The sequence below is a fragment of the Kribbella swartbergensis genome (assembly GCF_054784135.1).
Genome location: NZ_BAAGPM010000034.1, coordinates 564847 through 622517 on the forward strand (window position 1 = coordinate 564847; position 57671 = coordinate 622517).

50 protein-coding genes, 3 tRNA genes and 1 riboswitch (2 of these 54 only partly in view) are annotated in these 57671 nt (G+C 69.2%); of the genes, 28 read left to right on the forward strand and 25 right to left on the reverse strand.

What is annotated here, in order from left to right:
- The 8 genes in view from ACYVOK_RS31805 to ACYVOK_RS31840 are tightly spaced (each overlapping or abutting the next) and all read right to left on the reverse strand, a layout consistent with a single transcriptional unit that may run on beyond the window.
- Positions 1-152, reverse strand: partial view of an SDR family oxidoreductase gene (locus ACYVOK_RS31805; protein WP_460666283.1) — the 5' end (the start) only. Its footprint begins 538 nt before the window's first position; 152 of the gene's 690 nt are visible here — the first part of the coding sequence; the start codon lies at positions 150-152; its stop codon lies beyond the left edge, outside the window.
- Complete coding sequence (locus ACYVOK_RS31810; RefSeq protein WP_460666284.1) at positions 149-1495, reverse strand: PfkB family carbohydrate kinase; 1347 nt, start codon at positions 1493-1495, stop codon at positions 149-151. Before ACYVOK_RS31810 ends, ACYVOK_RS31805 begins: the two co-directional genes overlap by 4 nt.
- Positions 1492-2085 (reverse strand): D-sedoheptulose-7-phosphate isomerase, encoded by a 594-nt coding sequence (locus tag ACYVOK_RS31815; RefSeq protein WP_460666285.1) that lies wholly within the window; start codon positions 2083-2085, stop codon positions 1492-1494. The genes ACYVOK_RS31810 and ACYVOK_RS31815 overlap by 4 nt, the downstream gene beginning before the upstream one ends.
- Positions 2085-3290, reverse strand: a complete 1206-nt coding sequence (locus tag ACYVOK_RS31820; protein ID WP_460666286.1) for a glycosyltransferase — start codon at positions 3288-3290, stop codon at positions 2085-2087. Before ACYVOK_RS31820 ends, ACYVOK_RS31815 begins: the two co-directional genes overlap by 1 nt.
- The gene (locus ACYVOK_RS31825; protein ID WP_460666287.1) at positions 3287-4246 is read right to left on the reverse strand and encodes a glycosyltransferase; all 960 of its coding nucleotides are present in this window, start codon (positions 4244-4246) and stop codon (positions 3287-3289) included. Before ACYVOK_RS31825 ends, ACYVOK_RS31820 begins: the two co-directional genes overlap by 4 nt.
- Entirely contained in the window at positions 4243-5244 is a 1002-nt protein-coding gene (locus tag ACYVOK_RS31830; RefSeq protein ID WP_460666288.1) for a glycosyltransferase family 9 protein, read from the reverse strand. Before ACYVOK_RS31830 ends, ACYVOK_RS31825 begins: the two co-directional genes overlap by 4 nt.
- Positions 5241-6677, reverse strand: coding sequence for an HAD-IIIA family hydrolase (locus ACYVOK_RS31835; protein ID WP_460666289.1), 1437 nt, complete (start codon positions 6675-6677; stop codon positions 5241-5243). Before ACYVOK_RS31835 ends, ACYVOK_RS31830 begins: the two co-directional genes overlap by 4 nt.
- Positions 6674-8308: a carbamoyltransferase family protein gene (locus ACYVOK_RS31840; RefSeq protein ID WP_460666290.1), complete on the reverse strand. Its 1635-nt coding sequence runs from the start codon at positions 8306-8308 to the stop codon at positions 6674-6676. The genes ACYVOK_RS31835 and ACYVOK_RS31840 overlap by 4 nt, the downstream gene beginning before the upstream one ends.
- Before the next feature lie 193 nt (positions 8309-8501).
- On the opposite strand from ACYVOK_RS31840, the gene ACYVOK_RS31845 reads away from it, so the two are divergent.
- The 11 genes from ACYVOK_RS31845 to ACYVOK_RS31895 all read left to right on the forward strand — a co-directional run bounded on the left by ACYVOK_RS31845 (position 8502) and on the right by ACYVOK_RS31895 (position 24995).
- Positions 8502-10262 (forward strand): MBL fold metallo-hydrolase, encoded by a 1761-nt coding sequence (locus ACYVOK_RS31845; RefSeq protein ID WP_460666291.1) that lies wholly within the window; start codon positions 8502-8504, stop codon positions 10260-10262.
- A 12-nt stretch (positions 10263-10274) separates the two neighbouring features.
- On the forward strand, positions 10275-11954 hold the full coding sequence (locus ACYVOK_RS31850) for an alpha-amylase family protein (RefSeq protein WP_460666292.1): 1680 nt from the start codon (positions 10275-10277) through the stop codon (positions 11952-11954).
- Between the two features lie 19 nt (positions 11955-11973).
- A complete protein-coding gene (locus tag ACYVOK_RS31855; protein WP_460666293.1) occupies positions 11974-13044 on the forward strand; it encodes a LacI family DNA-binding transcriptional regulator in 1071 nt (356 codons plus the stop codon).
- Positions 13045-13256: 212 nt separating this feature from the next.
- Positions 13257-14624: an extracellular solute-binding protein gene (locus tag ACYVOK_RS31860; protein WP_460666294.1), complete on the forward strand. Its 1368-nt coding sequence runs from the start codon at positions 13257-13259 to the stop codon at positions 14622-14624.
- A gap of 3 nt (positions 14625-14627) precedes the next feature.
- Positions 14628-15674 (forward strand): carbohydrate ABC transporter permease, encoded by a 1047-nt coding sequence (locus ACYVOK_RS31865; protein ID WP_460666295.1) that lies wholly within the window; start codon positions 14628-14630, stop codon positions 15672-15674.
- A gap of 3 nt (positions 15675-15677) precedes the next feature.
- Positions 15678-16610 carry a carbohydrate ABC transporter permease gene (locus ACYVOK_RS31870; RefSeq protein ID WP_460666296.1) on the forward strand — a complete coding sequence of 311 codons (933 nt, stop codon included), beginning with the start codon at positions 15678-15680 and terminating at the stop codon, positions 16608-16610.
- Between the two features lie 44 nt (positions 16611-16654).
- Complete coding sequence (locus tag ACYVOK_RS31875) at positions 16655-17590, forward strand: ROK family protein (RefSeq protein ID WP_460666297.1); 936 nt, start codon at positions 16655-16657, stop codon at positions 17588-17590.
- Positions 17587-18189 carry a D-sedoheptulose-7-phosphate isomerase gene (locus ACYVOK_RS31880; RefSeq protein ID WP_460666298.1) on the forward strand — a complete coding sequence of 201 codons (603 nt, stop codon included), beginning with the start codon at positions 17587-17589 and terminating at the stop codon, positions 18187-18189. Before ACYVOK_RS31875 ends, ACYVOK_RS31880 begins: the two co-directional genes overlap by 4 nt.
- Positions 18186-20657: an alpha-mannosidase gene (locus ACYVOK_RS31885; protein WP_460666299.1), complete on the forward strand. Its 2472-nt coding sequence runs from the start codon at positions 18186-18188 to the stop codon at positions 20655-20657. Before ACYVOK_RS31880 ends, ACYVOK_RS31885 begins: the two co-directional genes overlap by 4 nt.
- 1 nt (position 20658) lies before the next feature.
- Positions 20659-23124: a glycoside hydrolase family 2 protein gene (locus ACYVOK_RS31890; protein WP_460666300.1), complete on the forward strand. Its 2466-nt coding sequence runs from the start codon at positions 20659-20661 to the stop codon at positions 23122-23124.
- Positions 23115-24995, forward strand: a complete 1881-nt coding sequence (locus ACYVOK_RS31895; RefSeq protein WP_460666301.1) for a hypothetical protein — start codon at positions 23115-23117, stop codon at positions 24993-24995. Before ACYVOK_RS31890 ends, ACYVOK_RS31895 begins: the two co-directional genes overlap by 10 nt.
- Positions 24996-25005: 10 nt before the next feature.
- Here ACYVOK_RS31895 and ACYVOK_RS31900 read toward each other — a convergent pair whose 3' ends face one another.
- Both ACYVOK_RS31900 and ACYVOK_RS31905 read right to left on the reverse strand, forming a co-directional pair.
- A complete protein-coding gene (locus ACYVOK_RS31900; protein WP_460666302.1) occupies positions 25006-25857 on the reverse strand; it encodes an aldolase in 852 nt (283 codons plus the stop codon).
- Positions 25854-27218: an FGGY-family carbohydrate kinase gene (locus ACYVOK_RS31905; protein ID WP_460666303.1), complete on the reverse strand. Its 1365-nt coding sequence runs from the start codon at positions 27216-27218 to the stop codon at positions 25854-25856. Before ACYVOK_RS31905 ends, ACYVOK_RS31900 begins: the two co-directional genes overlap by 4 nt.
- Positions 27219-27326: 108 nt before the next feature.
- Here ACYVOK_RS31905 and ACYVOK_RS31910 point away from each other — a divergent pair, with 108 nt between their 5' ends.
- Positions 27327-28055 (forward strand): polyprenol monophosphomannose synthase, encoded by a 729-nt coding sequence (locus tag ACYVOK_RS31910; RefSeq protein WP_460666304.1) that lies wholly within the window; start codon positions 27327-27329, stop codon positions 28053-28055.
- A gap of 3 nt (positions 28056-28058) precedes the next feature.
- Here ACYVOK_RS31910 and ACYVOK_RS31915 read toward each other — a convergent pair whose 3' ends face one another.
- The 3 genes from ACYVOK_RS31915 to ACYVOK_RS31925 form a co-directional block, all read right to left on the reverse strand.
- Positions 28059-28733 carry a hypothetical protein gene (locus ACYVOK_RS31915; protein ID WP_460666305.1) on the reverse strand — a complete coding sequence of 225 codons (675 nt, stop codon included), beginning with the start codon at positions 28731-28733 and terminating at the stop codon, positions 28059-28061.
- Positions 28733-29674, reverse strand: coding sequence for a hypothetical protein (locus tag ACYVOK_RS31920; protein ID WP_460666306.1), 942 nt, complete (start codon positions 29672-29674; stop codon positions 28733-28735). Before ACYVOK_RS31920 ends, ACYVOK_RS31915 begins: the two co-directional genes overlap by 1 nt.
- 121 nt (positions 29675-29795) lie before the next feature.
- The gene (locus ACYVOK_RS31925; RefSeq protein ID WP_460666307.1) at positions 29796-30146 is read right to left on the reverse strand and encodes a metallopeptidase family protein; all 351 of its coding nucleotides are present in this window, start codon (positions 30144-30146) and stop codon (positions 29796-29798) included.
- Positions 30147-31063: 917 nt separating this feature from the next.
- Here ACYVOK_RS31925 and ACYVOK_RS31930 point away from each other — a divergent pair.
- From ACYVOK_RS31930 to ACYVOK_RS31940, 3 genes are all read left to right on the forward strand, one after another.
- Positions 31064-31136: transfer RNA gene (locus tag ACYVOK_RS31930), tRNA-Glu, on the forward strand.
- Positions 31137-31195: 59 nt separating this feature from the next.
- Positions 31196-31269 (forward strand) — tRNA-Asp (locus tag ACYVOK_RS31935).
- 47 nt (positions 31270-31316) lie between these two features.
- A tRNA-Phe gene (locus tag ACYVOK_RS31940) sits at positions 31317-31389 on the forward strand.
- 224 nt (positions 31390-31613) lie between these two features.
- Here ACYVOK_RS31940 and ACYVOK_RS31945 read toward each other — a convergent pair.
- Together ACYVOK_RS31945 and ACYVOK_RS31950 are read right to left on the reverse strand one after the other, a co-directional pair.
- Entirely contained in the window at positions 31614-31937 is a 324-nt protein-coding gene (locus ACYVOK_RS31945; RefSeq protein WP_460666308.1) for a hypothetical protein, read from the reverse strand.
- Between the two features lie 1342 nt (positions 31938-33279).
- Positions 33280-34371 (reverse strand): serine hydrolase domain-containing protein, encoded by a 1092-nt coding sequence (locus ACYVOK_RS31950; RefSeq protein WP_460666309.1) that lies wholly within the window; start codon positions 34369-34371, stop codon positions 33280-33282.
- Between the two features lie 168 nt (positions 34372-34539).
- Between ACYVOK_RS31950 and ACYVOK_RS31955 the strand changes: the two genes are divergently transcribed.
- Positions 34540-35133, forward strand: a complete 594-nt coding sequence (locus tag ACYVOK_RS31955) for a GNAT family N-acetyltransferase (RefSeq protein ID WP_460666310.1) — start codon at positions 34540-34542, stop codon at positions 35131-35133.
- A gap of 160 nt (positions 35134-35293) precedes the next feature.
- Entirely contained in the window at positions 35294-35479 is a 186-nt protein-coding gene (locus ACYVOK_RS31960) for a YegP family protein (RefSeq protein WP_460666311.1), read from the forward strand.
- A gap of 155 nt (positions 35480-35634) precedes the next feature.
- Here ACYVOK_RS31960 and ACYVOK_RS31965 read toward each other — a convergent pair whose 3' ends face one another.
- Complete coding sequence (locus ACYVOK_RS31965; protein ID WP_460666312.1) at positions 35635-35997, reverse strand: YciI family protein; 363 nt, start codon at positions 35995-35997, stop codon at positions 35635-35637.
- A gap of 105 nt (positions 35998-36102) precedes the next feature.
- Between ACYVOK_RS31965 and ACYVOK_RS31970 the strand changes: the two genes are divergently transcribed.
- On the forward strand, positions 36103-37065 hold the full coding sequence (locus ACYVOK_RS31970) for a pyridoxal-phosphate dependent enzyme (protein WP_460666313.1): 963 nt from the start codon (positions 36103-36105) through the stop codon (positions 37063-37065).
- Between the two features lie 294 nt (positions 37066-37359).
- Positions 37360-37525: riboswitch (cyclic di-AMP (ydaO/yuaA leader) on the forward strand.
- A gap of 2 nt (positions 37526-37527) precedes the next feature.
- The gene (locus ACYVOK_RS31975; RefSeq protein ID WP_460666314.1) at positions 37528-38385 is read left to right on the forward strand and encodes a C40 family peptidase; all 858 of its coding nucleotides are present in this window, start codon (positions 37528-37530) and stop codon (positions 38383-38385) included.
- 124 nt (positions 38386-38509) lie between these two features.
- On the opposite strand, the gene ACYVOK_RS31980 is transcribed toward ACYVOK_RS31975, so the two are convergent.
- Together ACYVOK_RS31980 and ACYVOK_RS31985 are read right to left on the reverse strand one after the other, a co-directional pair.
- Complete coding sequence (locus ACYVOK_RS31980) at positions 38510-39166, reverse strand: response regulator (RefSeq protein WP_460666315.1); 657 nt, start codon at positions 39164-39166, stop codon at positions 38510-38512.
- On the reverse strand, positions 39163-40335 hold the full coding sequence (locus ACYVOK_RS31985) for a sensor histidine kinase (RefSeq protein WP_460666316.1): 1173 nt from the start codon (positions 40333-40335) through the stop codon (positions 39163-39165). Before ACYVOK_RS31985 ends, ACYVOK_RS31980 begins: the two co-directional genes overlap by 4 nt.
- A 143-nt stretch (positions 40336-40478) precedes the next feature.
- On the opposite strand from ACYVOK_RS31985, the gene ACYVOK_RS31990 reads away from it, so the two are divergent.
- The 3 genes from ACYVOK_RS31990 (at position 40479) to ACYVOK_RS32000 (ending at position 42592) form a co-directional block, all read left to right on the forward strand.
- Entirely contained in the window at positions 40479-41366 is an 888-nt protein-coding gene (locus ACYVOK_RS31990; protein WP_460666317.1) for an ABC transporter ATP-binding protein, read from the forward strand.
- A 27-nt stretch (positions 41367-41393) separates the two neighbouring features.
- Positions 41394-42200, forward strand: a complete 807-nt coding sequence (locus tag ACYVOK_RS31995) for an ABC transporter permease (protein ID WP_460666318.1) — start codon at positions 41394-41396, stop codon at positions 42198-42200.
- 206 nt (positions 42201-42406) lie between these two features.
- Positions 42407-42592 (forward strand): DUF3073 domain-containing protein, encoded by a 186-nt coding sequence (locus ACYVOK_RS32000; RefSeq protein ID WP_460666319.1) that lies wholly within the window; start codon positions 42407-42409, stop codon positions 42590-42592.
- A 353-nt stretch (positions 42593-42945) separates the two neighbouring features.
- Here ACYVOK_RS32000 and purM read toward each other — a convergent pair whose 3' ends face one another.
- Both purM and purF read right to left on the reverse strand, forming a co-directional pair.
- Positions 42946-44028 carry a phosphoribosylformylglycinamidine cyclo-ligase gene (gene purM, locus ACYVOK_RS32005; RefSeq protein ID WP_460666320.1) on the reverse strand — a complete coding sequence of 361 codons (1083 nt, stop codon included), beginning with the start codon at positions 44026-44028 and terminating at the stop codon, positions 42946-42948.
- 51 nt (positions 44029-44079) lie between these two features.
- Complete coding sequence (gene purF / locus ACYVOK_RS32010) at positions 44080-45642, reverse strand: amidophosphoribosyltransferase (RefSeq protein ID WP_460666321.1); 1563 nt, start codon at positions 45640-45642, stop codon at positions 44080-44082.
- A gap of 277 nt (positions 45643-45919) precedes the next feature.
- Between purF and ACYVOK_RS32015 the strand changes: the two genes are divergently transcribed.
- On the forward strand, positions 45920-46903 hold the full coding sequence (locus ACYVOK_RS32015; RefSeq protein WP_460666322.1) for a helix-turn-helix transcriptional regulator: 984 nt from the start codon (positions 45920-45922) through the stop codon (positions 46901-46903).
- Between the two features lie 203 nt (positions 46904-47106).
- On the opposite strand, the gene ACYVOK_RS32020 is transcribed toward ACYVOK_RS32015, so the two are convergent.
- The 5 genes from ACYVOK_RS32020 to ACYVOK_RS32040 form a co-directional block, all read right to left on the reverse strand.
- Positions 47107-48477, reverse strand: coding sequence for an NAD(P)(+) transhydrogenase (Re/Si-specific) subunit beta (locus ACYVOK_RS32020; RefSeq protein WP_460666323.1), 1371 nt, complete (start codon positions 48475-48477; stop codon positions 47107-47109).
- Positions 48474-48779: an NAD(P) transhydrogenase subunit alpha part 2 gene (locus tag ACYVOK_RS32025; protein ID WP_460666324.1), complete on the reverse strand. Its 306-nt coding sequence runs from the start codon at positions 48777-48779 to the stop codon at positions 48474-48476. Before ACYVOK_RS32025 ends, ACYVOK_RS32020 begins: the two co-directional genes overlap by 4 nt.
- Entirely contained in the window at positions 48776-49900 is a 1125-nt protein-coding gene (locus ACYVOK_RS32030; protein WP_460666325.1) for an NAD(P) transhydrogenase subunit alpha, read from the reverse strand. The genes ACYVOK_RS32025 and ACYVOK_RS32030 overlap by 4 nt, the downstream gene beginning before the upstream one ends.
- 78 nt (positions 49901-49978) lie before the next feature.
- Complete coding sequence (locus tag ACYVOK_RS32035) at positions 49979-51313, reverse strand: M20/M25/M40 family metallo-hydrolase (protein WP_460666326.1); 1335 nt, start codon at positions 51311-51313, stop codon at positions 49979-49981.
- A gap of 91 nt (positions 51314-51404) precedes the next feature.
- Positions 51405-52835 carry a serine/threonine-protein kinase gene (locus ACYVOK_RS32040; RefSeq protein WP_460666327.1) on the reverse strand — a complete coding sequence of 477 codons (1431 nt, stop codon included), beginning with the start codon at positions 52833-52835 and terminating at the stop codon, positions 51405-51407.
- Positions 52836-52952: 117 nt separating this feature from the next.
- Here ACYVOK_RS32040 and ACYVOK_RS32045 point away from each other — a divergent pair, with 117 nt between their 5' ends.
- The 5 genes in view from ACYVOK_RS32045 to ACYVOK_RS32065 are tightly spaced (at most 55 nt apart) and all read left to right on the forward strand, a layout consistent with a single transcriptional unit that may run on beyond the window.
- The gene (locus ACYVOK_RS32045) at positions 52953-54137 is read left to right on the forward strand and encodes a hypothetical protein (RefSeq protein ID WP_460666328.1); all 1185 of its coding nucleotides are present in this window, start codon (positions 52953-52955) and stop codon (positions 54135-54137) included.
- Between the two features lie 15 nt (positions 54138-54152).
- Positions 54153-55367: a hypothetical protein gene (locus tag ACYVOK_RS32050; RefSeq protein WP_460666329.1), complete on the forward strand. Its 1215-nt coding sequence runs from the start codon at positions 54153-54155 to the stop codon at positions 55365-55367.
- Positions 55368-55422: 55 nt separating this feature from the next.
- Entirely contained in the window at positions 55423-56160 is a 738-nt protein-coding gene (locus ACYVOK_RS32055; RefSeq protein ID WP_460666330.1) for a metallophosphoesterase family protein, read from the forward strand.
- A 17-nt stretch (positions 56161-56177) separates the two neighbouring features.
- On the forward strand, positions 56178-57308 hold the full coding sequence (locus tag ACYVOK_RS32060; protein ID WP_460666331.1) for a histidine kinase: 1131 nt from the start codon (positions 56178-56180) through the stop codon (positions 57306-57308).
- Between the two features lie 9 nt (positions 57309-57317).
- A protein-coding gene (locus ACYVOK_RS32065; RefSeq protein ID WP_460666332.1) for a LytR/AlgR family response regulator transcription factor crosses the window boundary here: on the forward strand, positions 57318-57671 show its 5' portion. The gene runs 396 nt beyond the window's last position; 354 of the gene's 750 nt are visible here — the first part of the coding sequence; it begins with the start codon at positions 57318-57320; the stop codon falls past the right edge of the window.

A 57671-nucleotide genomic window follows, 5' to 3' on the forward strand; every position in this document is an offset into this window, starting at 1 on the left:
CTGAGATCGACCTGGATCCACGGCACGTCGTCGGCGGACGGCTGCTGCCGGTCCAGGGCGATCGCCGTACCGCCGTGCTTCCGGACCGCGGCGACGACCGCGGCTCCGAGGTCGCTGGCACCTCCGGTCACGGCTACCCGGTCAAAGGTCATCGACTGCTCCCTTCCTGAAGAATGGCGGTGGTGGAACGGCCCGGCAGGTACGGGACCAGGACGACCCGGCCACCCCAGCTGTTCACGATCGGTGCCTCGGGCAACATCTCGGCGGTGTAGTCGCCGCCCTTCGCCCAGATGTCCGGCCGCAACTGGTCGAGCAGCACGCACGGGTCGTTGCCGCCGAAGACGGCGACCGCGTCGACGCACCGCAACGACTCCAGCACCCGGCGGCGGTCCTCGACCGAGTTGACCGGGCGGTCGGCGCCCTTGAGCCGGCGCACACTGTCGTCGGAGTTGAGCAGCACGATCAGCGCGTCACCGAGCCGTCGGGCCGCCTCGAGGCTGGCGATGTGCCCGGCGTGGAGGATGTCGAAGCACCCCCCGGTCGCAACCACGGTGCCGCCGTTCGCGTGGACCCGGCGGATCACCGCCGCCGCGTCGTTCTCGGGCGGAGCGGCGCCGACCACCTCCGTCGCGGTGACTCCCCCGGCCGCGAGCCAGCCGGCCGTGTCGTCGACCGCGGCTTCGATCGCGGCGCGTGCCGTCGCGCCCGAGCCGAGCAGGGCGGCCGCCGTACCGGCGAAGCGGTCGCCCGCCCCGCAGGCGTCACCACTGTGGTTGAACGGCGTCGGGACGAACAGGGCCGGTGCACCGCCGAGGGCGGCGAAGACGCCGTTGCCGCCGTCCGTGACCGCGACAGCCCAGGCCTGCCAGCGATCCCGGAGGTCTCCGGCGAGTTGGTCGAGCGGTGCCGACCGGCCGGTGAACTGGACTGCCTCGGCCTTGTTCGGCGTCGCGAGCGTGACGCCGGGCACCGGTTCCGCACCGCGCGGATGGGGGTCCCAGACGACCGCTCGCTGCGACGCCCAGCGGTGCAGCACGTCCCAGACCTCCGGATGACCGACCACACCACCCGCGTAGTCGGCCACCAGAACCGCGTCCGCCGCCTCGAGCTGTTCCTCCAGCGCGGCCACGTCGCACACGTCGTCGATCTGGGCCGGTGCCTCGACGTCGAGCCGCAGTAACGACTGTCCCGCGCTGCGAACCCTCGTCTTGCACCGCGTCCCGGGTGACCGCAGGATCTCGGTCACCGGCACGCGTTCGGTCAGCAGCACGTCCAGTCGCTTGGCGGGTTCGTCCTCGGCCAGCGCGGTGGCCAGGTGCACCTCGATGCCCTCGCGGGCGAGCAGTGTCGCCGCGAGACCGGCTCCACCGGCGCGCTCGTTCGTTCCTTCGACCTGCACGACGGGAACGGGCGCGTCGGGGCTGATGCGGCGTACGTCGCCTTCGATGTCGCGGTCGAGCAGTACGTCGCCGACCACCAGGACCCGGACGGTCACCGGATCACCTCCTCCTTGTGCGCCAGGTATCGCTCGACGGTCGAGCAGAGTGCATGGATCGCCACCAGGTGAACCTCCTGGACGGCGGTGGGCGCCGCGGACTCGACGACGAGCGCCTGATCGGCCGCTTCGGCCAACGGGTTCGGCCACGGCCCGGTCATCGCCCAGGCTTTGAGACCGCTCGGCTGTGCTGCTCTCACGGCCGCCAGCAGGTTGCTGCTGCGGCCGCTGGTCGAGAGCAGCAGGAGTACGTCGCCGGGTCGGCCATGAGCACGCACCTGACGGGCGAACACGTCGTCGGCTCCGAAGTCGTTGCCGATCGCGGTCAGACTGGACGTGTCGGCATGCAGTGCGATCGCGGACAGCGGTGGCCGATCGGGGCTCTCGAACCGGCCCACGAGCTCGGCGGTCAGGTGCTGCGCCTCGGCCGCGCTGCCACCGTTGCCTGCGGCAAGTAACCGGCCGCCGTCGGCGAGGACGCCGGCCAGCTCACGGCCCCAGGCGTCGACGGTCGCAGCCTGTCCGTCGAGGCTGTCCAGGGCCGCCCGCAGGTGCTCCAGGTGCTCGGCGACCGTTCCGAAATGAGCCATCAGCGCGTCCTGCCCGTCGCCAGCGGGGCCATGATCCGTTGGTAGACCTGCTCGGTGTCGGCGGCAACCTTCGGCCAGGTGTACTTCGCGGTGACCCGCGCGATTCCGGCCCGGCCCATGCGGCGGCGCAACACCGGATCGTCGAGGAGCTCCTTCAGTACACCGGCCAGCCGCTCCGGATCCTTGGGCGGAACGTGTACGCCGGTGACGCCGTCCACGACGGTGTCGAGCAGTCCACCGACTGCCGCCGCGACGACCGGGCGCCCACACGACATCGCCTCCAGTGGGACGATGCCGAACGGTTCGTACCACGGCGTGCAGACGACGACGTCGGACGACCGGATCAGTGCCGGCACGTCCTGCCGGGACACCGCACCGACCAGGTGCACTCGATCCGCGACACCGACACGGTCCGCTTCGGCACGCAAGCGCCGTACCTCGGGATCGTCGTCGAAGGCAACGGTCGGGCCGCCGGCGATCACCAGCTCGGCTTCCGGCAACCGGGCCAGGGCCTGGATGACGGTGTCGACACCCTTGCGCTCGACCAGTCGGCCGAGGGACAGGATGCGGCCGCCGTTCGTGCCGGTCCACCAGTGGTCCTGAGGCATCGATGGACGGAAGACGTCGACACCGCACGGTACGACGTGCAGGGACTCCGCCGGCGCGGCCAGGGCGAGGAGTTCGTGGACCTCGTCCGTGGCAGTCGCGATCACCGCGTCCGCCGCGGAGGCCAGGTCGGTCTCGATCTTCAGTCGCTCCGGCGGGCTGGTGTCCGCGGTGCCTTGGTGGCGGCGCTTGACCACGCCGAGGGCGTGAAACGTCTGCGCGAACGGGAACGCGACCGCTCGCCGTGCCTCCAGGCAGGCGACACCTGACATCCAGAAGTGCGCGTGCACGACGTCCGGCGGCTCAGGCGACCACTGCCGGCCCATCCACTGACCGAAGGCCTTCATGTACGGCAGCAGCCTGTCCTTGGGAAGCTGCTCGGCCGGTCCGGCCGGCACGTGAATGACGTCGACGCCCGGGCCGAGCGGCACGCGTTCCGGACTGTCCGGGTCGTCACGCCGGGTGTAGACCTCGACCTGATGGCCGCGCTCGGCCAAGGCCAGCGACAGTGCCGCCACGTGGACGTTCTGGCCACCCGCGTCGGCGCCACCCAGCACGGCCAGCGGGCTGGCGTGCTCCGACACCATCGCGATTCTCATCGACTGACCTCCTTCAGCATCCGATCCCAGTCGTCCAGGAATCTCGGCAGCCCGAAGTGCCGCAGTGCGTGCGCTCTGGCCGCCATACCTCTCTCCCGGGCTTCGTCCGGGTCGGCGAGCCAGCGCAACGCCGTCGCCCCCAGCAGGTCGATGTCCGAACTCACCACTCCGGCGGTGGCGGGAACGGCTTCCGGTGCGGCCGTCGCGGACACGACGAGCACCGGCATGCCCAAGGTCATGGCCTCGATCAGTGACAGGCCGAGGCTGGTCCAGCGGTACGGGTGCAGATAGGCGAAGTGCTGCGGCATCCGGTCGTGCAACTGGTCCTGCGAGAGGTCGTCCACATCGGCGAGACCGCTGTGGATGTGGGCGGTCAACTGCTCCGTGCCCATGCCGAACACGCTCACCGGAACCTGCTCGGCGATCCGCCCGACCAAGTCGGTTCCGGCCACGCGCCAGCGCCGTACCGGCTCGTTGACGGAGACAACCAGGGAGTCGAGGTCTCCGGAGTACCGGTAGCCGTAGTCGGGCACGCCGTGGTCGATCACCTCGGCGGGTGCCCGGCCGTTGTCGAACATGGTCCGGTTGAACTGCGTGACGTGGACGATCGGGATGTCGGTGCGATCGGCCAGCGGGTGTTGCCAGTCGTTCACGTCACCTCTGGGCGTGTTGTGCTCGACGTACACGGCAGGTACGCCGTACTGACCGAGCGGACGGCCCGCCCAGGCCTGGAAGAGCTCCAACTCGCGGTGGCGTTGCAGAACCACCACGTCGAAGTCGGTGGACGCCATCTCCTCGGGAGTGATCTCACGGACGGACTTGGGCCAGGTGTACGTCTGGGCGCGGCCCATCCCGTCAGGACCCCGGTCGGGCAGGACCGGGACGTAGTACTCGTGTGATCCCTGGACGAACGACGTCATCCAGGCAGCGTGGACGTGCCAGGCCAGAATCCTCATCCCGCGACCTCCTCGATCAGCTTGTGAACCGCGACGACCACCTCGTCCGGTGAGACCTGGTCCAGGCACGGGTGGCCCGGCACCGGACAGACCCGGGCCCGCGAGTCGCGGCACGGAGCGTCCTGGTCGCCGAGTACGACGGACGGCACCCGCCACGGCGCCCACTTGGCGGCCGGGACGACGGGGGAGAACAGCGAGACCACCGGAGTGTGCACGGCGGCGGCCAGATGAGCGGGGCCGGTGTTGCCGACGACAACGACCTGGGCATGGGCCAGAACTGCGGCCAGCTGGCGGAACGTCGTCCGGCCGCCGAGATCCATACCGTTGCTACCGGCAACCTCCGCGGTCAGCTCACGTTCACCGGGTGACCCGGTGACCAGGACCCAGTACCCGTTCGCGGCGAGGGCCTTGACCGTTGTGGCCCAGTGGTCGGGTGAGGGCGTCCGGGCCGGGACCGACGCTCCGGGATGGACGACGACGTACGGCTCGTCGTGGACCGGCGGCGGCAGGGTGTCCTTGATCCGCAGGCGACCGTCGTCACCGTCGGGCAGGCGGTAGCCGGCCGCCTCGACCAGGTCCAGTGCGCGCTCGACCTCGTGACCCGGACCGGCGTGATGCCGCAGGTCCAGCAGGGAGCCCGGATAGTCCTCGGAATCGGCGGCGATGTACTCGATGCCCGCCATCCGCAACAACAGAGCCATCGGCAGCGGGCTCTGGTGGTACGACGTCAGCACGACGGCGGCACCGATGTGCTCCAGAGCCAGTGCGTCGATCAGCGTGTTGACACTGCGCCGATCCACGTCCGGCGGATCGAACCCGGTCCACGGGCACGGCCAGACGTAGACGTCGCGGACGCCCGGCAGCAGCCGCCCGGCCTGCTCACCGGACGGTGAGACGAGCAGGACGACCCGATCCGTCGCGGCAACGGCCCGAATCGCCGGTCCGGCCAGCAGGACGTCACCGTCGTTGTCCATCCGGGTGACCAGCACAGTTCTCATGGCCGGTCCCCCAACAGCTGGTCGACCGCGTTCAGGAGGTCCGGCTGGACTACTGGTGCTGCCCGGATCTCGTCGGCGCGGGTCTTCTCGTTGGGCACCAGCACTGCCTGTGCGCCGGCGGCCTGTGCCGCGGCGATGTCGGAGCCGATGTCTCCGATGACGACGACCTGGCTCGGTGCCACACCGAGCTCATGCGCCGCAGCCAGAACCAAACCGGCGGCCGGCTTGCGGCAAACGCAACCGTCCAGGTCGGTGTGCGGACAGACCTGCCAGGTGTCGAACGGCCCGAGCAACTCGTCCACGCGCCGGTTGACCGCGGCGACCTCCTCGGCGGTGATCAGGCCACGGCCAATGCCGGACTGGTTCGTGATGACCCCGACCGGGACTCCGGCCGCTCGGAGCCGGCGGATCGCCTGGCGTGCTTGGGGAACCGCTCGCACATGCTCCGGATCGCCGTTGTAGGGCACGTCGTGGATCAGCGTGCCGTCACGGTCGAAGAGCACGGCACCGACCTGCGGCTGCCACGCAGTGCTACCGCGATGTCGCCAGGTGCCGCGAGCCCGGTGCCAGACGGCAGCGAAGGGAATGACGGCAGACGTGGCCAGCATGCGCATGACCTCGTCCGGCGTACGTGGACCGGGTGTGACGCGACGCCCAACGAAGTCAGCGGTCAAGAGGGCCCACACAGCAGCGGCCTTCTTCGAGCCGAGCAACGCGACGGCCGCGGACAGCACAGTGGCCAGGTGCCACTTGAATCGGCCGGGCGGACATTGGGCGAGCGTGCGCCAGGCCCGGCCGTGGACAGTTCGCATCAGTGCGTCGTCGGCATTGCCGCGCTGCACTCGCACACTGACCCAGAAGTTTTCGTCGCGAACCGGATGGACGACGTGCCGGGTGCCTTTCACCAGCTCCCAGCCGTGCTGCCGGACCCGCAGCGCCAGCTCGGCGTCCTCGCGGTAGGCGCGCGGGAACCGCTCGTCGAACCCTCCTACCTGGTCGAGCGCCGTACGGCGGTAGGCCATGTCGGCCGTCGCCCACTCGGCGTTCTCCAGTCCCGCCGTACTGCGCTCCCAGTCGGTCGGGCGCGGCCCTGTCGGCACCTTGATTCCACCCTGGATCCCGGCGACCCGGTCACTGGCTTCCGCCAGGTCCTTCTGCAGGGCGGAGGACCAGTCGGCCGGCAGCCGTACGTCGTCATCGAGGAAGGCGATCCACTCCGTCTTGGCTGCACGCCAGCCGACGTTCCGGGCCGCGGCCGGTCCTCTGCCGCCGGAGCGCAGTACCTCGTAGTCACCTTGCGGCAGCGCGCCAACTGGGTCCGGGCGGTCGTCCACGACGTAGACCGGGCCGGTCCATTGCGTCGCGAGGTCACCGAGCAGGTCGGCCAGGCGGTCACGGCCGACCGTCGGGATGACCACACTGACCTCGGTCAACGGAAGCCTCCTGCCCTGCGCACGACGTGCGGCCCGATCACGAGCAGATCGGCGGGAGTCGAGCCGAACAGCTCCAGCACGTCCGACGGGCTGTCGACCATCGGGCGACCGGCGGTGTTCAGGCTGGTGTTGACCAGCACCGGAAGGCCGGTGCGTTGCTCGAACTCCTCCAGAAGCTGTGCCAGCAAGGGCTCGTCGGCACGGTCGACGGTCTGGATCCGGGCGGTCCCGTCCACATGGACGACCGCAGGGATGCGGTCCTGCCACGAAGCGGACACGTCGTGGACGAACAGCATGTACGGGCTGGGCAGTGGACCGTCGAAGATCTCCGCGGCACGCTCGATCAACACCAGCGGCGCAACCGGGCGGAACTGCTCACGACCCTTGATGTCGTTCAGTCGCTCGAGGTTCTCCCGGCGGCCTGGGTGTGCCAGCAGTGACCGGTGCCCGAGAGCTCGGGGCCCGTACTCGGACCGCCCCTGGTACCAGGCCACGATCTGGTCGTCCGCCAAGGCCTGCGCGACAACCGCGGCCAGATCGGGCGGGGTGTCGAACGGCAGGGCCGCCTGCTGGAGGCGCGCGGTCAGCTGGTCGTCGGTCCATCCCCGGCCGAGGGCGGGTGTCTGCATCGGCTCCGGACGGCCTTGGGACGCGCTCAGGTGCAGCGCCGCACCGAGCGAGGTGCCGGCGTCTCCGGCGGCCGGCTGGACCCACACGTGTTCGTACGGACCGCGGCGGGCGAGGACCGAGTTGGCGACGCAGTTGAGTGCGGTGCCGCCCGCCATCGTCAGCGCTCGGGCACCGGTCTGCTCGTGCAGCCAGACGGCCAGCTCGAGCATGACCTCCTCGAGTCGCCGCTGGACACTGCAGGCGAGGTCCGCGTGAGCGTCCGTGAGCTCGTCACCCGGCCGGATCCTCGGCGCGTACTCGGCCCAGTCGATCTTGTCGGTGCGGAAGCCGCCCGAATCCGTCGTACGGACCAGTTCGCGGAAGTCGGCGAGATGCCGCGGCTTGCCGTACGACGCGAACGCCATCACCTTGTACTCGTCGCTCGAGCGCAGGAACCCGAGGTGGTCGGTCAGGTCCTCGTAGAGCAGGCCCAGCGAGTGCGGCAGGTCCTGTGTGGCGAGCACCTGCAGCTCGGGGCCGTCGTACAGGCCGCCCAGGTGAGACGCGCGCTCACCACGGCCGTCCAGGACCAGGCAGGCGCTCCGCTCGTAGGGCGCCGCCAGCCCGGCCGACGCCGCATGGGCGACGTGGTGCGGCACGAACGTGACCTTGGCCGGATCCAGTCCGGGCAGCGCCGCGGCGAGGAAGTTGGGGGCGCGGCGGGCGTAGTCGGTCCGGACCCGGTCGCCGGGGTCGACGACCCCCAGCTCGGACAGCTCCACGCACAACGACGGATCGAACGAGTAGCCGACCTGGTCCAGATCCTCCGGCCGGAGGCCGGCCTCGTCGAGACACCAGCGCATCGCCTGCTCGGGCAGTTCCCACGCCGACCAGGGCACCGGCCGTTTGCCGTGCTTGCGGCGGCTGAACCGTTCCTCCTCCGTCGCGGCAACGATGCGCCCGTCGACGACCAGCGCGGCCGACGGGTCGTGGAAGATCGCGTTGACCCCGAGGATGCGCATCGGCCCCACCTCTCCTGACGAAGCTGGGCCGGTACCCCACCCCCGCGCTCCCACACGTGGAGTAGCGCTTCTTTCTCGGACCCGCTGGAACGGCTCCGGTCCCGGCTACGGAGAGCAGCGCTACTCAGTGAAATCTGGAATCGATGCCACCCTGACTTGCCACCTCCTGGGAAGCGTTGCTTAGGCTGCTGCGGTGACTCTCGGGAGCCGACAGCTCGGCGCGAACCTCTACGCGATCGACGACAGTTGCACGGTGTATCTGCTCGTCGATCCGCTGACCGGATCCGCGGTGGCGATCGATGCGGGCAGCGGACGCTGGCTGGACCAGCTCCCGTCGTACGGCGTCGACACCGTCACGGACGTCCTGGTGACGCATCACCACCGGGACCAGGTCGAGGGTCTGCCCCGACTCGCGGCGGCCGGCGCGCGGATCTGGGTCCCGGAGAACGAACTGGGACTGATCGCCGAGGTGGACCACCACTGGCAGGCCCGGACCATGGCGAACAACTACGACCTGCGCACGGACCGCTTCTCCCTGCTCGAGCCGGTCCAGGTCACCGGCGTGATGAAGGACTACAGCACCCGTCGCGTCGGCCACATCGACGTTCAGACCGTCCCGACTCCCGGCCACACCCCTGGCAGTGTCAGCTATCTCGTCGACGGCTACGCCTTCACCGGCGACCTGATCCACAGTCCGGGCAAGGTGTGGTCCGCCGCCGCCCTTCAGTGGTCGTACGTCGGCCTCGAGGGCGCCGCGCTCACCATGGCCTCACTGGTGCAACTCATGGATCACGAACCCCGGCTACTGCTCCCCAGCCACGGGGAACCGATGGACGACCCGGCCGCCGCGGTCCAGAAGACCTGCGAGACGCTCGGCGACCTGCTCCACGTACGTCGCGGCATGCGCTCCGACATGCTGCACAGACTGGACGACCCGTTCGTCGAGCTCAGTCCACACCTGTTGATGAACCACACCAGTGAGTCCCGCAGCTACGTCCTGCTGAGCGACTCGGGTACGGCGCTGCTCATCGACTACGGGTACGACCTGAGCACCGGCATACCGCTGGGTGGTGACCGGCACACCGTGCGGCCCTGGCTTCCGAGTCTGCGGGCACTGCAGCGCGACTACGGGATCGAGCGCGTCGAAGTCGCCATCCCCACGCACTACCACGACGACCACGTCGCGGCCTTCAACCTGCTGCGAGAGGTGCACGGCACCGAGGTGTGGGCATCGGCGCCGGTGGCACACGTGCTGGAGAACCCGACCCACTACGACCTGCCGTGTCTCTGGTACGAGCCGATCCCCTGCGAGCGGCACGTGACGGACGGGACGAGCGTGCGCTGGCGTGAGTACGAACTCGACCTCCACGCGCTGCCCGGCCACACGCTCTACGCGTCGGCCATCGGGTTCGAGGCCGACGGGCGGCGCGTGCTGGCAACCGGGGATCAGCAGACCGGTAGCTGGGTGCCCGGAGAGGCTTCGGAGATCCCCAACTTCCAGTACGCGAACCTCTTCCGTCCCGACGACTTCAAGGCCTCGGCCGCGCTCTACCAGCGGCTGCAGCCCGATCTGATGATCTCCGGGCACTGGCAGCCGCGGATCATCACGCAGGACTACCTGGACGAACTGACCCGGCTCGGCGAAGAGGTCGCCCGGGTCCACCGCGACGTGCTGATGCCGGACGACCCCGTGTTCACGGGCGGTGTGCACATCACGCCGTACCGAGTGGACGCCGTCGGCGGGCAGCCGTTCGAGCTGCGCGTCAGCTCCCCCGGGGCACGGCTCGTGCTGCCCACGGGGTGGGACTGCAAGCAGGTCGACGAGCACGTGTTCCTGGTCGTGCCGCATGTGACCCAGCCGGTACGACGTGCCCGCATCGCCGCCGGGATCACCCGTGACGGCCGGTACCTGGGCCAGCTGGCCGAGGCCCTGGTCGACGTACGCCTTCCCTGAGAGGACCCTCCATTGAAGATCGGCAACTATGCCGTAGAGCTCCATGCCGCCAAGGCCTACGCCGCTGTGCACATCGAGGGACGACCGTGGTTCGCCCTGCGGTTGCACGCCTCGGTGGACACCGTGAGCGGGCTCGACGAGACGTACGGCGACGTCGAGATCCACGAGGCGCGGCACCACGAGGAACTGGTGATCACCGCGACCGCCCGCAGTACGGTGTGGGACACGCGAGTGACCACCACGCGGTTCCTGCCGGACCGGATCGAGACCAGTACGACGGTGACCGGGCAGGGCCGGATCACCGAGCTGCACCTGCTCGGCGGACGTCGTACACCGCGGGGCTTCCTGCCCAGCGGGTCGCACCTGCAGCAGGCGTACTCACCGAACCCTGACCACCCGACGCGAGTCATCCGGGACTCCCTGGAGCCCGCCACCATCAGCGTGTGCGGTGAAGGCAGCGAGCCGGGGATCGAGCGCTGGCTCTTCAGCCCGGCGCCCTGGTGCTTCGCCGCCGCCCTGGACGACCGCTGGGTGGGCTTCAGCGTGGTGGCGCCGATCGCCGAGCAGACGTTCACCAACTACCACTACCTGCCTGTCACCGGCGGCTTCAGCCTGCGGCTGGACTACGAAGGCCAGACTGCGGTCGACGGGTCGTTCCGTACGCCGCTTCTCGTCGTACACCTGAACAGCAAGGAGCCGGAGGAGGTGCTGGTCCGCCACCGGGAGCTGCTCGACTCGTACGGCGTCGTACCGTCGCGCAAGGCGGAGAAGGCGGCGTGGTGGCAGGGAACGATCTTCTGCGGGTGGGGAGCGCAGTGCGCCATCGCAGCCCGGACGGACCAGGCGCCACAGCCGCTGGCGACCCAGGTGAACTACGACAGGTTCCTGGAGACGCTGGCCGGTAAGGGCATCTACCCGCAGACGGTGGTGGTCGACGACAAGTGGCAGGAGTCGTACGCGACCTGCCGGCCGGATCCGGCGAAGTGGCACGACCTCAAGGGATGGATCGCCGAGCGGCACGCGGCCGGTCAGCGGGTGCTGCTGTGGTGGAAGGCGTGGGACGAGGAAGGGGCCCCCGTCGAGGCGTGCATCACCGACGCGGCCGGCAACCCGGTCGGGCTCGATCCGGACTCCCCTGCCTGCGTCTCGCTGATCACCGAGGCGGTGGAGTACATGCTGTCCGCCGACGGTCTGGACGCGGACGGGTTCAAGATCGACTTCACCGCGCGGACGCCGTCCGGCTCGTCGTTGCGGCACAGTGGACCTCGCTGGGGCGCCGCCCTGCTGCACGAGCAGCTTCGACTCGTCTACGACACCGCGAAGCGGGTCAAGCCGGACGCACTGGTCGTCACACACACTCCGAACCCGGCCTTCATCGACGTGACCGACATGATCCGGCTGAACGACGTACTGCGGGCCGACCACGGTGAACCCGGCTATGTCGCACGTCACATGACCTACCGCGCCGGAGTGGTGAAGTCGACCTGTCCGGAGCTCGGCATCGACACCGACGGCTGGATGATGCCCAGTCACGCCGAGTGGCGGGAGTACCTGAAGATCCAGCATGGTCTGGGCGTGCCGGCGCTGTACTACGTCGACGGCACCGACACGGATCGTCACGACTTCGGCCCTGACGACTTCGCTGCCATCCTGACCAGCTGGAGAAACTTCGGCGCGACGCTGGAGGCGTAGCGCCCTTAGACTCCCTGCCATGAGTCCCCGGGGGCAGCAGGCGGCACGGGCCGTGCAGCAGACGGTGCAGCCGCCTGTACGCCGTCCCACGGTGCAGGACGTGGCCCGTGAAGCCGGTGTCTCACCGTCGACCGTGTCACGAGCGCTGCACACCCGTGGATACGCGTCTCCCGCCGTACGAGCTCGAGTTCGTGCGGCGGCCGAGCGGATCGGGTACGTGCTCGACCACAACGCCCGCAATCTACGGAGTCGTACGTCGACCTCGATCGGCGTCCTCATCTCCGACCTGCGGAACCCCTTCTACGCCGACCTGGCTGCCGGCATCGAGGAGGAGTTGCGGGCGGCGGAGTACCAGATGGTGCTCGTGAACGACAACGGCGACCCGGCCGAGGAGATGCGGGCCGCCGAGACGCTGCTGGCGATGCGGGTGCCCGGTGTGATCGTCACTCCCGTCACGGCCAAGTGCCCACGGGTCCTGCAGGAGAACGGCGTCCACGTGGTCTGTGCGGACCGCGAGCTCGGCAGGTCCAACGGCGACGTGGTCATGAGCGACAACAAGGCCGGTGCGCGGGAGCTGACCGACCACCTGATCGCCCTCGGCCACACCCGGATCGGACTGCTGATCGACGAGACCAAGTGGTCGACCGGCGCCGGGCGGCTGGCCGGGTTCCGGGCCGCACACCTGGACAACTTCGTCGACCTCGACGAGGACCTGATCGCCTACACCAGCTTCGACGCGGACGCGGCGCGGGAGACGACCCGCAAACTGCTGAACGAGCACGAGGTGACAGCGATCATCTCGGCGAACAACGTGCTGGCCCAGGGCGCGCTGGCCGAGCTGAAGGACCGGCGGCTCAAGATCCCGCGGCAGATCAGCCTCGCGGCGTACGACGACGTGCCCTGGATGTCGCTGGTGCAGCCGGCCCTGACCACCGTGGACCAGCACACGGTCGAGCTGGGCCGCAGCTGCGCCCGGCTGCTGCTGGCACGGATCCGCGGCGAGCTCCCGGCGAAGCGGCGGATCGTCCGCGTGCCACCGCGGCTGGTCGTCCGCGGTTCCACCGGGCCGGCCCCGCGCAGCGGAGCCTGACCGCCCCATCTCCGGTTTGGGCCGGGTTCGGCCGGTTGGGGCCGGGTTTTTGGCTGGGCACCGGACGATCGCTACCGGATCGTTGTCCACAACCTTCCGTGCGACATCTTGACGATGGCAGAAAGTCACACATACCGTGCACTGCATCCGAATGTGGCATCGATGCCACATCTCGGGCCGCTCGTCCCCTGTCGAGGTTAGGAGCACACGCAATGAAGCACCTGCGCCTTCCCGTGGTGCTGGCCGCCGGAACGCTGGCACTCACCGCCTGCGCCGGCGTCGGAAACAACGAAGACTCCGGCGGGAGCGACCAGAGCTCCGCCGACTCGACCCCGTCGGGCACCCTGAACGTGATGGGCTTCAGCGGTGAGGACGAGGTGGCCCAGTCCCGGATCACCGCCTTCAAGACGGCGTACCCGACCGTCACCGTGAAGAACAACAAGGGCGACTTCGACGCCCAGCAGTTCCTCACCGCGGTCTCCAGCGGGAACCCGCCGGACGTCGTCTACATGGCCCGCAACCTGGTCGGCACCTACGCCGCCAAGGGCGCGATCCAGCCGCTGGACGACTGCATCAAGAACAACGACATCGACACCGGTCAGTACCGCGAAGCCGCGATGAACGAGGTCAAGCTCAAGGACAAGACCTACGGCATCCCGGAGTTCTACACGGTCTCGACCAACCTGATCAGCGCCAAGGCGCTGAAGTCGGCCGGCGTGCCGGTCAGCGACATCCAGACCGCCGACTGGGACAAGCTCGAGCAGACGGTGAAGAAGCTGTACGTCGCCAAGGCCGGACGGCCGGCCCGGATCGGCTACGACCCGAAGATGCCGGACTTCTTCCCGCTCTGGGCGATGGCCAACGGCGCCGAGCTGGTCAAGCCCGGCGGCGAGCCGAACCTGAACGACCCGAAGGCGGTCGAGGCGCTGGAGTACACGATCAAGCTGATCAACGCCCAGGGCGGCTGGTCGAACTTCAAGACCTTCCGCGACACCTTCGACCTGTTCGGCGAGAAGAACCAGTTCACCAAGGACCAGCTGGCCGCGTTCCCGATCGAGAACTGGTACGTGAACGTCCTGCGGGACTCCCGCAAGCAGGGTCTGGAGCTGGCGTCGACCATGTTCACCAACCGGCAGGGTGAGCCGATCAGCACCATCGGCGGCTCGGCCTGGGTGGTGCCGAAGGGCGCGAAGAACATGGATGCCGCCTGCAAGTGGGCCAAGACGCTGACCTCGCTGGAGACCTGGCACAAGGCGGCCGAGGCCCGGATGCAGACCGTGGCCAAGGACAAGAGCTTCTTCACCGGCCTGTTCACCGGCAACAAGAAGGCCGACGAGGAGATCAAGGCGAAGTACCTGAAGCCCTCCGGTGACGCCGGCTTCGACCAGGCGATCAACAACTACTACGACGTCCTGGACAAGGCGAAGGCGCTGAACCCGTCGCCGGCCGGCGCGGAGATCGAAGCCGCCTGGAAGAACGCGGTCGGCAAGGCACTCGGCGGGTCGGCCACCCCGCAGGCCGCGCTGGACCAGGCGCAGGCCGAGGCCAAGACCGCCTTCGACAAGGCCAACCAGGGCTGATCGATGGCGACGACCAGCCACTCGGGATCGGCGCCGGCAACTGCCGGCGCCGACACCCGTACGGAGACCGGACCGAACGTCCGGCCGGGCAGCGGTTCGGGCGGGCCGGGCGGGCCCGGGGCCGGCGGCCGCGTGGCCGGGCGGCCGAAGCGAAGCCCGCTGGCGAAGCAGGAGGACCGGGCCGGCTGGCTCTTCGTCGCACCGTGGGTGATCGGGTTCCTGATCTTCACCGCGGGGCCGATGATCGCCAGCCTGGTGCTGTCGTTCACCGACTACCAGATGATCCAGTCCCCGAACGCGGTCGGCTTCGACAACTACCGCGAACTGTTCAACGACCCGCGGGTGCTCAAGTCGCTCAGCAACACCTTCGTCTACGCGGCGATGTTCGTCCCGCTCGGCACCGTCTTCGCACTGATCCTGGCGATGATGCTGCAGCGCGTGGGCCGGGCCGGCGGCTTCTTCCGGACCGCGTTCTACCTGCCGGAGATGACCCCGGCGGTGGCCGCGGCGGCGATGTTCCTGCTGCTGCTGAACGGCCAGCAGGGCCTGGTCAACAAGGTGCTCGGCTGGTTCGGCATCAACGGACCCAACTGGACCACCGATCCGAACTGGCTCAAACCGTCGCTCGCGATCGTCAGCCTGTGGACGCTCGGCGGGACCGTGGTCATCTACCTGGCCGCGCTGAACGGCGTACCCAAGCAGCTGTACGAGGCGGCCGAACTCGACGGCGCCGGGCCGGTCACGCGGTTGTTCCGGATCACCATCCCGATGATCTCCGGCGCGCTGTTCTTCACCGTGATCACCAACACGATCGCGGCGATGCAGATGTTCGACCAGGCGTACACCATGTTCTACGGCCCGCAGCAGAAGGCGGCGGCGTCGGAGGAGTCCCTGGTGTACATGGTCTACCTGTTCCAGAACGCCTTCCAGTTCTTCAAGATGGGCTTCGCCTCGGCGATGGCCTGGCTGTTGTTCGTGATCATCCTGCTGATCACGTTCATCCAGTTCAGGGTCGGCAACCGGTACGTCTACTACCACGGGGAGCGGTGAACCATGGCGACTCCACCGACCACTCCGACCCCGTCGACCGCCCCTGCGGCCGCCGTCGCCGTGACGTCGCCGGGCCCCTCCGGCATCCCAAGCTCGAAGAAGCCGTCCAGCTTCAGTCCGCGCCGGTTGCCGTTCCTGTTCTTCCTGACCCTGGCCACGTTCGCGTTCTGCTATCCGCTGGTGTGGCTGGTGTCGGCGTCGCTCAAGCCGCGCTCGCAGGTGTTCGACAACCGGCTGATCCCGGAGGTCTTCCAGCCGTCGAACTACGTGCGGGTCTGGGAGACCGCGCCGGTGCTGACCTGGCTGACGAACTCGCTGACCGTCGGCGTGATGGCAGCCACCGCGGTGACCCTGTCGAGTGCGCTGGTCGCGTTCGGGTTCGCGTACTTCCGGTTCCGCGGCCGCAACCTGCTGTTCGGCGTGCTGTTGTCGACGATGATGCTGCCGGGCGCGGTGACGATGATCCCGGTGTACCTGATCTGGAACCGACTCGGCATGATCGACACCCAGATCCCGCTGTGGGCGCAGAACCTGTTCGGCTCGGCGTTCTACGTGTTCCTGCTGCGGCAGTTCTTCCTCGGCATCCCGCGTGAGCTGTTCGAAGCGGCCCGGGTGGACGGCTGCGGCTACTTCAGCATGTTCCGGCGGATCGCGTTGCCGTTGTGCAAACCGGCCCTGGTGATCGTGTTCGTCTTCGAGTTCAAGGCGAGCTGGTCGGACCTGATGAAACCGCTGATCTACCTGCAGACCCCGGAGTACTTCACGATGCCGCGCGGCCTGAAGCAGATCATCGACGCCTTCGCCCTCTCGGGCCACTACGAGTGGGAGATCGCGGTGGCCGCCAGCGTGATCGCCGTGGTGCCGATGATCATCCTGTTCGCCTTCGGCCAGCGGTACATCCTCGACGGCGTGGCGACGACCGCGCAGAAAGGCTGAGCGTGAGCTCGCATCACCCTGACCCGCCTCCTGGTGGGCAGCCCGTGCTGGCCCTGGATGTCGGTGGCACCAAACTGGCCGCCGGCGTCGTCTCCCCCGACGGCACCGTCCGTTCCTTCTGCCAGATCGAGACCGCGGTCGGCGAAGGTCCGGCCGCAGTGGTCAAACGCCTGCTGGAGTTGGGCGAACAGGCTCTGGCCGAGGCCGGCGTCCCGAGCGTCACGGCGGTCGGTGTCGGCTGTGGTGGGCCGTTGGATCCGCAGACCGGGGTGATCCTCGGGCCGCCCGGTCTGCCCGGGTGGGACGAGGTGCCGCTGGGACGGCTCGTCACCGAGCGGTTCGGGCTGCCGGCGTACGTCGAGAACGACGCGACGGCCGCGGCGCTCGGCGAGTACCGATGGGGTGGCTGGGATGTGCGGAGCCTGGTGTACCTGACCGTGTCGACCGGCTTCGGCGGCGGAGTGGTTGCCGATGGCAAGTTGTTCCGCGGCGCGGCGGACCAGGGCGGCGAGCTGGGGCACGTGGTGGTCGACTGGCAAGGCCGCCAGTGCGGCTGCGGCGCCCGGGGCTGCGCGGAAGCCTACGTCTCCGGTACGGCGATCGCCCGGCGCGCGACCGAGGCGGTCGCCGAACGGCCGGACTCGCGTCTCGCCGAGCTTCCCGTCATCACGGCGAAAGACGTCGCCGAGCAGGCGCGGGCCGGTGATCCGCTGGCGAAGGCGGTCTGGGAGGAGACGACCGCGATGCTCGGCCGGATGGTCGCCGTACTGATCAACGTCTGTGAGCCGGATCTCGTCGTACTCGGTGGTGGCGTGACCCGCGCCGGGGGGCAGTTGCTGGAGCCCGTGCGGGATGCGGCCCTGCGGCAGGCGATGCCACCAGCCGCCAAGGCGTGTGACGTGGTGCTGAGCCGCCACGGCGACGCGGTCGGGGTCCTCGGTGCAGCCGCGATCGCCTACGACCGCCTGGGGGACTCGTGATCGAGATTTCCATCGACGGCCTGTTGGACGGGCAGCTGGAGCGGCACGCGGAGGTGACTGCCGCGATGCGGGAGCAGTTGCCCCAGGTGCGGGCTGTCGCCGAAGAACTGATCCGCCGGCTCTCCGCCGGCGGTGTGCTGTACACCTACGGCAACGGCGGTTCCGCCGCCGACGCGCAGCACCTGGCCGGCGAACTGATCGGCCGCTACCTCCGGGAGCGCCGCCCACTCCCCGCGGTCGCCCTGATCGGTGACGCCGCGGTGGTGAGCTGCATCGCGAACGACTACGCGTACGACGACGTGTTCGCCCGGCAGGTGACGGCACTGGCCCGTCCACAGGACATTGTGGTGGGTTTCAGCACGTCCGGCACGTCACCTACGGTGGTGAAAGGGCTCGCAGCGGCGCGGGCCAACGGCGCCTGCTCGGTCGCCTTCACCTCGACGCGGGGCAAGGACCTCGCGGCAGCGGCCGACCTGGCGGTCGTCGTACCGGCCGAGGAGACGGCCCGGATCCAGGAGATGCACGTCCTCGCCCTGCACCTGATCAGCGAACTGGTCGACCGCTGGGCAGTCAGTACCGAACCCGTGGAGAACGCATGAGTCAGCGCGGGGCCAGGGGGCCCTTGCACATGATCGGCAACGCTCACATCGACGCGGTGTGGCTGTGGCAGTGGCAGGAGGGTTACCAGGAGGTGCGGGCCACGTTCCGGTCCGCCCTGGACCGGATGGACGAGTACCCGGACTACGTCTTCACCGCGGACTCGGTCGCCTACTTCAGCTGGATCGCCGAACACGACCCCGGCCTGTTCGACCGGATCCGCAAGCGGGTCGCCGAGGGCAGGTTCGAGATCGTCGGCGGCTGGTGGGTGGAGCCGGACTGCAACATCCCCGGCGGGGAGGCGTTCGTCCGGCACGCGCTGTACTCCCAGCGCTGGCTCGCCGAGAACCTCGGCGTGATCGCGACCGCCGGCTGCAACGTCGACCCGTTCGGTCACAACGCGACGCTTCCGCAGCTGCTCAGCAAGGCCCGGCTCGACTCGTACGCGTTCCTGCGGCCGCAGAGCCACGAACGCGAACTGCCAGGGCAAAAGTTCTGGTGGGAATCTCCGGACGGCTCCCGCGTGCTCGCGTACCGGATCCCGCACGAGTACTGCTCGCCCGGCGGAGAGATCTCCGGCCATGTCACCAAGGCGCTGCAGCAGTTGCCGGTGACAACGGAGCCGCTGATGGTGTTCTACGGTGTCGGCAACCACGGCGGCGGCCCGACGATCGAGAACATCGAGTCGATCAAGCAGCTCGCCAAGCGCGACCTGTTCCCGGAGATGTTCCCGTCCACGATGCGCCGGTTCTTCGACGAGGCCCGGACCTTCGACGGCATCCCGGTGCACGCGACCGAGCTGCAGCCGCACGCGATCGGCTGCTATGCCGCGCACTCCGGCGTGAAGCGGCAGAACCGGCTGGCCGAGCAGGCGCTGCTCGCGGCGGAGAAGTGGACCACGATCGCGGCCGCGGTCAGCGGTACGCCGGACGCCACCGCCGAGCTCGGGCACGCCTGGAAGCAGGTGCTGTTCAACCAGTTCCACGACATCGCGGCCGGTACGGCGATCGAGCCGGCGTACGACGACGCCCGCGACCAGCTCGGTGAGGCGAAGTCGATCGCGGCCCGGCTGGCGAACCGCTCGATCCAGTCGATCGCCCGGCAGATCGACATCCCGGCCGAGTCCGCGATGGTCCCGGTCGCCGTGTTCAACCCGCACGCGTGGCCGGTGACCGCGACGGTCGAGCTCGAGCTCGGGTACCCTGCGCCGCTGCGTGGTGCGATCGCGTTGTCCGAGGGCCTCGACGGCCGGCTGATCGACGTCCAGGAGGTCCGCTCGGCGGCGACGGCGAACGGCCGGCGCCGGATCGCCTTCAAAGCCACGGTCCCGCCGCTCGGGTACCAGCTCTACACGATGCGTCCGGGCGACACGTCGTACCATCTCGGCGCGCCCGCGGGTGACGGGCTGACGCTCGACAACGGCGTCGTCCGCGCGGAGGTCGACCCGAAGACGGGCTGGCTGCGGTCGCTCGGTCTGGCCGACGGGCCGAACCTGCTGGCTTCCGGCGTCCCGCACGCTCAAGTGATCGACGACGACACCGACACCTGGAGCCACGGTGTCCGCTCGCTGTGGAACACGACCGGCGCCTTCGAGGTCACCCGGGTACGGCGGCTGGCCGACGGTCCCGTGCGTCAGCTGATCCGGGTGGAGTCGGCGTACGGCGAATCCAAGCTGGTCGAGGAGTTCGTGCTCGACGCGGAGTCCGACACGGTCGAGGTGCGGGTGACGGTCGACTGGCGGGAACAGCTGAAGGCGCTGAAGCTGTGCTTCCCGTTCGCGGCGAAGAAGTCCGTGGCGACTCACGAGATTCCGTACGGTCACCTGGTCCGCGAGCAGAACCGCGAAGAGGTGCCGTCGCACGCCTGGGTGGACATCTCGGGCGCCAACGGCGGCGTCGCTGTGCTGAACGACGGGAAGTACTCGTTCGCGGTCGACGGTTCCAAGGCCGGCAAGCCGGTGCTCGCGATGACCGTGGTGCGGTCGCCTGTCTACGCGTGGCATGATCCGCGGCGGCTGGACGACGACGGCGTGTACGAGTACCTCGACCAAGGCATCCAGCGGTTCACGTACCGGCTGCAGCCGCACGGCGGTGACTGGCGTGCGGCAGGCGTCGTACGTCGTGCAGCTGAGCTGAACCAGCCGGTTACCCCGCTGATCGAGTGCTTCCACGACGGGCCGCTGCCGGTGTCGCAGTCGTATCTGACCGTGAACGGCTCGGACCACGTGGTCTTCTCGGTGCTCAAGCGGGGCGAGGACGACAACGGTGCGGTGATCCTTCGCGGTTACGAGACGAGCGGGCAGCCGGCCGAGGTACGGGTCGACCTGCCGTTCCTGGGACGATCGTTCGAGCTGGCCTTCGGGCCGCACGAGGTGAAGACCGTGCAGTTGCCGTCGTCCGCGGAAGCGGCGCCGGCCGAGGTCGACCTGCTCGAGTGGGATCCCGCGAAGCCGCCACCCCTGGGTCGGTGACGTGCGGGTTCTGCTCGACGGTTCGTCCTGGCAGGTCAGAGGATTTCTTGGCGACGAGTGGCGGCATCACCGGGTCTGGGGTCCGTTGCGCGAGCCCGATGCGTGGATGCCGGCGCGGGTTCCGGGGAGTGTCGCCGACGATCTGTGGCAGGCGGGCGTCGTACCCGATCCGTACGCCGGGCTGAACACCCGGGCGATCGAATGGGTGTCCGACCGGCATTGGGTCTATCGGCTGGCGTTCACCCTGGATCGGCCGGAGCCCGGTCATCGCGCGTGGCTGTGTCTCGACGGTGTGGACCACAGCGGGATCGTGTTCCTCGACGGTCACGAGTTGGGACGGGTCGACGGCATGTTCGTCGCGTCGCGCTTCGAGGTGACCGAGTTGCTGACGGCCTCGCGCGATCACCTGCTGGCGGTCGTGGTGGAGCCCGCGCCGGTCAGCGAACCGCAGGTCGGGTTCACCTCGAAGGTGCGGGTGCACAAGTCACGGATGACGTACGGCTGGGACTTCTGTCCGCGGCTGGTGCACCAGGGCATCTGGCAGTCCGCGTACGTCGAGGTGACCGGGCCGGCCCGGATCACCGAGGTCGCCGTCGATGTGACCGATGACGCCGGCCTGGTGACCGTCGACGTCGGACTCGACGCCGACGGCTCGATCCAACTCACCCTGACCGATGCCGATGGCGTGGTAGTTGCTTCCGGCAACCGTGAGCTGGTCGTGCCGGATCCTCGACGCTGGTGGCCGAACGGCTACCGCGAACCGTATCTCTACCACCTCACCGCCGTCGTCCGCGTCGACGGAGTGGTGAGCGACCGGCGCGAGCTCGACATCGGTCTCCGCGCGCTCCGATTCCACCGAGCTCACGGCGCGGCCGACGACGCGGCGCCATACGAGATCGAGGTCAACGGCCGCCGGATCTTCGCCAAGGGCTGGAACTGGGTGCCACTCGACCTGAATTACGGGGTACCTCGGCACTCGCGATTGACGCACCTGCTCGATCTCGCGGTCGAGGCCGGGGTGAACCTGCTGCGGGTGTGGGGCGGTGGGCTGATCGAGACGCCGGAGTTCTACGCCGAGTGTGATCGGCGCGGTCTGCTGGTGTGGCAGGAGTTCTCGCAGTCGAGCTCGGGCATCGAGTCGACACCGGCGGCCGACGCGGAGTTCGTGGCGATGATGCGTCGCGACGCCGAGCAGATCGTGCCGCGGCTGCGTCACCACCCGTCGCTGGCGATCTGGGGTGGCGGCAACGAGTTGCAGGCCGGCGAAGGCGAGCCACTCGACGATCGCACCCCGGTCCTGACCGCTCTGGCGGACGTCGTACGACGGCTCGATCCCGGACGACTCTGGCTGTCCACCTCCCCGACCGGGCCGGCGTTCCTCAACCGGCTCGACCTGATCCGGCAGGCACCGGACGACCAGCACGACGTCCACGGCCCCTGGGAACACCAGGGTCTGCGCGACCACTACGCCTTGTACGACGCGGGGACGGCTCAGCTGCTGAGCGAGTTCGGTGTCGAGGGGATGACCATGCCGCGGACCTTGGCCCGGGTCGTGCCGGAGTCCGAGCGCCGGCTGCCGACCCGCGGCCGCCCGATCTGGGATCACCTCGGCCGCTGGTGGAACAACGAGTCGCTCGTCCAGGCCTCCTTCGGCAACCGCGTCAACGACCTCGGCACCCTCGGGCTGGCGAGCCAGTTCCTGCAACGCGACGGGCTGTCGTACGCCGTCGAGGCGCATCGCCGGCGGGCGCCGCGGTGCGTCGGAACGCTTCCGTGGCAGTTCAACGAACCGTATCCGAACGCGTGGTGCACCTCCGCGATCACGCATGCGGGTGAGCCGAAACCGGCGTACTTCGGGGTGGCGGCGGCGTACCGGCCAGTGCTGGTTGGTGCGGTGTGCTCGCGGCAGAGCTGGGCCGGTCACCCTGAGGTGACGCTCCCGCTGTGGGCATTGGCCGAAGAGCCGTTGGGGCCGGCCACGATCACGGCGCGGTTGATCAGCTGGACCGGCGAGGAGCTGGCCGCCGTGACGGTGAAGGACGTCGACGTCAGCCCCGAGGCCGTCAGTGTCGGCTCTTTGCGGGCGCCCACTCCGGCGGGCGCTTTCGTGGTCGACGTACAACTGACGGCCGGCGAGGTCTCGGCCGGGCGCCGATACGTGCTGACCGGAGCCGATGATCTTGGCGAGCTCCTGACGGGTGACGCCGCCGTCGAGGCCGCGGCGTACGGCGACGGTCTGGTCGTCCGGCATGTCGGTGGTCCGGTCGCGCCGTTCGTCCGGGTGCGTGACGGGCGTCCGCTCGAGGGCGACTCGGCCGGGTGGCTTCGGGTCTCGGACAGCGGATTCGTCCTGCTGCCCGGCGAGGAACGCGTCGTCACACTCAGGTGGCCCGAGGCCGGCGCTCGAGTCGTCGCGGTCGACGGCCTCGGTCTCCACTCCCCCGAAAGGTTGATCCGATGCAGGTGAACGTCTCCGTCGAGGACGCCGACGGGATCCCCCTCGACGGCGAGGACTGGCGGATCGAGGTGGCGATCGAGCCGGTCGCCGACGGCGAGCACGACGTCCGGCTGCGGATCCGGTACGACGGCGCCGAGCCCGTCGACGGCCGGGTCCGGGTCGAGGTGCCGGTGCCTGCCGACCAGCACCCGCACTGGCTGATTCCGGGCCTGTTCTACGGCGACAACCGGGATCCCGCCTGCGGCCGGCTGTACCCGCGGTATGCCCCCGGCGAACTCGATGCGGAGAAGCTGATCGCGGACCGTTGGGCGTTCCGCGCGGACCGGGCCGCGACACCCGCCGTCTTCGGCTGGGGACCAGCCGGAGGTGTCGCCCTCGAGGTCGACGCCACCACCTCACTGGGACTCAGCGGACTCGGTCTCGGCGCCGGTCCCGACCGCCCGGCGTCCATCTGGGTCTCGCTGCCCTACCGCGAAGAGCCCTTCAGCTACGTCGGCGAACCCCGAGGGGTCAGCCCGCTCGCCGAGTCCCACTGCTGGCAGCCGGGCGAGTCGCACTCGGTGCGGGTCGGGTTGTGGAGTCTGCCGGCCGATCACCACAGCTACGCCCCGGTCCTGCGGCAGCTGAGGTCCCGGGAACGCTTGACCAATCCCCCGGTCGAGCCGTGGGTCGACATTCCCGAGGCAGCGTCGCTGGCGTCGTACGGCCTGTGGCGGTGGCACTATCGCGAGGACCCCGCGGTGCTCATCGAGACCGCCCTCTTCGACCGGGAACTCGCCGGCGACTTCGGCGACAAGGGCGGTGACCGGCTGGCGATGCACGTCGCGTGGGTCAGCGGCATCCCCTACGCACACGCACTTCTGCGTCACGGCCGACGTGTCGGCAACCCGGCGTACGTCGAGGCCGGTACGGCGGTGATCGACCACATCACCCGGAACCTCACACCGGCCGGGACCTTCTGGGGCGCCTGGTACGCCGACCACGGCTGGAAGCAGTCGTGGACGCCCGTACCCGGCGGACTGCACGCGCGGACGCTGGCCGAGGCGACGTTGTTCACCGTGCGCGCGCTGGCCGCCGAGCCGGTCGATCATCCCGTGTGGCGAGAAGCGGCGCTCAGCAATCTCGAGGTCGCCGTCTCCGCACAAGATGCCGAGGGCAACTTCGGCAGTCTGTACCACCTGCAGTCGGGTCAGGTGCTGTCGCGGCTCGGCGCGGCCGGTCTGACCTGGGTCGCGGCGATGGCCGAGGCCTACGAGCTGTTCGGTGACGAGCGGTATCTGGCGGCGGCTCGGCGTGGAGGTCCGCACTACGCGTCGTACGTCCGCAACGGGACCCTGTGCGGCGCACCGGAGGACGTGGATCTCGCGCCGACCTCGGAGGACGGCTACGCCGCGGTCATCGCCTACACCGCCCTGCACCGGATCGACCAAGGTCCCTGGCTCGAGTTGGCGCAGTCGGCGGCCGACTGGATGCTCACCTTCCGCTACAGCTACGACGTGAACTTCCCGGCGCACACGATCCTCGGCGCCTATGGGTTCCGCAGCCGCGGCGCCGACCAGGCGAGCCCGTCCAATCAGCACCTGCACAACTACGGCCTGATCTGCACGAGCGAACTCGTCGCCCTGTCCGCGTGCACCGGCGACGACAGCTACGCGCTCGCCGCCGTCGAGCACCTGAGGTTCGCACGGCAGTTCGTCGCCCGCCGCGACGGCGACTTCAACGCCCGCCGCGGCATGGTCACCGAACGGTACTACCAGACCGCCTGCTTCGGCCCACCCGGCGCCATCCTCACCCTCTCCCACTCCTGGTGCATAGGCCTCCTCCTCCTGGCCTGCGAACAGGCCCTGACCGACCCCACCCTGGCCTCCGTTCAGTGGTGACCGGCGCCGCTCAGACCGCTTCTCGCCAGGGGCGGGCGTGTTGGTGGACTATGTCGGCGATCAGGGACAGGCGGTCGCGGCAGGTGGTTGCGAGGGCTGTCGTCGGGTCGTCGGTTTCCAGGGCCGGGGTCCACAGGGCTCGGCCGGCGAGGGTGCCGGAGGCGCCGCCTCGGCAGGCCAGCTCGACCGCGCGCGGGAAGTCGTCGCGGGCGACGCCGTTGGACAGCACGACCCACGGGCTTTCCAGAGTCGCGGTCAGCTGCTCACACGTCTTGACGATCTCGTCCGGATCGCCGACGCCGCGGCTCGGGACCTGTGCCTTGTAGAGGTCGGGCCGCACCGCGCCGAGCACCTCGGCCGCCTCGACGATCGCGGCGTCCAACGCGAAGTCGTCCTCACCGGGCGCCGGTTGCGCAACCGGCTCCAGCACCGACAACAGCCCGGCGTCCGCACAGCGCCGGACGAACTCCGCGGCCATCTCCAGCCGACGCTCCCGCTGATCGTCCCGCTTCCAGATCACCAGCAGCTTGAGCGCGACCGCACCGGCTTCCCTCGCCACCCGCGGGTCCACCGACTCGTCCAGCTGCGTGTCCGTGACCGGCCCACCCCGCTCCTGCGTCAACGCATCGGCCGCGAGGATCCACCCGGGCTTGCGTGGAGCGTCGTACCCCTTGTCGATCAGGAAGCCGGACGCCAGCGGGGCGAGGTGCTCGGCCACCGCGGCCTTGAAGGCGGTGATCGCGTCAGGGTCGTCCGGCCGCCCGTGCTCGGCGAGCATCGTGCGCAGGCTTTCGCGCTGGTCCATCGCGACCATCGCGAACGTGCCGTCGGGGTACGCCAGGGCATCAAGTGTCGGGCTCACGAGACCACCTTATGGAATCGATGCCAGAACGCGCCATCCCAGACCTCCGCCAGCTGTGGAGAAACCTCGATCGGCTTGGCCTGCAAAGGCTTCACCGGCGAACCGGTCACCACTTCGGCCGCCATCAACGCGGCACCCTCCGCCGCAGTCGCCTCACCATCCAGTACGGCGAACTCCCGGCCACCCGAGGCGAGAGCCTTCCGGCGCATCCACCCGGCCAGCCGCACCGGGCCGCCGAGCGCCACTGTGCTCTGCCACGAGATCCCGAGTAGCCGCGTCTGCTCCTCAGCCATCCAACGGGCGTGGAAACTCAACGCGTCCACCAGCGCCCGCATCTCCTCGGCCGGGTCGTCCACCGGCCGCTGTACGTCGTACATCGACGTCGGATCCGGCGCAGGCGCCTGCCGCCCCTGTGGATACGGCGCGATGAACTGCTCGCTGGGCGGCCTGTCCTCTGCCAGTACGGCGTTCAGCCACGCGTAATCACGGTCGAGCGTATTCAGCCGCCGCTCAACCAGACCGCCGGCCGCACCGTTGCCGGAGATCGCACAGCCGTGGCGTCCGTCGACGTACCAGCCCGTGCTGATGCCCTCCTGCCGCAGTACGTCGTCCAACACCGGCTCGGGACACGGAGTGATGACGGCCTCCGCCGTACCCAGTGAGTCAGCTACCTGACCGGGCTGGCGCACGCCCGCAGCCCAGGCGCCGACCAGGTGGTCGTGACCGCACAGCACAACTGGCACACCGTCCGGTGTGGTCGCCGCGACGGTCATCGGCTCGACAACGGGCGGTAAACGATCCAGACCGCCGTACGCGAGCAGGTCCGGGTCCCACTGCCTGGTGCGGAGGTCCAGGATGCCAAGCCGCTGAGCGTGTGTGAGATGCGTCGCGTAGGTGCCAGTCAGTGCAGCGAGGACGAGGTCTGGCGCACCGGCCCAGAGCCGGGTGCGGTCAAGGACCTGAGTGTCAGCCAGCCAGCGCCAGGTGACCACGGGGAGCTTCGGAGACAGCCGGAGACCAGTCCGGGCGTACAACTCCTCGGCACCGAGTTCAGCCCGCAACTGCTCGGCCTGAGCGACTCCGGGCTGGTCGCGCCAGCTGATCAGCTTCGTCAGCGGCCGGAGGTCCCGGTCGAGCGGTACGCCGGTCTCCGCCATCCCGGAGACGCCGATCCCCTCGATCCGCTCCCCGTCGGCCAGCTCGCCGACCAGTCGCCGTACGGCGTCCTGCAACTCCTCTGCGTCATCCGGCGTACGCACCGAGCGGACGACCACGCCGGGCCCGGTGGCAGCCGTCGTACCGCGCGGAACTCGGCACACCTTCAGATTCGTCGTACCAACGTCGATGCCTAGCCAGGTCACCCGTCCGACCCTAGGCGTTATTCGAACGATAGGCGCACACGAGCGGCAGCCTGGGCACTCGACCGGGTGAATGCGGTAGCGTCCGGTGGTCCCCGAAGAAGGAATGTCATGGGTGAGCTGAGCAAGATCGTGGTCGTCGTGCCGACCTACAACGAGCGGGAGAACCTGCCCGTGCTGGCCGGGCTGCTGTCCGACCTGAACCTGCCGGGCCTGCAGATGCTCGTGGTCGACGACAACTCCCCCGACGGTACCGGCGACGTCGCCGACGAGCTGGCGAAGAAGTCGCCGGAGACCGTCAGCGTGCTGCACCGGACCGAGAAGAACGGCCTCGGCCGGGCATACATCGCCGGCATCAGCCGGGCGCTGGACGAGGGTGCGGACATCGTGATCCAGATGGACGCCGACCTGTCCCACCCCGCCTCGGTGATCCCGATCATGGTCGAGAAGCTGCGGACCACCGACGCGGCCCTGGTGATCGGGTCGCGGTACGTCGAGGGCGGCTCCGCGGCCGCCGAGTGGGGCTGGCACCGCCGGGCGCTGTCCGCCTGGGCCAACTTCTACGTGAACGCGATCCTGCGGCTTGGCGTGAAAGACGCCACCGCCGGGTTCAAGGCGTGGAAGGCCGACACGCTGCGCTGGATCGACGTCACCACGATCCAGAGCAACGGGTACTCGTTCCAGGTCGAGATGAACTACCGCACGGTCCGCCGCGGGCTGCGCATCGCCGAGGTGCCGATCCGCTTCGAGGAGCGGACCGCGGGCGCCTCCAAGATGAGCCTCAAGGTCCAGCTCGAGTCCGCCCTGATGCCCTGGAAGCTGCTCTTCCGCCGCTCCTGAGACTCAGATCGAACCGGCGACCGAGCCGATCATCTGCTTGATCTCGGGGCGGACCGTGTCCAGGTCCTGTACGTAGGCCGCCCAGCAGATGCTCACGCTCACGTCGTTGATCGCCGGGGCGCCGCGCAACCTGGTGCATTCGCCACTGAGCGAGTAGGTGACGTCGTCGACGGTCCGTCGCCCGGTGAACCCGAGCGACACCGCCTCGACGATGTTGCGGTTGGGCGGCGGCAGCGACCGTACGGCGCCGAACCTGACGCCGTACAGGTCGTCGAGCTCGGTGAACGCTTCGGCATCCGGACGTATCAGCGGACCGGAGGACACCGGATGCTGCGAGAGGGAAAAAGTCGCGCTGGCACCCCGGTCGAACGAGATCGCCCGCATGGTCATCAAGCCGGGGGTTTGGTGCCTCCACCCCTCGGCGACCTGGACGAACACGCCGCTGGCCAGCGGGATCCCCCGGTCGACGTCAGGCTGCCGGCGAGGGTTGCGGGACGGCGTCACGGCCGGCGCCGTGGGCGACACCGTGACCACCTCCGCCGGGGCGGCAACTGCCGGCTGGTCGCCAGGCCGCACGAGCGCACCAGCGGCCACGAAGACACCGACCAGCAGGACGACCAGACCGCCGGTCAGCAGCGCCACCTTCGGACCGCTGATCGGATCTCCGTCCAGCGGCATCAGATCGACCTGGCCACGGACGTCAGCATCCGGGTCGCATCGCCGAACGCGGCGGCCGTCGAGTCCCGGCGGGCCTCGACGCACACGGTCACCGTGACGTTGTGGATCGACTCCACCCCGGTCATGGCCGTGCACCGGCCCTTGAGCGAGACAGTGACCCCGTTCTGCCGGAACCGGCCCGAGAACTCCAGCTGCGCCTGGCCGGCGATGTTCGAGTTCGCCGGGCGGAGGGTCTTGACGGCCCCCTTCTTCACACCGGTCAGCTTGTCGACGTCGATCATGCCCTGCGCCACACTCGCCACCGCGGTCTCCGCCGGGTAGCCGACCGGCTGGACGACGACGGCGAGGACTCCGAACTTGCTCTGGGAGCCGAGCGTCACGGTGTACTTCGTCTGCCGGTACTTCCGCCACCCGCCGGCCGGTTTGACGTAGACGTCGTCGTACACCTGGACGCCCTGGTCGATGTCCCGCAGCGTCCGGGTCCGTTCGGGAGTAGGCGTGGGGACCGGTTCGCTGGGTGTGTACGTCGGGGGCTCGGTCGGTGACTCCGTCGGCGGCTCGGTCGGTGACGGGACCGTGGTCGACGTCAGGCCGTCGGTGTACGAGGCGGTCGGCGACGAACTGGTCGCGTTGGAGCCGTCGCCACGGGTCGCGAGGACCACACCAGCGCCTCCGACCAGGGCGACCACCAGGGCGATCGCGCCGGCGAGCAGCCACGGCAGCTGGCTCTTGCGCTGCGGCTGCGGCTTCGGATGGTGGTGGCCTGGTTGGCCGTACGGCTGGAGGTACGGCGGCTGGTGCTGGCCGTCGTACGGGTGCTGGTGTGGGGCGTCGTACGGTGGCTGGCTTGGTGCGCCGTACGGGTGCTGGTGTGGTCCGTCGTACGGTCGCTGGTCTGGTGCGCCGTACGGCGGGGGCGGCTGAGAGGTCGGGTCGCTCACTTGGTGCCTCACTTGATTGCACGGGTCCAACGCGTCGGACCCCGGCTCCGACCGAGTGAGGTTACAGCAGCGAAGCGGGCTTGCGCCGACGAGTGCCGGGAATTGCAGCAAGTGGCAACGGTCAGCCGTAACCGAGTTCGTGCAGGCGGGCGTCGTCGATGCCGAAGTGGTGCGCGATCTCGTGCACCACGGTGATGTTCACCTCGTCGACGACGTCCTCGACGGTGTCGCAGATCGCCAGCGTCGGATTGCGGTAGATCGTGATCCGGTCCGGCAGTACGCCGCCGTAGTAGTGCCCGCGCTCGGTCAGCGGGATGCCCTCGTAGATCCCGAGCAGCCCCGGATCGCTCGCCGGCGGCTCGTCCTCGACAAAGATCGCGACGTTGTCGATCAGCGCCGCCAACTCCGCCGGCACCTCGTCCAACGCCTCGGACACCAACACCTCGAAGTCCGCCCGACTCATCTCGATCACCCACCCAGCGTAGTAACCCACCCCTCACGCCACCCGTCCCTCAACCCCCCGCCACCCGCCCCTCGAGCGAACGAAATGTGGCGAACTACACATCCCTCTCCACACCCGTCCTCCAGGTGAAGCATCACCGCGCACCACCCACAGGCGATCGCCTCTGACACCAGCGAGCCCGACCACGAGCACCCTCACCGCCGCACAGCCCCGTCCGCCGCCGTGGAGCTCCCATTCCTCCCCCGGCTTCGTTGCCCGCGCCCGCCAACGCACGACCCCCACCGCACGCCGCCCGTCCCGCTGGCGTACGGCGCCCCGGCGTACTGCGCCCGCCTCCCGCCAGCGCACGGTCCCCGGCGTCGGTCCCGCCGCCGTACGGACCGTCCCACCGTCGTACGCCGTCCCGCCGACGCGCAGCGCCCGTCCCGCCCCGTACGCCGCCCACCTCCCGTAACACACGCTCCCGTCGTACGCCCCCGGGCCCCCGCAACGCACGGCCCGTCCTACCGCGCCCGCGTCTCCCCCACGCACGGGCGCCCGGTGTCCGCCCGCCGCCGCACGCCGCCCGTCCCACCGTCGCACGGCGCCCCTCCCACCGTCGTACGGCCGTCCCGCCGGACCCCCGCAACGCACGCCCCGCCAGACCCCCGCGCAACGCACGCCCCGTGCTACGGCGTCCGTGTCCCGCCAACGCTCGGGCCCCCGGTGTCCGCCTGCCGCCGTACGGCGGCCGTGCCACCGTCGCACGGCGCCCGTCCCACCGTCGTACGGCAGCGTCCCCGGCGGGCGTACGGCGCCTCCCCGCCGGCGTCCCCTGGACCCTCGTTTCGGCTCCCGGCGCCCCGCCCAAGAACTCGTTTTGGACCCTGCGCCCAACTCCTCTATGCTTACGGCTGTCCCTGGAGCTTCGGCTCCCGCGGGTCCGAGTCCCCATCGTCTAGTGGCCTAGGACGCTGCCCTTTCAAGGCGGTAACGCGGGTTCGAATCCCGTTGGGGATACGGTCGAAAGACCGGTGTCAGTACCACCTCGGAGATGCTGTAAGATCATCGAGGAATCTGGCCCAGTGGCGCAGTTGGTTAGCGTGCCGCCCTGTCACGGCGGAGGTCGCGGGTTCGAGTCCCGTCTGGGTCGCAGGAGAAGGCGGCGGTGTCCAAACACCGCCGCCGAACTTTCTCCCCGGTCAGGTAGCTCAGCTGGTAGAGCGTCCGCCTGAAAAGCGGAAGGTCGGCGGTTCGAGACCGCCCCTGACCACCCTTCTCACCTGCGGATTCTCGATCTGAGAACCGCCGATCCTTTCGCACGGACCGCAGCGTCGTGGGCTTGAAGATGTCACAGGCAGGTCGTCGTAAACGCCGGGGGCAACGGTGTGAGCGGTGGTCCGCGGCGTCGACCGGACAAGTTCTGTAGGGGTCGGGGCGTTGTGCAGTTGGCCAATGCGCCGGGCACAGGCTTCCGCTGAGAGGCGGTGGCTCAAGCTAGCGGTTGATGAAGACTCCCTCGCACAGCCTCTGAGCGTCGGCCGTCAGGACTCCGTCCGCTCCGTAGGCAACGTAGATTTGGCCGACTTGGCCTGGCTGCCCGAGGTGGACGTTCACGTGTAATGGGTGCTGGCGGTTAGGTGGGTACGCACCTGCGTTCGGCAGCTGTACGTATTTCTCCCCACCGTCGGGCGCGAGCAGGACGCACTCGCCGTTGCCGACGACCCGGAAATGCGTGTGGTCGGCGGCAGCCGGCGTCGCCGGCAGCAGAACTGCCGCCGCGGCAAGCGGAACGATCAACAGTGTTCGGCGTAGCATCATGATCCTCCTTACCGATCGGGCATCCCATCAGTCTTTACCCGCCCGATCCGAGGAGCAAGAGGACGCGAACTGACCCGTTGCCGAACAGCGCGACCCGAACCTCGTCCGGCACCACGAGGTGCCGCGACCAAGCCCGCATCAACTGGCCCCAACGGCCACCGGGACCCCAAGGCGGAACCTACTCACCAACGGTTCTGTCATGCAGATCCAGAACCGTTGCCGAGCTGAAGAGCGGAAGGTCGGCGGTTCGAGACCGCCCCTGACCACCTCAACCCTCTTTTCCGGCACCGGGGAGGGGTTTCTACGCGTGCTACGCAGTCGCTCCCTCGTCGCGCGCTGACCGGAATCGAGGTGTGTTCGGGTTTCGGGTCGAGAATGGGGGTGTGAGTCATCAGGGGTATGAGGGCTGGTTTCCGGAATGTCTGGTTTGTGGGATGGGCAATCTGGGTGGCGTTGTGTGCCTGGCTCCCGATCATGGGGACGTGCATGGGTTGATCCCGATCGTCGGGGAACGATCGGGGACCTCCGATCTCAGTCGAGACGAGAACGGACACTGGTGGATGCAGTGTCTCTTGTGTGACAGCCGGGTGCTTTCCGATCCGTTCTCGTGGGGTTCACGTGCGTACTGCGTCGGCTGTTGGAATCACTTCACGTCACGAGGACTGTTCCCGCCTGTCTGCGCGTTCGATGCACGCCGAATGACGGACTTGGAATGGGGTGATTGGTCGGCTCTCGACTAGCTGCGGCTGCTGCGCCGATCCTGCATCCTCAGCAGCAGCCCGTGCGAGGTGTTGAGACACGGGGCTAAGTAGCGTCGGCGCAGGTCGGTATCAGCCGCATTGGCCCATTTTCGTACGGCGCTCGACGAGGAGCCGACGTCGGCCGGGTATCTGAGCAGGAAAGCCTTCGGTGGATGGGTAGGGCGCTCGAGTACGCGCGCTCCCGGCGGCTCGACGTCGTGATGGAGTCCGTGCTGATTGGTCCGGGGACGTGGAGCAGTTGGCACGGGAGTCCGAGTCTGTCGGCTATCAGGTTGAGGTTGCGATCCTCGCAGTACCAGAGGCAGTTTCTCGAGGCGGGTCTCGGAAATGCGACGGATCGGGCGGTCGGCGCCGATCGAGTGGCTTCAGCGTGGGGCGGGTGAGGGGCGAAGCTGGTCACGGCACCGGCGGAGCGACACCTTTACCCGGAGGCCGTCACTCTGCACATCGCAACGGCGGAGTGTTGCCGCCGAACGCGTAGGCGTTCGACGGCAACACATTCGTCTCAGACGCGGGCAGGAGCTAGGTCGAGGTCTACAAGCGCGCTGCGTGCGCACCAGTTAGTTGCGCGGGGCAAGTAGTTAGCAGACTGCCTTGTTCAGGAAGGTGTCGATGTAGTCGTCGGGGTCGGCCTTGAAGTTTGGCGTGAGGGCGACGGTGACCTGGTGGTCGGCGTCGGGGGTGGAGAAGGTCCAGGACTGGTAGGTGATGGAGTCGCCGTCGTTGCCGTAGAGGCGGCGGCCGCAGGTGGTGTCTCGCCAAGCCAGGCCTAGGCCGTAGTTCCGGCCCTCGACGGCCGGCTTCTTCATCTCTGCAAGGAGGTGAGGGGAGAGCAGGTCGCCGGTGAGGAGGGCGGTGAGGAAGCGGTTGAGGTCATGGGTTGTGGAGATCAGCTCGCCGCCGGCGCCGAAGATCGACGGGTTCATCTCGGTGAAGTCGAGGAGGCCTTGCTCGCTCGGTAGGTAGCCGTGCGGGTGCGGGCCCCGGATCTGCGGCGAGGTTCCGGGCATCTCGGTGCCGTGCAGACCGAGCGGCCGGATCAGCCTGCGCTCGATCTCGTCGCCGTACGACGCACCCGTTGCCGCCGTGATGATCTCGCCGAGGACGGTGTAGTTGGTGTTCGAGTAGTCGAAGACCCGACCCGGCATTGTGGACGTCGGAGGGTTGGCCACTGCCCGTCGAATTACCTCGTCGGCCGTCCACGTCTTCCACCGATTGGCCACGATGTCCGGCAACGCCAACGTGTCCTTGAAGTCGTACAGCCCGCTGGTGTGATTGAGCAGGTGCCGCACGGTGATCGCCTGACCGTTGGGAACGACCCCAGGCAGCCACTTCTCGACGGTGTCGTCCAGTCGCAGTACACCTTCGTCGACCAGTTGCAGTACGACGGTCGCCACAAACGTCTTCGTGATACTGCCGGCCCGGAACCGCCCGTTCACCGGCACCGGCCGCGTGGTCCCCACCTCCGCAACCCCACTGGAGCCACGCCAGACTCGGTGCCCGTCGCGTACTTCGGCGAGCGCGCCGACCGCGCCGGCGGCAACGACGTTATCCAACTCACTCTGCAACTCGGTGCGATCCGTTGGTACCGCGGCAGCGGCCGCCGGCACCGCCGACGCGATCGTCGCCGAGAGCAACAATGCCGCACCCACCATTCGAAGCTTCCGCTTCATTCCCAGCCTCCTGTCAGCAAATCGTCCCGAGAAGCTTGGCGAAGTACTGGCCAAGTTGGATCGGGTATGACCCCTGGCGCCTCCCCCAATGCCGCCTTAGGGGTCTGGTGTCGGTGGGGCCAGGGAGGATGGGTGTGTGCGCGGTGTACTGAGAGAAGGTGGAGTGGCTTGGCGCTCAGTGTGATGACCTACTTGGAGCAGCGCAGTGTGGACGAGATCGTGCCGGCGCGGGAGCAGTCGGTGGAGGTCAGATTGGTGGAGGAGGTGTCACCTGAGTTTGCGCGCTACCTCTACACCGCGGTCGGTGGTCACTGGCATTGGGTCGGGAAGCTGGGCTGGAATTGGGACCAGTGGGTCGAGTGGCTGAGCCGGCCCGGATTCGAGACGTACGTGCCGTGGGTCGGGGGTGTGCCGGCCGGGTACGTCGCCCTGCGCGGAGTCGGCAGTGAGGTCGAGATCGAGAACTTCGGGCTGCTCAAGGGCTTCATCGGTCGGGGGATCGGCGGACATCTGCTGACCGTCGGACTGCGCAAGGCGTGGACTCTTGATGAACGGCACGAGAGCGTGGTGCCGATCACCAGGGTCTGGGTGAATACCAATACCCTCGACGGGCCTGCCGCGCTGGCGAACTACCGGGCGCGCAGCCTGAAGCCGTACAAGACGGTGGAGGAGGAACGCCCCGACGCCGACGGCCCACCGCCCGGCCCATGGCCCGGCTGGTCCGGCCCACCCGGCGCCGTCCGCGACGTCCCCGCGGGCTGATCCCGCAGGATTCCGGCCCCACAGCCCACACTCCCGCCAGGTTGATCCCGCGGCGCGGCGACGAAGGTGGCGGGCAATCGAAGTGTCGGGGCTGACTATCCGTAGCGGGCAGCGCTACGCTCCGAAGCGGAGTGATTACCGAATACGCTGGAGGTACGGGATGGCGGGGAAGTTCGAGCTGTACAAGGACAAGTCGGGTGATTTCCGGTTCCGGCTGAAGGCCGGGAACGGTGAGGTGATCGCGACCAGCAGCGAGAGCTACGAGACCAAGGCCGGCGCGCTGAACGGGATCGAGTCGATCAAGCGGAACGCCGCCGACGCGAACGTCGACGACCAGACAGCCTGAGGACCGGACGGCCTGAGCACCAGACGGCCTAAGCACCAGACGGCACGAGGACGGCCTGAGCGCCAGACGGCCTGACGACGAGACGGCCTGACAGGAACTGGAAGTCCAAGAAAACAAGGGGTCTCGCCGCACCGGCGGCGAGACCCCTGCGGGTGTCACAGGCCGGACTCGAACTCCACCGGCCGGACCTCGACGCCGAGGCCCTCGATGGCCGCGTCCGGGATCATCGCGGCCAGCTCGTACGCCCGCTCCGGCGACGCCACGTCGATCAGGTAGTACCCGCCCAGGAACTCCTTCGACTCCACGAACGGCCCGTCCGTCACCGCCGGTACGCCGTCACGTACCTTGACCACCGCGGACTTGGCCGGCTCGGCCAGCGCCACAGTGCTGTGGAACTCGCCCGAGGCCTTCGTGAGCTCCATGAACTTCTCGTGCCCGGCGCCGATCGCCTGCTGCTCCTCCTCGGTCAGCGCGGCCAGCACGTCGGGGTTGATGTTGAGAATCACTAGGTACTTCACGGTGTCTCCTTCAGCCGCGGCTCCCCGGCCGGGAGCCTCTCGCCCATCAGTACGGAGCCGACCGCGCCATCTTGACATCGGTCCGGAGCAGATAGCGTTGGCCGCATGGCCGAGCTGAGTCTCACAGATGTCCGGTCCGCCGCCGACCGCCTCGCCGGGGTCGCCCACCGTACGCCGGTTCTGACCTCGCGGACCCTGGACGAGCGCGTCGGGGCCCACGTCTTCCTCAAGGCGGAGAACCTGCAGCGGATCGGCGCGTTCAAGTTCCGCGGCGCGTACAACGCGGTGAGCAGGCTGTCGCCCGAGCAGCTCCGGTACGGCGTCGCGGCGTACTCGTCGGGGAATCACGCACAGGCCGTCGCACTCGCGGCGCGGATCGCGGGGACGAAGGCGGTCATCCTGATGCCCGAGGACGCCCCACCGACCAAGCTCGCCGCCACGCGCGGGTACGGCGCCGAGGTCGTCACGTACGACCGCTACACGCAGGATCGGGCCGCGCTGGCCAAGGACGTGGCGACCGAACGCGGGCTCACGCTCATCCCGCCGTACGACGACTACGACGTGATGGCCGGGCAGGGGACGGTCGCGTTGGAGCTGATCGAGGAGACCGGGCCGCTGGACGCGTTGCTCGTGCCGGTCGGGGGCGGCGGATTGATGGCCGGCTGCGCCACCGCCGCGACCGCGCTGGCGCCGGGGATCCGGATGATCGGGGTCGAGCCGGCCGCCGGGGACGACCACGCCCGGTCGCTGGCGCAGGGTGAGCGGGTGGTGATCGACGTACCGCGGACCATTGCCGACGGGCAGGCGCTCTCGACGCCGGGCGAGCTGACCTTCGCGGTGAACCGGCGGCTGCTGGACAGTGTCGCGCTGGTCTCCGACGACGAGATCGTGGCTGCGATGGCGTTCGCGTTCGAGCGACTGAAGATCGTCCTCGAGCCGAGTGGCGCCAGTGCCCTGGCAGCGGTGCTGGCCGGGCGGGTCCGGCCACTGCCGGAGCGCGTCGGCGTGGTGCTGTCAGGCGGGAACGTCGGCCTGGACCGGTTCCTCGAGCTGCTCCGAAATAGCTGAACTCGCAAGGACCTGAGGGTGCCCTGAGCACGCACTGTGCTGGTTGTCACACACAGCCACGACGATATGTGACCGACGTCACATCGAACCGCTGATTTGCCGCCTGAGCCCCGCTCAGACGCGCTCAGGACACCTGGTGTTCACCCCGAGTCCCTGACCCGTCAGGGAGCCGCTGAGGGCCTTTCCGGAGCAACTCTGTGGATCTGAGGGTTTGCGTCGTGATCGTTCTGTTATACAGTCGTCGGCGGTTCGGTAAACAACACGAACCGCACATGTGTCGACGCCGAGCCCTGCCAGGCACGTGTGCTCCCCTCGAACACCATGGCAGGGGTGGGGGACCCAGGAGGTTGGGTCTCGACCGTGAGTGGTCGGAACCCTGGGGTGAAGTCCGCGGGAGCGGACCGGGCTATGAATCCCAGCCCGAACCCGACAGCTAACTCCGCAGGCGTGGGGAGACCTACCATGCCCGTCACTGCCCGACGGACGTCGCTTTCGCGCGCCGTCAGCCAGACCAGCGAGCTCAGTACCCGGTCCACCGGCCGGACGCTCGCGAAGCACCGCAAGGTGACCAAGCCCGCAGGCCCTCGGGCCGCGGCCGCCGTTCTCTCCGTGGGCCTCGCGGTCGGCGGCGGAGCCGCTCTCACTGTCGCCACTCCTCCGGCCTCCGCGTCGGCGGCGACGACCAGCGCCACCGCCACCACCACTCCACGTGGTTACTGGAGCGTCCCCAGCCGGCCGCTGCTGCGGTTCCGGGACTCCGGTCCGACCGTCAAGTACGTCCAGAGGGCTCTGCGCCTGGGGCCGGACGGCTACTTCGGCACCAGCACCGTCCGGGTGCTGAAGAAGTTCCAGGCCTCGTGGGGCCTGCGTCCGACCGGCACCACCGACAAGCAGACCTGGGGCCGGCTCACCTGGGCCGCGAAGCACAAGGTGCTCTACGGTCCCTACGGCAAGAGCAGCGGCACCACGACGTTCCGCGCCAAGGTGCTGCGTGAGGCGGCGAAGCTGAAGGGCACGCCGTACCGCTACGGCGGCACGACCCCGCGCGGCTTCGACTGCTCCGGCTACACCGGCTACGTGTACAAGAAGGCCGGCAAGAAGCTGCCGCGTACGTCGCGCCAGCAGTACAGCGCGACCAAGCACATCAGCCGCAAGGCCGCGAAGCCGGGTGACCTCGTCTTCTTCAAGAGCGGTGGCGGCGGCGTGTACCACGTCGGCATCTACGCCGGTGGCAACATGCTGTGGCACTCCTCGAAGCCGGGTGTCCCGGTTCGCAAGTCGAAGATCTGGACCAAGAGCGTGGCCTTCGGCCGCGTCTGAGTCCACCCTGTCGGCATCCTCTCCCCCCAGGGATCGCTGACGGACCCTGAAACCGGTCGCGGGCCGTCGCCCCCCACCCCTCCGACGGCCCCGGCCGGTTTCCTCATGGCCGGGCAGGCAGGCCCTAGTTGTCCAGGAGCCCGGCGTCGTGCGCGAGGATCGCGACCTGGACCCGGTTGGTGCCGTTCAGCTTCACCAGCACCCGCGAGACGTGCGCCTTCACGGTCGCCTCGCTCATGTACAGCGCCTTGCCGATGTCGGCGTTCGACAGCCCGCGCGCGACCGCGGTCAGCACCTCGCGCTCCCGGTCGGTGAGCGCCTCGATCCGGGCTCGGGCCTGCCGTTGCCGGTCCGACCGCGAGTCGGCCGCGAAGTGCCCGATCAGCCGCCGAGTCACCGCCGGCGAGAGCATCGCGTCACCGGCCGCGACCACCTTGACCGCCTGCACCAGCTCCCGCGGCGGCGTGTCCTTCAGCAGGAACCCACTCGCCCCGGCCTGCAGCGCCCGGAACACGTAGTCGTCCAGGTCGAAGGTCGTCAGTACGACGACCTTCGGCGGGTCCGGCAGCGCCTGAACCTCACGCGTCGCCGCCAGCCCGTCCAGCCGCGGCATCCGGATGTCCATCAGGACGACGTCCGGCCGGTGTTTCACCGCCATCGCCGCGGCATCGGCACCGTCGTCGGCCTCCGCGACCACCTCGAGGTCGTCGTCGGACTCGAGGATCATCTTCAGCCCGGCCCGCACCAGCGCCTCGTCGTCCACGATCAGCAGCCGCGTCATCGTTCCCCTTCGTTCTTCCGGCCGTCCGGCCAGGGCAGCCAGGCTTCCACCTGCCAACCGCCTGCCGCCGTCGGCCCGGTCGACAGCCGTCCACCGGCCAACTGCACCCGTTCGCGCAGACCGACGAGGCCCGCGCCGGCACCCGGGAGAAGTGAACCAGCAGCCACCGGTCGCACGTTCGTCACCCTGACCGTGATTCCTTCTCCCCGGCCGCCGCGGACGACCACGTCCGTGGACGCTCCCCTGGCGTGCTTGTGAACGTTGGTGAGCGACTCCTGGACGACCCGGTAGATCGTCCGCCCGAGCGACACCGGTACGTCGTCCGGCAGCGCGAAGTCACCGGTGACGGTCACCCCGGCCTCCCGGGATTCCTCGACCAGCCGGTCCAGGTCCGAGGCCCGCGGGACGGGTGCCAGGTCGGCCCCGTCGACGCTGATGTCGGAGCGCAGTACGCCGAGAACCTCACGGAGATCCTCCATCGCCTGCCGCGCGGTCTCGCGGATCAACCGGGCCGAGCCCTCCACCTTCTCCGGGCCGACCGCCGGGTTCACCTCGAGACCACCGGCGTGCAAGGCGATCAGCGAGACCTTGTGGGCGAGTACGTCGTGCATCTCCTGCGCGATCCGGGCACGCTCGCCGAGCCGGGCCTGCTCGCCGCGCAACTCGCGTTCCGCCTCGGCTCGCTCCGCTCGGTCCCGCAACGACACCATCAGGTCGCGGCGCGCGCCGACGTACGCACCGATCGCGATCCAGGTCCCGATCAGGAACGGGGCGGTGAACAGCGAGACCAGCAGCGTGCCGCCGGCCCACCACGTGGTGTTCACGACGTAGGCGACGTACGCCGCGACGCCCAGGACGGCGAGGACCAGGTCCCGGCGGCGGATCGCCAGCGTGAGCAGGGCCAGGCCCATCGGGACGAAGATGCCGGCCGTCAGCATCGCCGCGACGCTGACGGCCGTGACGGTCGCCGGGAACCGTCGGCGCCAGAACAGGGTGAGCGAGGCGACCACGCCGGCACCGAACACGAACCAGTCACGGGACTGCCAGCCGTTCCCGCCGGACGCGGCCTGGGCGACGACGGTGAGCAGGCCGAATCCGACGAACAGCAGGTCGCGCAGTCGCGGGGCATGCCTGATCCACCAGGCGTACCACCGGCGCAACCGTCGCATTCTGTCAGCGTAGTTGCGCGTGATCGGTGTTTTCGTCACCCATCCGGGTGGGTTCAGGGGTCGTCCCCGACGACTTTCGTAGGGGGTGATCGCAGCCGCTCGTCCGATGTGCGACCGGGGTCGTGACCGGTTGACTCGACGTCATGATCACCGTCGAGAACCTGACCAAGCGGTACGGCAGCACCACGGCCGTCCACGACGTCTCCTTCACCGTCCAGCCGGGCAGCATCACCGGCTTCCTCGGCCCGAACGGCGCCGGCAAGTCGACCACGCTCCGGATGCTCACCGGGCTCACCCCGCCGACCTCAGGGACCGCCACCATCACCGGCAAGCGGTACGTCGACCTGCCCAATCCGGGCCGGGTCGTCGGGGTCATGCTCGACGCGGCCGCCCAGCACCCGGGCCGGACCGGACGGGAGACGCTGCTGCTCAACGCGAGCCTGCTCGGCGCCCCGAAGGCACGGGTGGACGAGATGCTGGAGGCCGTCGGCCTGAGCCACGCCGCGAAGCGCCGGGTCGGGCAGTACTCGCTCGGCATGCGGCAGCGGCTCGGGATCGCCAGCGCGCTGCTGGGTGATCCCGCCGTACTGATCCTGGACGAGCCGGCCAACGGGATGGACCCCGAGGGCATCCGGTGGATGCGCGGCCTGCTGCAGGACTTCGCCGCCCGCGGCGGCACGGTGATCCTGTCCAGCCATCTGCTGGGCGAGGTGCAGGCGACTGTCGACCGGCTGGTCGTCATCGGCGGCGGCCGGATCGTCGCGAACGGCTCGCTGGAGGAGTTGCTGGCCGGCAGCGGCACGCTCGTCCGCGGTCTCGACCCGGTCGGCCTGAACCAGGCGCTGACCGCCGCCGGTCTGAACCTCGAACCGCAACCGGACGGCTCGCTGCGCGTCGACGCGACCGCCGAGCAGGTCGGCCGGGCCGCCGCGGCCGCCGGCCAGATCCTGCTCGAACTCCGCCAGAGCGACGGCGCCGGCCTGGAGGACCTGTTCTTCCAGCTCACCACGCCGCTCGCCGACGCCGCCTGACCACCCACACTTCTGGAGCTCATCGACATGACCACCGTCACCGACGTCGCACCGCCGGCCCCCGCCAAGCACCGGGCCGAGGTGGCGACCTCACTGCCGCCCGCGCGCGGCCAGTCCTTCCTGAAACTCGTCATACTCGAACTGCGCAAGTCCGTGAACACCCGCAGCGGCCTGGTGCTGATCGCCGCGATCGTGCTGCTCGCCGTGGTCGCGATCAGTTGGCAGCTCACGCACCTGCCGCAGGGCCCGGCCGGCTTCGACGGGTTCCTCGGCGCCGCGTCGACCAGCGTCATGCTGCTGCTGCCGGTGATCGGCGTGATGGCGATGACGAGCGAGTGGACGCAGCGGACCGCGCTGACCACGTTCACGCTGTCGCCGCGCCGGGTCCGGGTCCAGCTGGCCAAGTTCGTCTCCGCGATCGTGCTGAGCGTCGTGGTGATGACCGCTGTCGTCGCCCTCGCCTTCGCCGGAACGGCTCTGGCCGGTGCGGTCACCGACCGCACGACGTCGTACGTCGACGTCGGCGGGCAGCTGGCCGGGGCCTACCTGACCGTCGCGCTGAACGTGGTGATGGGTGCCGCCTTCGGCGCGGTGATCGCCCAGACCGCGGTCGCGATCCTGGTGTACTTCATCGCGCCGACCGCCTGGTCGCTGGCCGGGCCGGCGCTGTTCAAGGACAACGCGAACTGGCTGGACGTGTTCGGCGCCTTCGGCCGGATCGCGGAGCGCAATCTGAACGGCATGCTGCCCGAGACGCTGACCTCGATCGGGATCTGGATCGTGCTGCCGACCGTCGTGGGACTGTGGGCAAGCTCACGTCGCGAGGTCAAATAACGCACACCGGACGCGGTGGGGCGGGCCGGTTTGAGGGGACCGGACCGCCCCATCGACCCATGTGGTCGGACCTCTCAGGGTTCGGCCAGGGGGCCGGTGCGTGTGTCGATCCCGAGTGCCGGGTATCCTAGGACCACGATTACTGACGACTGATCCGTGGGCGCCGCGCTGCGTACCCGGTTGACTTGTGCGAGGGGGTCGACGCTATGGGGCGCGGCCGTGCAAAGGCCAAGCAGACGAAGGTCGCACGCGACCTGAAGTACCGCACCTGGGAGACTGACTTGGAGCAGCTCAAGCGCGAGCTGTCCGGTGAGCAGGGTGCGAACCGTTCTGCCAACGGCGACAACGACGGCGACGACTACGACGCCGACGACTACCACCCCCGTCGGTAAGCAACACCAGCCCGGCTGAACTGCTCAGCGCCCTCACGGGTGCCTGAGCAGTTAACCGTGCGCCGACGAGCACCACCACACCAGCACCACCTGCCGCACTCCCGCCTACCCAGAACAGGTCGGCCTGCCACCGGTGCGTGACGGCCCAGCCAGAACAGGTTGGTCCGTCGCCAGGTCAGCGTCAGGCCTAGCCGGAGCAGGTTGGTTGACCTGCCGCCAGTCAGCGGCGGGCTAGCCAGTGCTGCTCACGGCAGGCTTTGCCTGAGCGCCGGTGGTGAGGCAAACAGGGAGCCTGCCAAGCCCTGGCTGGGAGCTACCGCGCACGCAGCGACGGCCGGGGCAGCGAGGTGGATCTACTTGGCGTACGCGCCTTCGAGGGCCACTGTTCCGCCGGGAGTCGCGGTGACCTCACCGCATACCCAGGCAGGGATGTCCCGGGCGCCCAGCGCCGCGATCGCCTGGTCCGCAGCCGACGGATCCAGTACGGCGACCATCCCGGCGCCCATGTTGAGCGTCTTCTCCAGCTCGGGCAGCGCCACGTCGCCGAGCCGGCCGACCAGGCCGAAGATCGGCGCCGGGGTCCAGGTGGACCGGTCGATCCGTACCGACAGCTCGGCCGGAATCACCCGAGTCAGGTTGGCCGCGAACCCCCCGCCGGTGATGTGCGACATCGCGTGCAGCGGTTTCGCGTCACCCTCGGCGTCACCGTTCAGCTCCTGGATCAACTCCAGGCAGTGCTTGGCGTAGACCCGGGTCGGCGTGAGCAGCACCTCGCCCAGCGTGGCGCCGAGCTCCGGCACCACCCGGTCCAGAGTCCACTTCGCCCGGTCGAAGAACACGTGCCGGACCAGGGAGTACCCGTTCGAGTGCAAGCCGGACGAACCCATCGCCACGACCACGTCACCCGCGCGCACCCGGTCCGCCCCGAGCACCTCGTCGGCCTCGACCACACCGGTCGACGCGCCGGCGACGTCGTACTCGTCCGGCTCCAGGAGGCCCGGGTGCTCGGCGGTCTCGCCACCGACGAGCGCCGTACCGGCTTCCACACAGGCCTCGGCGATACCCTTCACGATCTGCGCGATCGTCTCCGGGACCACCTTGCCGGTACAGATGTAGTCGGTCATGAACAGCGGCTCGGCCCCGCACACGACCAGGTCGTCGACGACCATCCCGACCAGGTCGAACCCGATCGTGTCGTGCTTGTCCAGCCTCTGCGCGATCGCGACCTTGGTCCCGATCCCGTCGGTCGAAGTGGCCAGCAGCGGCCGCCGGTACGACGTCAGCGCGGTCGCGTCGAACAACCCGGCGAACCCGCCCAGCCCGCCGACCACCTCGGGGCGGGTCGCCTTCGCCACCCACTCCTTCATCAGCTCGACGGCCCGGTCCCCGGCCTCGATGTCGACCCCGGCGGCGGCGTAGCTCGCCCCTTCGCTCACGTTCTTCTCCTCGGTACGGCGTACGCCGGGCTGGTCTCGACTGCGGAAGGTCTACGGACGACTCAGTGCGTCGGCGGCACCCGCGCCGCCGGACACGGTGGCCAGGCCGTCGACATCGGTGGACACCGGTACCTCGAGCAGGTGCTTGCCGAGCTGCTCCGGGTCGGGCAGCTCGACCGGGTAGACCCCGTCGAAGCAGGCCCGGCACAGGCGTTCCTTCGGCACCGTGGTCGACTCGACCAGGGCGTCCAGGCTGATGTAGCCGAGCGAGTCGGCGCCGAGCGACCGGCAGATCTCCTCGGTGTTCAAGCCGTTCGCGATCAGTTCGGCGCGGCTGGCGAAGTCGATGCCGTAGAAGCACGGCCACTTCACCGGCGGCGCGGTGATCCGGACGTGGATCTCCTTCGCACCGGCCTCGCGCAGCATCCGGATCACCGCGCGCTGGGTGTTGCCGCGCACGATGGTGTCGTCGACCACGACCAGCCGCTTGCCCTCGATCACCTCGCGCAGCGGGTTCAGCTTGAGCCGGATGCCGAGTTGGCGGATGGTCTGGCTGGGCTGGATGAAGGTGCGGCCGACGTACGCGTTCTTGACCAGGCCGGAGCCGTACGGAATGCCGGACTCCTCGGCGTACCCGATCGCGCCCGGTACGCCGGATTCCGGGGTGGCGATGACCAGGTCGGCCTCGGCCGGGTGCTCGCGGGCCAGCCGGCGGCCGATCTCGACCCGGGTGGAGTGGATCCGCTGACCGGAGATCTGGGTGTCCGGCCGGGCCAGGTAGACGAACTCGAACAGGCAGCCCTTCGGATCCGCCGCGGCGAACCGGGTCGAGCGCAGCCCGTCGGCGTCGATCGCGACGATCTCACCGGGCTCGATCTCCCGGATGAACGAGGCGCCGACGATGTCGAGGGCGGCGGTCTCGCTGGCGACCACCCAGCCACGCTCGAGCCGGCCGAGTACCAGTGGGCGGATGCCCTGCGGGTCGCGGGCGGCGTACAGGGTGTTCTCGTCCATGAAGATCAGGCTGAAGGCGCCCTTGACCTTCGGCAGGATCTTGGCCGCCGCCTGCTCGATGGTGAGATCCGGGTAGCCGGCCAGCATCGAGGTGAGGATGTCGGTGTCCGACGACGCGCTGTGCTTGGCGTTCGCCTTGGCGTGCTCGACCTCGGCGTCCAGCTCGAGGCCGAGGTCGCCGCCGCCGTTCAGGCTGGCCGCCAGCTCACCGGTGTTGGTCAGGTTGCCGTTGTGACCGAGCGCGATCGACCCGGTCGCGGTGGACCGGAAGGTCGGCTGGGCGTTCGCCCACACACTCGACCCGGTGGTCGAGTACCGGCAGTGCCCGATCGCGATGTGTCCGCGCAGCGACGCCAGGGTCGCCTCGTCGAACGCCTGGCTGACCAGCCCCATGTCCTTGTAGACGAGGATCTGGCTGCCGTTGCTGACCGCTATGCCAGCCGACTCCTGCCCGCGGTGCTGCAGAGCGTAGAGCCCGAAATAGGTGAGTTTGGCGACCTCTTCCCCCGGCGCCCAGACCCCGAAGACGCCACACGCGTCCTGCGGTCCGAGATCCTGCGGGTCAAGGTCATGGGTGAGCCGACCATCGCCACGAGCCACAGCAGCAGTCTACGGGACGTCACCCGGCCCTCCGGCCACCGCGGACCTCCGCGGCCTACCAGCAGGCCGCGATCAGGTGACACGCGCCACTGCCCTCGGCCGCCGACGCGGTCTGTGGCGCGGCCGTGGCGAGCAGCAGGACAATTCCGACTACAGCGAGCACCTTCTTGATCACCGATCGTCCCTTCAGAAATAATCCGAAACCACCAATTGACTGCTCTTTGTCGACGCTGCCTGTATATGGTCGGTTCCGACAAGTTTCTGGAGGAGAAGGATCGTGCTCGAGCCGCTGGGGGTGGACGAAGCCACCTTTGCGGTCTATCACGCCCTTCTCAGCCACCCAGACAGTACGCCTGAGCAGATAGCCGCGCTAGTGAATCGTCCGCTGGACGAGGTTCACCAGTTGCTGAACAGGCTGCGCGAGCTCGGGTTGCTGGTGGCGACCTGGACGAACCCCGAGGCCGAGCACGCGGTCCATCCGCGGGTCGGGCTGACCGGGCTGGCCGAGCGGCGGCGGACCGAGCTGAACAAGATGCTCGGCGAGCTCAAGGAGGCCGAGGCGTCGGCCGAGATCGTCGCCGAGCAGTACAACGAGCTGCTCACCGCCCGGAGCAGCGGTGACGTGGAGGTGCTCAAGGGCCGGGCGAACGCGTCGCGCCGGATCGAGGAGCTCGCGCTGAAGGCGCGGGAGACGTTCTGGGGCCTGGTGCCGGCGCACATCGACGACACGATCCAGCAGGTGGACCGGTCACCGGACTTCGCTCTGCTCGAGCGGGGTCTGAAGATGCGGACCGTCTACCTGCAGAGCATGACGTCGTCGAAGCAGGCGCTGGAGTACGCCGCCACCATGCACCGGCTCGGCGGCGAGGTGCGGGCGACCCCGACCCTGCCGATGCGGCTGCTGATCTTCGACCAGGAGATCGCCATCATGCCGATGGACCCGGAGAACCCGACGGCCGGAGCGGTGATCCACCGCTCCCCGGCCGTGGTGTCGGTCGCGCTGGCCCTGTTCGACGCGTACTGGTCCCGCGCGACCGAGATGTTCGCGCCGGAGGACCGCGACGACAACACACCTCTGACCCCGCACGAGGCGGAGGTATTGCGTTTGCTCGCCGGCGGCGCGAAGGACGAACAGGTCGCGCGTTTGCTCGGGATTTCCCTGCGCACCGCGCGGCGAATTACCGCGAATCTTTCCGAGCGGCTGGACGCGGCCAGCCGGTTCGAATTGGGCGTGGCCGCCGCCAAACGCGGCTGGGTTTGATCAAACATTTCCAGCAGCACCATTTTCGCGGGAATTCCTCGACCCCCGGCCGGCCGGAAACGCCTGTCGTGGCAGCGTTTCCGGCGAACATCCGGTCTGGACCGCCCAGCCGTCGTACCTCGGCAGGAACATGCCAACCGCTTGCCATCGGGACGCGGACGTGCTTCAGTTCGCGCCTTTCGCGATTGACAACGTAATCTTGCTCAGACGGTCTTGAGGGCGGCGAGGAGTTTGGTCAGCGAGTCGCGCGCGTCGCCGAACAGCAGGGTGGTTCGCGGGTCGTAGAGGAGTTCGTTCTCGATTCCGGCGAAACCGGGACGCATCGAACGTTTGAGGAAGATGACCCGCTGCGCCTCGTCGGCGTTCAGGATCGGCATCCCGTAGATCGGCGCGCTCGGCGTGGTGCGGGCGGCCGGGTTGACCACGTCGTTGGCGCCGACCACCAGGACGACGTCGGTGGACTTGAAGTCGCCGTTGATCTCGTCCATCTCGCGCAGCTGCTCGTACGGCACCTGGGCCTCGGCCAGCAGCACGTTCATGTGGCCCGGCATCCGGCCGGCGACGGGGTGGATCGCGTAGTCGACCTTCACGCCCCGGCCCTGCAGTTCCTCGACCAGGTCCCGCAGGGCGTGCTGGGCCTGGGCGACCGCGAGGCCGTACCCGGGCACGATGATGACCCGGTTCGCGTACCCGAGCAGGATCGCGACATCCTCCGCGCCGCCGGAGATGACCGGCCGCTCGGACGCCGTACCGCCGCCCAGGGTGGAGCCGCCGCGGATGGCGCCGAAGAGGATGTTGTAGAGCGAGCGGCCCATCGCGTCGGCCATCAGCTTGGTCAGCAACGTACCGGCCGCGCCGACCAGCGTGCCGGCCACCAGCAGCAGGGCGTTGCCGAGCACGTAGCCGCCGGCGGCGACCGTCAGACCGGTGAACGCGTTCAGCAGCGAGATGACGATCGGTACGTCGGCCCCGCCGACCGGCAGCACCAGCATCACGCCGACCGCGAGACCGACCAGGCAGAGCAGTACGCCGACCCACACCCGCGGATCGGACACCAGCCAGCCGGCCAGCGCGACACCGCCGAGGATCGAGGCGACGAAGAGCACCGGCAGGCCCGGGAACGTCACCGGCCGGGTCGTCATCAACTCCTGCAGCTTGGCGAACGTCACGATCGAGCCGGAGAAGCTGATCGCCCCGACCAGGACGGTGAACGCGGTCGCGATCGCGGCGACGGTCGCGCCGTCGGGCACCTCGCCGAGCTCCATCAGCGCGACCAGCGCGGCCGCGCCACCGCCGACACCGTTGAACAGGGCAACGAGCTGCGGCATGTGGGTCATCTGCACCCGGCGCGACCCGACCACACCGGCGACGGTGCCGACGGCCAGGGCGATCAGGATCGGCACCAGGTTCCCCGGCTTGTAGGCGACGAAGGTGATCACCACCGCCAGCACGGCGCCGGCCGCGCCGAGCGCGTTGCCGGCCCGGGCGGACTTCGGCGACGACAGCGCCTTCAGCGCGACGATGAAACAGACCGCGGCGACCAGATACCCGATCTGGGCCCAGGTGGGGATCACTTCGGCAGCTCCTTCTTGCGCGCCCCCGGACCTCTGAACATCTCCAGCATCCGGTCGGTGACCACGAACCCGCCGACCATGTTCACCGTCGCCAGGACGACGGCCAGCAGCCCGACGGCCACCACGATCGCGGACTCCGCCCGGCCGGTGACGATGATGGCGCCGACCAGGATGACGCCGTGGATCGCGTTCGCCCCGGACATCAGCGGGGTGTGCAGCGTCGAGGACACCTTACTGATCACCTCGACCCCGACAAACGCCGCCAGTACGAAAATCGTCAGCAGCGCAATGGACTCGGTCACAGGGCCTGTCCTTCCAGGAGCTCGCGGGTGGGCTCGTGCAGCACGCTGCCGTCGTGGGTGACGCAGCAGCCGCGGACGATCTCGTCGTCGAAGTCCGGATCGAAGGCGGCGTTGCGGGTCATCAACCGGATCAGGTTGGCGATGTTCTGACCGTAGAGCCGGCTGGCCGGTCCGGCCATCTGGCTGGGCACGTTCGCACCGCCCCACACCAGGGCGTTGCCGATCGTCAGTTCGGTCCCGGCCACCGAGCCCTCGACGTTGCCGCCCTGCTCGGACGCGAGGTCGACCACGACCGAGCCCGGTTTCATCTGCTCGACCATCGACCGCGAGACCAGCATCGGCGCCGAGCGACCGGGTACGGCGGCCGTCGTGATCAGGGCGTCCGCGGCGGCGACGTACGGGGTGAGCAGATCGCGCTGGAGTTGCGCGCGTTCCGGGGTCATCTCGCGGGCGTAGCCGCCGGGACCGTCGAGGGTGCCGAGCTCGAGCTCGATCGGCTGCGCGCCCATCGACGCGATCTCCTCGGCGGCCGCCGTCCGGACGTCGTACGCCCTGACCACGGCGCCCAGTCGCTTGCAGGTCGCGATCGCCTGCAACCCGGCCACACCGGCGCCGAGGACGAGGACCTGGGCCGGCGGGACCGTGCCGGCCGCGGTCATGTTCAGCGGGAAGAAACGCGGCAGCCGTTCGGCCGCGACGATCGCGGCGCGGTACCCGGCGACCAGGGCCTGCGAGGACAGTGCGTCCATCGACTGGGCCCGGGAGATCCGCGGGATCAGCTCCATCGCGAACGCGGTCAGCTTGGCCCGGGTCGCGGTCCGGACCACGTCCGGCGGATTCGTCGGGAGGAACGACATCAGCGCCGTACCGGCGTGCAGCCGCTGCAGACGCTCGCGCTCCAAGGGCTGCACCGACACCACGATGGTGGCCGCATGGTCGGCGCCCCAGGCGACCTCGGCACCGGCGGCGCGGTACTGGTCGTCGGAATACAGGGCGCGTTCGCCGGCGGCCGGCTCGACCGCCACCTCGTAGCCGAGCTCGATGAGTTTCGCGACTTGTTCCGGCACCAGCGCGACCCGGCGCTCGGCCGGTCTGGTCTCCCGTACGACTGCGATCTTCACTCGCCGAAACCTATGCCAAACACTGGGTCGCCGGAAAGCCTGATCATCGGCTCGTGGTCGAGTTGTGTCCCTGGCCTGTCAGGCGATCTCGGCCAGGTTCTGCAGCAGGAGGGCCTCGGCCAGGCAGACCTTGCGGAACTCGGCCAGGTGCAGGCCCTCGTCGATGCCGTGCGCCCGGGTGTCCGGATCCTCCACGCCGGTGACCAGGATCGACGCCTGCGGGAAGGTCTGCTGGAACTCGGCGATGAACGGGATCGAGCCGCCCATGCCCATGTCGATCGGCTCGACACCCCATGCGGTCTGGAAGGCCGACCGGGCCGCCTCGTACCCGGCGCCGCGCGCGTTCACGCTGCACGGCTGGCCGATCTGGCCTTCGGTGACGGTGACCTGGGCACCCCACGGCGCGTGGTCCTCCAGGTGCCGCTTCAGCGCCGCGCTCGCCTTGATCGCGTCGTCGCCCGGCGCGACCCGTAGGCTCACCTTGGCCCGCGCGACCGGCACCAGCGTGTTGCTCGCCTCCGCCACCGACGGCGCGTCGATCCCCAGTACGGCGACCGACGGGCGAGTCCACAGCCGGTCGACGAGCGAACCCGAACCGGTCAGCCGGACGGAGTCCAGCACGCCCGACTCGGCCCGCAGCCGGTCCTCGGGATACTCGACGTCCGCCGCCCGGGACGCGTGCAGCCCGTCCACCGCGACGTCACCCTTCTCGTCGTGCAGGGTGGCGAGCAGCCGGCACAACGTCGACAGCGCGTCCGGGATGGGCCCGCCGAACAGGCCCGAGTGGACGGCGTGGTCGAGCGTGCGCACCTCGACGTACGCCTCGACCAGACCGCGCAGCGACACGGTCAGCGCCGGCCGGCCGATGTCCCAGTTGCCGGAGTCGGCGATCACGATCGCGTCGGCGGCCAGTTCGTCGGAGTACTCGTCGAGCAACTGCAGCAGGGTCGGCGAGCCGATCTCCTCCTCGCCCTCGACGAACACCGTCACGCCCACCGGCAGATCGTTGCCGAAGGCTCGTACGGCGGCCAGGTGGGCGGCGATCCCGGCCTTGTCGTCGGCCGCGCCGCGGCCGTACAACCGGTCACCGCGCTCGGTCGGCTCGAACGGGTCGGAGGTCCACTGCTCGACCGGGCCGGTCGGCTGGACGTCGTGGTGGGCGTACAGCAGCACCGTCGGCTTCCCGGCCGGTGCGGGCTTCTTCGCGATCACCGCCGGAGCACCCTCGCCGGCCCGGACGATCTTCACCGAGAACCCCTCGGCCTCGAACAGCGCCGCGGTCGCTTCGGCGGACCGCTGGACGTCGGCCGCGCGGGCCGGTTCGTAACTGACCGACGGGATCCGGATGAGGTCCTCGAGGTCGGCACGGACGCTGGGCAGAACGCGGTCGATCGCCGCGGACAGATCGGTCATGCGCCTACCGTACGGCGTCCGTTCGCAGCCCCGACGCCCAGTTCACCGCGAACCACTTCGTCTACAGCACGTGGCTGACGTCCTTGGTGCCCTAACTCTTGCTGTACGACGCGGAGTCCAGGACGGATTGCCGCTTCTCGGGGTTGTCATCACGCACCTGGACCTGCAGCAACTGCCCACCGGGGTACTGGATGAACCGCTCTAGAACGGTGTGTGCGTCCGAGCAGGTGTAGCGAAACAGGACGGCAGGCCGGTTGTCGAACTGCCCCGCCTCACCCGAGCTGGCGTTGCAGCCGGGTGGGGGTGTGGTGGTGGTCGGCAGGGTGGATCCGCTCACGATGCCGACGAATACGCCGTCGACGTCCGTGGACTTACCCCACTCAGCGGTGTTCTCGCTGACCAGCAACGCAGGGCCGTCAGCCCTGTCGGCCATCTGCGACCACTCACGTGGGACCTCTACAGACAGTCCTCTGGACTCGACCTTGACTGGGCGGGTCAGCACCAGTTGGTAGCCGCCGTAGGCGCCGCCTGCGGCCAGGATGACGGCGGCGAGGAGGGCGATGATGCGGGAGCGGGTGCGGCGGCGTGGGGGTGTCGCGACCGTGGACAGGTTGGCGCTGGCGAGTGCAGTTGCCTGGTCGACGTCGGCGGGCGGGGCGACCGGAGTGGGCATTTCAGCTGCCGGCACCAGGCCGGGCGGGATCTCTCCGGTGGTGTGGGCGTCCCGGAGTGCGTTGAGGAAGCTGTCCAGGTCCGGCCAGCGCTTGTCGCGGTCCGGCTCGAGCGCACGCCGTACGACGGCGTCGATCGCGTCCGGGATGTCCTCCCGGATCGTCGTCATGGACGGCGGTGGTGAGTTGATCTGCATCACCGCACCGAGGCTGGCGACGCCGTGCGGTGCCTGCCCGGTGAAGGCCGCGTACGCGACCGCACCCAGCGAGTAGAGGTCGGCCCGGTGGTCCAGGCGTTCACCCCGCACCTGCTCCGGGGCGACGTACGACGGGGTGCCGCCGGGCATCGTGATCCTCGAGACCTCGGCGAGGGACTTGCCCAGGCCGAGGTCGGACAGCATCGCCCGGTCGCCGGCCGGGTCGCTCCGGAACAGCACGTTCGCCGGCTTCACGTCGCGGTGCAGGACGCCGCGGGCGTGCAGGTGCTTCAGGCCCCGGCCGACCTGGGTGATGATCCGCACCGCCTCGGCGATCTCCAGCGGACCGGCCTTGATCCGGTCGGCGAGGGTGCCGCCGTCGGCGTAGGTGAGCACCATGAACGGCCGGCCGTCGTCGGCCTCCCCGATGTCGTGGACGCCGACGACGTACAGCGAGTCGACCTTGCGCAGAAAGCGTCCCTCGGCCAGGAAGCGGCGCCGGACGTCGTGGTCCTCGATCCAGTTGTCCGACAGGATCTTGACCGCGACCTCGGCGTCCAACTGCTCGTCCCGGGCCAGCCAGACGGTCGCGAAACCCCCGGCACCCACCCGGCGGACCAGGGAGTACCGGCCGATCCGCGGAGGCTGGTCCATGGCGCAATTATGCTCGATCCTCCTGCAACCGGTCGTGCCTGGCCCCGCCGCTGGTGAACAAATGACCGACGAGGTGCGTCTGACCGACGACAGGTCACGAGGGTTGGGAGTTCGTTGATGCGGCCTATGAACGGGCGACTGGTCGCCGTCGTCGCAGCCGTTGCCGTCGCCGCCGTCGCGGCCGGTGGCGCCCTCGCCTACAGCCAAGGACCCGAGGACGCCCAGGCCGAAGCCGCCCCGCTGTCCGGCACACCGTCCCGGACGCCGAGCGGCTCCACACCGACGCCGGCACCGACAGCGACTCCCTCGACCGTCCGGCCCACGCAGACGCCGACCAAGACCGCCGTCACGCCCCCGGTCAAGGCCGGGCCGGTCAAGACGAAGATCGACCTGGCCAAGCTGCCGACCGGTCGCCTGCCGCAGGTCCCCTACCTGACGGGCCGGACGGTCCGCGGGGGCGCCGGTCAGGACGTCAAGATCCCTGGCACCCAGCCGATCCAGGCGGTCGCCCGGCTCGGTCAGTCGGTCCTGGCGGTCGTGAGCGCGGACGACAACACCACCGAACTGCTGACCATCGGCTCGGACGGCACGGTGGTGCGGAAGACCCCGAACGTCTCCGGCATCGTCTCCACCGAGGACGGGATGGCGGCTGCCTACGTTGCCACCCGGATGTCCGACCTCGGTGAGCAGGAGCCGGGCGCCACCATCTACGCGGAGCGGGAGAAGGTTCAGAAGCTCTCCGTGCCGGACCTCTGGAATACGACCCTGATCGGCTACAGCAACGGGAAGGTCTACTTCCAGGCGTCGGCCACGGAGGCCGCCAGCACCTGGTCCTTGTACGAGTGGGTCGTGGGCGCCTCGAAGGCGACCGAGATCAAGACGGTCCCGAAGCCGACCGCAGTGACCGGCGACGGTACGACGGCCGCGTCCCTGACCACCCTGAACGACTACAACAGCTGCACCAGCGTCGTCGCGCTGGCCACCGGCAAACGGCTGTGGCGCACCTGCGAGTACCAGGTCGACGGCTTCACCTGGGACGGCGCCACCGCGATCGCGGGCCCCTTCTATCGGGACGGGTACGGCGACGGCCTGGCAGCTGCCCTGGATGCGAAGAACGGCACACTGCTGCACGAATGGACCGGGACGTTCCGGCAGACGGTCGCCGAAGACGACCAGCACCTGCTGCTTCTCGCAGACGACGGGGAGGACACCCCGGCCTCGATCATCCGCTGCACGATCACCACCGGCGCCTGCGAACGCGCCACCCCCCTCGCCAAGGGCACTCTGCTGCTCGGATCGTGAGTTAGGAGACCGCTGATGCGAAACAACAACCGGCGCCTGGCCATCCTGGTCGCATCGGTGGCCGTCGCCGCAGTCGCCATCGGCGCCGCCTTCGCCTACCGCCAGGGCCCCGAGTCAGCCGGGGCCGAGGCCGCTCCCTTGACCGGCTCCCCGTCTCCGACGGCCAGGCCGACTCCCAGCCCGTCGCCGTCCAAGACCCCGGCGACCACCAAGCCGACCCCGACCGCAGCGCCGACCACGACGCCGACCAGCGAGCCGCCCGCGAACACCGGGCCGGTCAAGGTCACGGTGAACGTCAGCAAGCTCTCCAAGGGTCGTGAACCCGCGATCCCGTATCTGGTCGGACGCGAGGTCCGCGGCGGTGCCGGGAGCGCGATCAAGATTCCCGGAACCGGTGGAATCATCGCCGTCGGCCGCCTCGACACCGACGTGCTGGCGGCCGTCACGAAGGGCGACTCGGGGACCGAACTGCTGAGGATCAGGAGTACCGGTGAAGTCCGGCGAACCCCCGACGTGTCCTCTCTGGTGACGACCGCTGACCAGTCCAGGGCGGCGTACGCGGCGGGCCGACCCAGCTGGCTCGGCGCCGCGACGAAGGGCGGGGTCGTGTACGCCGAGACGATCGGCGAGAGCGGCTCGGTGAGGTCGCTGAAGCTGCCGGACGCCTGGAACCTGCGGGTGCTCGCCTACGTGGACGGCAAGGTCTACTACCGTGCGGACACCGACGACACCGGTGCCTGGAAGCTGTACAGCTGGGTGCCGGGTGAGTCGAAGGCGACCGTGGTCAAGACGGTCGGCTCGCCGTCGGCCGTGTCCAGAGACGGCCGCGTCGCGGCCGCGGTGAACCTGATCAACGACGGCGGCAGTTGCTCCTCGACGGTGGAGATCGCGACCGGCAAGCAGTTCTCCCGAACCTGCGACTACATGATCACCGGGTTCACCCCGGATTCCGGGACCGCGGTCGGCGGACCGGCGTACGGCGACGGCTACTGCAACACCGTGCAGGCCGCGCTGGACAGCCGGACCGGCAAGTTGATCCGCGAGTGGAACGGCTGCTTCCACCAGATCGTTGCCGAGGACGACCAGCACGTCCTGATCGTCGCGGTCGCCGAGGGCGGCGGCGGTGACAGCGGGACCAAGAGTGCGATCATCCGCTGCAACCTCACCACCCCGGACTGCGAGCTGGCCACGTCCATCAGCACGGACAAGGAGTTGCGTCTCGGCAGCTGATCTGCCGACAGCAGACAGCCCTGTCCGGAAAGGCGTTCGGGGGCAGACTGGCGGCATGACGACGGTTGCGGTGCTGGCGGACATTCATGGGGTTCTGCCGGCGCTCGAGGCGGTGTTGGCCGAGCGAGATGTTCAGGACGCCGATGTGGTGGTGCTGGCCGGAGACATCGCCAGCGGGCCGCAGCCGGTGGAAACGCTTGATGTGCTCCTAGCGTTGGGGGAACGGGCGGTCTGGGTTCGCGGGAATGCGGATCGCGAGTTGGTGGAGATGGCACGGCGCACGTTCGAGGGCGAGGCGCCGGATGCGGTCAGCCCGTGGGCGGCCGAGCAGCTCAGGGACGATCAGGTCGAGTTGCTGGCGGGGCTGCCGACGACCCAGGTGCTGGACGACGTTCTCTTCTGCCACGCGACTCCTCGCGACGACGAGGAGATGGTGTTGGTGGACAGTCCGATCTCGCGGTGGGCTCAGGTGTTCGGCGGACTGCCGGACGACATCCGCACCGTGGTGTGCGGGCACACCCACATGCCGTTCGCGCGGCAGGTCGACCGGCGGCTGGTGGTCAACGCGGGCAGTGTGGGGATGCCGTACGGCGCTCCCGGCCCGAGCTGGGCGTTGCTGACCCCGGACGGCGTGCAGCTCAGACGGTCCGCGCTCGACAGCACGAAGGCCGCCGAGCGGATCGTCGCGGAGTCGTCTTACCCGGGCCGGGAGGCCTGGGTGGCCGAGTACCTGCTCTCGAACTACTCCGACACAGAGGCCCTGGAGGCCTTCAGGCCGCGCGCCGAAGGCTGAGCGGTTACCGTCGTCACGTGTTCGCACGACGGCGGAAGCATTTCGGCACTCTGGCTGACAAGGCGACGTACGCGACTCTGCACACCGCCTCGCTGGCCAGCCCGCACCTGCGCGAGGGCCTGACACCCGCCGCGGCCGGCAAGGCGAGCCGCCACCTCAGGGACCTCCTGGGTACGGCGGCCATCGCCATCTGCGACTCTTCCGGCGTACTGGCTTGGGACGGCGTCGGCGGACCGTACGAGAGCAACCACCGGGGCGACGCGAAGGCTCTCGCCGCTCCGACTCTCCGCACCGGGCGTACCGCGGTACTCGGGGCCCATGACGTGGCCTGTGGTGACCCGCAGTGTCCGATCCGTACGGCGGTTGTCGCGCCGATCGTGACCGAGGAACGCGTGGTTGCCGTACTGGTCGCGTACAGCATCAAGTCGTCGGCGGCACTGGTGCGGGCGACCGAGGAGGTCGCCCGCTGGGTGTCGGGCCAGGTGGAGCTGGCCGAGCTCAACAAGGAGCGCACCCGGGCGATGGAGGCCGAACTGCGGGCGCTGCGGGCGCAGATCAGTCCGCACTTCATCTACAACGCGCTGGCCGCGATCGCGTCGTTCGTGCGGACCGACCCGGAGCGGGCGCGTGAGCTGCTGCTGGAGTTCGCCGACTTCTCCCGGTACGCGCTCCGGCGTGGCGGCGAGTTCACCACGCTGGCCGACGAGTTGCGCAACGTCGAGCGGTACCTGGTGCTCGAGCAGGCCCGGTTCGGGGACCGGCTGAAGGTGTCGTTGCTGATCGCGCCCGAAGTGCTGCCGGTGGTGATCCCTTTCCTGGTCGTGCAGCCGTTGGTGGAGAACGCCGTACGCCACGGCCTGGAAGGCACCACCGGGGTCGGCCGGATCACCATCCGCGCCCAGGACCGGATCAACGACGCCGAGATCAGCGTCGAGGACGACGGGGCCGGCAGCGATCCCGAGGTGATCCGGGCCGCGCTGGCCGGTGAGTCGGGCAGCGACTCGGTCGGTCTGGGCAACGTCGACGCCCGGCTCCGGCAGGTGTACGGCGACGCCTACGGCCTGGTGGTCGAGACCGCCGTCGACGCCGGGACCAAGGTGACTTTCCGGGTGCCCAAATACTCCTCAGGAGTGCATGCCTCGCCCTAGGGTGTGGGCATGGCCGACACTCCCCTGCGCGCGCTGGTCGCGGACGACGAGGAGCCCGCCCTGGCCGAGCTGGTGTACCTGCTGGATCAGGACCCCCGGATCGGCGAGATCCGGACCGCCTCGAACGGCCCGGACGCGCTGAAGATCCTGCAGGCGACCGACCTGGACGTGCTGTTCTGCGACATCAAGATGCCCGGCCTGGACGGGATCGACCTGGCCCGGGTGCTGTCCAAGTTCCGCCAGCCGCGTCCGCAGATCGTCTTCGTCACCGCGTACGACGAGCACGCGGTGGCGGCGTTCGACCTGGAGGCGACCGACTACGTGATGAAACCGGTCCGGGCCGAGCGGCTGGCCGAGGCGGTC

Coding starts and splice junctions, on each gene's coding strand:
- ACYVOK_RS31960 (WP_460666311.1), top strand. CDS start 35,294: ATGGCGGGGAAGTTCGAGCTGTACAAGGACAAGTCGGGTGATTTCCGG.
- ACYVOK_RS32000 (WP_460666319.1), top strand. CDS start 42,407: ATGGGGCGCGGCCGTGCAAAGGCCAAGCAGACGAAGGTCGCACGCGAC.
- ACYVOK_RS31870 (WP_460666296.1), top strand. CDS start 15,678: ATGGCGACTCCACCGACCACTCCGACCCCGTCGACCGCCCCTGCGGCC.
- ACYVOK_RS31980 (WP_460666315.1), bottom strand. CDS start 39,166: ATGACGCGGCTGCTGATCGTGGACGACGAGGCGCTGGTGCGGGCCGGG.
- ACYVOK_RS31840 (WP_460666290.1), bottom strand. CDS start 8,308: ATGCGCATCCTCGGGGTCAACGCGATCTTCCACGACCCGTCGGCCGCG.
- ACYVOK_RS31830 (WP_460666288.1), bottom strand. CDS start 5,244: ATGAGAACTGTGCTGGTCACCCGGATGGACAACGACGGTGACGTCCTG.
- ACYVOK_RS31815 (WP_460666285.1), bottom strand. CDS start 2,085: ATGGCTCATTTCGGAACGGTCGCCGAGCACCTGGAGCACCTGCGGGCG.
- ACYVOK_RS31825 (WP_460666287.1), bottom strand. CDS start 4,246: ATGAGGATTCTGGCCTGGCACGTCCACGCTGCCTGGATGACGTCGTTC.
- ACYVOK_RS31950 (WP_460666309.1), bottom strand. CDS start 34,371: ATGAAGCGGAAGCTTCGAATGGTGGGTGCGGCATTGTTGCTCTCGGCG.
- ACYVOK_RS32055 (WP_460666330.1), top strand. CDS start 55,423: ATGACGACGGTTGCGGTGCTGGCGGACATTCATGGGGTTCTGCCGGCG.
- ACYVOK_RS31860 (WP_460666294.1), top strand. CDS start 13,257: ATGAAGCACCTGCGCCTTCCCGTGGTGCTGGCCGCCGGAACGCTGGCA.
- ACYVOK_RS31865 (WP_460666295.1), top strand. CDS start 14,628: ATGGCGACGACCAGCCACTCGGGATCGGCGCCGGCAACTGCCGGCGCC.
- ACYVOK_RS31885 (WP_460666299.1), top strand. CDS start 18,186: ATGAGTCAGCGCGGGGCCAGGGGGCCCTTGCACATGATCGGCAACGCT.
- ACYVOK_RS31945 (WP_460666308.1), bottom strand. CDS start 31,937: ATGATGCTACGCCGAACACTGTTGATCGTTCCGCTTGCCGCGGCGGCA.
- ACYVOK_RS32035 (WP_460666326.1), bottom strand. CDS start 51,313: ATGACCGATCTGTCCGCGGCGATCGACCGCGTTCTGCCCAGCGTCCGT.
- ACYVOK_RS31855 (WP_460666293.1), top strand. CDS start 11,974: ATGAGTCCCCGGGGGCAGCAGGCGGCACGGGCCGTGCAGCAGACGGTG.
- ACYVOK_RS32040 (WP_460666327.1), bottom strand. CDS start 52,835: ATGGACCAGCCTCCGCGGATCGGCCGGTACTCCCTGGTCCGCCGGGTG.
- ACYVOK_RS31820 (WP_460666286.1), bottom strand. CDS start 3,290: ATGAGAATCGCGATGGTGTCGGAGCACGCCAGCCCGCTGGCCGTGCTG.
- ACYVOK_RS31995 (WP_460666318.1), top strand. CDS start 41,394: ATGACCACCGTCACCGACGTCGCACCGCCGGCCCCCGCCAAGCACCGG.
- ACYVOK_RS31895 (WP_460666301.1), top strand. CDS start 23,115: ATGCAGGTGAACGTCTCCGTCGAGGACGCCGACGGGATCCCCCTCGAC.
- ACYVOK_RS31990 (WP_460666317.1), top strand. CDS start 40,479: ATGATCACCGTCGAGAACCTGACCAAGCGGTACGGCAGCACCACGGCC.
- ACYVOK_RS31985 (WP_460666316.1), bottom strand. CDS start 40,335: ATGCGACGGTTGCGCCGGTGGTACGCCTGGTGGATCAGGCATGCCCCG.
- ACYVOK_RS31915 (WP_460666305.1), bottom strand. CDS start 28,733: ATGCCGCTGGACGGAGATCCGATCAGCGGTCCGAAGGTGGCGCTGCTG.
- ACYVOK_RS31970 (WP_460666313.1), top strand. CDS start 36,103: ATGGCCGAGCTGAGTCTCACAGATGTCCGGTCCGCCGCCGACCGCCTC.
- ACYVOK_RS32045 (WP_460666328.1), top strand. CDS start 52,953: ATGCGGCCTATGAACGGGCGACTGGTCGCCGTCGTCGCAGCCGTTGCC.
- ACYVOK_RS31975 (WP_460666314.1), top strand. CDS start 37,528: ATGCCCGTCACTGCCCGACGGACGTCGCTTTCGCGCGCCGTCAGCCAG.
- ACYVOK_RS31910 (WP_460666304.1), top strand. CDS start 27,327: ATGGGTGAGCTGAGCAAGATCGTGGTCGTCGTGCCGACCTACAACGAG.
- ACYVOK_RS32050 (WP_460666329.1), top strand. CDS start 54,153: ATGCGAAACAACAACCGGCGCCTGGCCATCCTGGTCGCATCGGTGGCC.